This is a genomic window from Streptococcus sp. HMSC078H03, from assembly GCF_001808655.1.
Lineage (GTDB): Bacteria > Bacillota > Bacilli > Lactobacillales > Streptococcaceae > Streptococcus > Streptococcus salivarius_G.
Map to the genome: position 1 here is coordinate 1 of NZ_KV794107.1, position 56,241 is coordinate 56,241.

General features: G+C 40.0%; 62 protein-coding genes and 1 tRNA gene (1 of these 63 only partly in view). 48 read left to right on the forward strand and 15 right to left on the reverse strand.

Translation table 11 applies throughout. The features are described 5' to 3' along the window. Positions 1–108 precede the first annotated feature (108 nt). Both traF and HMPREF2607_RS05195 read left to right on the forward strand, forming a co-directional pair. Complete coding sequence (gene traF, locus HMPREF2607_RS05190) at positions 109–444, forward strand: DUF6568 family protein (protein ID WP_048790120.1); 336 nt, start codon at positions 109–111, stop codon at positions 442–444. Positions 445–461: 17 nt separating this feature from the next. Continuing rightward, positions 462–875 carry an acyl-CoA thioesterase gene (locus HMPREF2607_RS05195; protein ID WP_002884641.1) on the forward strand — a complete coding sequence of 138 codons (414 nt, stop codon included), beginning with the start codon at positions 462–464 and terminating at the stop codon, positions 873–875. Positions 876–910: 35 nt separating this feature from the next. Here HMPREF2607_RS05195 and HMPREF2607_RS05200 read toward each other — a convergent pair whose 3' ends face one another. After that, a complete protein-coding gene (locus HMPREF2607_RS05200) occupies positions 911–1,693 on the reverse strand; it encodes a protein-ADP-ribose hydrolase (protein ID WP_021143587.1) in 783 nt (260 codons plus the stop codon). A 195-nt stretch (positions 1,694–1,888) separates the two neighbouring features. Between HMPREF2607_RS05200 and trxA the strand changes: the two genes are divergently transcribed. The 5 genes from trxA to rsmA all read left to right on the forward strand — a co-directional run bounded on the left by trxA (position 1,889) and on the right by rsmA (position 5,082). Then, positions 1,889–2,203, forward strand: coding sequence for a thioredoxin (gene trxA, locus HMPREF2607_RS05205; protein WP_002884315.1), 315 nt, complete (start codon positions 1,889–1,891; stop codon positions 2,201–2,203). Between the two features lie 65 nt (positions 2,204–2,268). Further along, on the forward strand, positions 2,269–2,700 hold the full coding sequence (locus HMPREF2607_RS05210) for a CoA-binding protein (RefSeq protein ID WP_021143588.1): 432 nt from the start codon (positions 2,269–2,271) through the stop codon (positions 2,698–2,700). 53 nt (positions 2,701–2,753) lie between these two features. After that, positions 2,754–3,530 carry a TatD family hydrolase gene (locus HMPREF2607_RS05215; protein WP_070476309.1) on the forward strand — a complete coding sequence of 259 codons (777 nt, stop codon included), beginning with the start codon at positions 2,754–2,756 and terminating at the stop codon, positions 3,528–3,530. Next, positions 3,523–4,083 carry a ribonuclease M5 gene (gene rnmV, locus HMPREF2607_RS05220; RefSeq protein ID WP_021143590.1) on the forward strand — a complete coding sequence of 187 codons (561 nt, stop codon included), beginning with the start codon at positions 3,523–3,525 and terminating at the stop codon, positions 4,081–4,083. The genes HMPREF2607_RS05215 and rnmV overlap by 8 nt, the downstream gene beginning before the upstream one ends. Positions 4,084–4,209: 126 nt before the next feature. Continuing rightward, positions 4,210–5,082: a 16S rRNA (adenine(1518)-N(6)/adenine(1519)-N(6))-dimethyltransferase RsmA gene (rsmA, locus tag HMPREF2607_RS05225; RefSeq protein WP_070476233.1), complete on the forward strand. Its 873-nt coding sequence runs from the start codon at positions 4,210–4,212 to the stop codon at positions 5,080–5,082. 39 nt (positions 5,083–5,121) lie between these two features. Here the strand turns inward: rsmA and HMPREF2607_RS05230 are convergent. Continuing rightward, a tRNA-Leu gene (locus HMPREF2607_RS05230) sits at positions 5,122–5,204 on the reverse strand. A 137-nt stretch (positions 5,205–5,341) separates the two neighbouring features. Between HMPREF2607_RS05230 and rsgA the strand changes: the two genes are divergently transcribed. The 10 genes from rsgA to gap all read left to right on the forward strand — a co-directional run bounded on the left by rsgA (position 5,342) and on the right by gap (position 15,245). Further along, the gene (gene rsgA, locus HMPREF2607_RS05235; protein WP_070476235.1) at positions 5,342–6,214 is read left to right on the forward strand and encodes a ribosome small subunit-dependent GTPase A; all 873 of its coding nucleotides are present in this window, start codon (positions 5,342–5,344) and stop codon (positions 6,212–6,214) included. A gap of 7 nt (positions 6,215–6,221) precedes the next feature. Continuing rightward, the gene (gene rpe / locus HMPREF2607_RS05240; RefSeq protein ID WP_002884311.1) at positions 6,222–6,881 is read left to right on the forward strand and encodes a ribulose-phosphate 3-epimerase; all 660 of its coding nucleotides are present in this window, start codon (positions 6,222–6,224) and stop codon (positions 6,879–6,881) included. Continuing rightward, the gene (locus HMPREF2607_RS05245; RefSeq protein WP_070476236.1) at positions 6,874–7,506 is read left to right on the forward strand and encodes a thiamine diphosphokinase; all 633 of its coding nucleotides are present in this window, start codon (positions 6,874–6,876) and stop codon (positions 7,504–7,506) included. The genes rpe and HMPREF2607_RS05245 overlap by 8 nt, the downstream gene beginning before the upstream one ends. A 1-nt stretch (position 7,507) precedes the next feature. Continuing rightward, positions 7,508–8,782, forward strand: coding sequence for a DNA recombination protein RmuC (locus tag HMPREF2607_RS05250; protein ID WP_048674992.1), 1,275 nt, complete (start codon positions 7,508–7,510; stop codon positions 8,780–8,782). Next, positions 8,772–9,713 (forward strand): 3'-5' exoribonuclease YhaM family protein, encoded by a 942-nt coding sequence (locus HMPREF2607_RS05255; RefSeq protein ID WP_002884679.1) that lies wholly within the window; start codon positions 8,772–8,774, stop codon positions 9,711–9,713. The genes HMPREF2607_RS05250 and HMPREF2607_RS05255 overlap by 11 nt, the downstream gene beginning before the upstream one ends. Positions 9,714–9,806: 93 nt before the next feature. Then, complete coding sequence (purR, locus tag HMPREF2607_RS05260; protein WP_002891918.1) at positions 9,807–10,622, forward strand: pur operon repressor; 816 nt, start codon at positions 9,807–9,809, stop codon at positions 10,620–10,622. Between the two features lie 228 nt (positions 10,623–10,850). Beyond that, positions 10,851–11,264, forward strand: a complete 414-nt coding sequence (gene rpsL / locus HMPREF2607_RS05265; protein WP_002884809.1) for a 30S ribosomal protein S12 — start codon at positions 10,851–10,853, stop codon at positions 11,262–11,264. Between the two features lie 18 nt (positions 11,265–11,282). Next, positions 11,283–11,753, forward strand: coding sequence for a 30S ribosomal protein S7 (gene rpsG, locus HMPREF2607_RS05270; RefSeq protein WP_002884746.1), 471 nt, complete (start codon positions 11,283–11,285; stop codon positions 11,751–11,753). A gap of 212 nt (positions 11,754–11,965) precedes the next feature. Continuing rightward, positions 11,966–14,047 (forward strand): elongation factor G, encoded by a 2,082-nt coding sequence (gene fusA, locus HMPREF2607_RS05275; protein WP_002884537.1) that lies wholly within the window; start codon positions 11,966–11,968, stop codon positions 14,045–14,047. A 187-nt stretch (positions 14,048–14,234) separates the two neighbouring features. Then, positions 14,235–15,245, forward strand: coding sequence for a type I glyceraldehyde-3-phosphate dehydrogenase (gene gap / locus HMPREF2607_RS05280; RefSeq protein WP_021143596.1), 1,011 nt, complete (start codon positions 14,235–14,237; stop codon positions 15,243–15,245). A 111-nt stretch (positions 15,246–15,356) separates the two neighbouring features. On the opposite strand, the gene HMPREF2607_RS05285 is transcribed toward gap, so the two are convergent. Continuing rightward, positions 15,357–16,061, reverse strand: a complete 705-nt coding sequence (locus HMPREF2607_RS05285; RefSeq protein ID WP_070476237.1) for a hypothetical protein — start codon at positions 16,059–16,061, stop codon at positions 15,357–15,359. Between the two features lie 141 nt (positions 16,062–16,202). On the opposite strand from HMPREF2607_RS05285, the gene HMPREF2607_RS05290 reads away from it, so the two are divergent. The 5 genes from HMPREF2607_RS05290 (at position 16,203) to HMPREF2607_RS05310 (ending at position 20,853) form a co-directional block, all read left to right on the forward strand. Further along, entirely contained in the window at positions 16,203–17,402 is a 1,200-nt protein-coding gene (locus HMPREF2607_RS05290) for a phosphoglycerate kinase (RefSeq protein WP_060971713.1), read from the forward strand. A 188-nt stretch (positions 17,403–17,590) separates the two neighbouring features. Then, complete coding sequence (locus HMPREF2607_RS05295; RefSeq protein ID WP_070476239.1) at positions 17,591–18,094, forward strand: FUSC family protein; 504 nt, start codon at positions 17,591–17,593, stop codon at positions 18,092–18,094. 173 nt (positions 18,095–18,267) lie between these two features. Further along, on the forward strand, positions 18,268–18,642 hold the full coding sequence (locus tag HMPREF2607_RS05300) for a MerR family transcriptional regulator (RefSeq protein WP_008535631.1): 375 nt from the start codon (positions 18,268–18,270) through the stop codon (positions 18,640–18,642). 48 nt (positions 18,643–18,690) lie between these two features. Further along, positions 18,691–20,034 (forward strand): type I glutamate--ammonia ligase, encoded by a 1,344-nt coding sequence (glnA, locus tag HMPREF2607_RS05305; protein WP_070476241.1) that lies wholly within the window; start codon positions 18,691–18,693, stop codon positions 20,032–20,034. Positions 20,035–20,220: 186 nt separating this feature from the next. Beyond that, positions 20,221–20,853, forward strand: a complete 633-nt coding sequence (locus tag HMPREF2607_RS05310) for a CHAP domain-containing protein (protein WP_021143598.1) — start codon at positions 20,221–20,223, stop codon at positions 20,851–20,853. A gap of 100 nt (positions 20,854–20,953) precedes the next feature. Here HMPREF2607_RS05310 and rnjA read toward each other — a convergent pair whose 3' ends face one another. Both rnjA and HMPREF2607_RS05320 read right to left on the reverse strand, forming a co-directional pair. Then, positions 20,954–22,636, reverse strand: a complete 1,683-nt coding sequence (rnjA, locus tag HMPREF2607_RS05315; protein ID WP_002884294.1) for a ribonuclease J1 — start codon at positions 22,634–22,636, stop codon at positions 20,954–20,956. A 4-nt stretch (positions 22,637–22,640) separates the two neighbouring features. Next, positions 22,641–22,871, reverse strand: coding sequence for a DNA-dependent RNA polymerase subunit epsilon (locus HMPREF2607_RS05320; protein WP_002884752.1), 231 nt, complete (start codon positions 22,869–22,871; stop codon positions 22,641–22,643). 260 nt (positions 22,872–23,131) lie between these two features. Between HMPREF2607_RS05320 and tsaB the strand changes: the two genes are divergently transcribed. From tsaB to HMPREF2607_RS05345, 5 genes are read left to right on the forward strand one after another with little or no spacing between them, the layout of a single operon-like run. After that, the gene (gene tsaB, locus HMPREF2607_RS05325; RefSeq protein ID WP_048790110.1) at positions 23,132–23,818 is read left to right on the forward strand and encodes a tRNA (adenosine(37)-N6)-threonylcarbamoyltransferase complex dimerization subunit type 1 TsaB; all 687 of its coding nucleotides are present in this window, start codon (positions 23,132–23,134) and stop codon (positions 23,816–23,818) included. Continuing rightward, positions 23,778–24,233 (forward strand): ribosomal protein S18-alanine N-acetyltransferase, encoded by a 456-nt coding sequence (gene rimI / locus HMPREF2607_RS05330; RefSeq protein WP_048790109.1) that lies wholly within the window; start codon positions 23,778–23,780, stop codon positions 24,231–24,233. Before tsaB ends, rimI begins: the two co-directional genes overlap by 41 nt. After that, a complete protein-coding gene (gene tsaD, locus HMPREF2607_RS05335) occupies positions 24,233–25,246 on the forward strand; it encodes a tRNA (adenosine(37)-N6)-threonylcarbamoyltransferase complex transferase subunit TsaD (RefSeq protein WP_014635059.1) in 1,014 nt (337 codons plus the stop codon). Before rimI ends, tsaD begins: the two co-directional genes overlap by 1 nt. Before the next feature lie 51 nt (positions 25,247–25,297). Beyond that, positions 25,298–25,990, forward strand: coding sequence for an AzlC family ABC transporter permease (locus HMPREF2607_RS05340; RefSeq protein ID WP_048790108.1), 693 nt, complete (start codon positions 25,298–25,300; stop codon positions 25,988–25,990). Continuing rightward, entirely contained in the window at positions 25,977–26,303 is a 327-nt protein-coding gene (locus HMPREF2607_RS05345) for an AzlD domain-containing protein (RefSeq protein WP_014635057.1), read from the forward strand. The genes HMPREF2607_RS05340 and HMPREF2607_RS05345 overlap by 14 nt, the downstream gene beginning before the upstream one ends. Before the next feature lie 51 nt (positions 26,304–26,354). On the opposite strand, the gene HMPREF2607_RS05350 is transcribed toward HMPREF2607_RS05345, so the two are convergent. From HMPREF2607_RS05350 to rnhC, 3 genes are read right to left on the reverse strand one after another with little or no spacing between them, the layout of a single operon-like run. Beyond that, positions 26,355–28,859: an SF1B family DNA helicase RecD2 gene (locus HMPREF2607_RS05350; protein ID WP_070476243.1), complete on the reverse strand. Its 2,505-nt coding sequence runs from the start codon at positions 28,857–28,859 to the stop codon at positions 26,355–26,357. Positions 28,860–28,919: 60 nt separating this feature from the next. After that, complete coding sequence (lepB, locus tag HMPREF2607_RS05355) at positions 28,920–29,561, reverse strand: signal peptidase I (RefSeq protein WP_002884233.1); 642 nt, start codon at positions 29,559–29,561, stop codon at positions 28,920–28,922. 18 nt (positions 29,562–29,579) lie between these two features. After that, positions 29,580–30,470, reverse strand: coding sequence for a ribonuclease HIII (gene rnhC, locus HMPREF2607_RS05360; protein WP_037620139.1), 891 nt, complete (start codon positions 30,468–30,470; stop codon positions 29,580–29,582). 316 nt (positions 30,471–30,786) lie between these two features. Here rnhC and zapA point away from each other — a divergent pair, with 316 nt between their 5' ends. Next, complete coding sequence (gene zapA, locus HMPREF2607_RS05365) at positions 30,787–31,101, forward strand: cell division protein ZapA (RefSeq protein WP_004183554.1); 315 nt, start codon at positions 30,787–30,789, stop codon at positions 31,099–31,101. Then, positions 31,098–31,640 carry a CvpA family protein gene (locus HMPREF2607_RS05370; protein WP_021143604.1) on the forward strand — a complete coding sequence of 181 codons (543 nt, stop codon included), beginning with the start codon at positions 31,098–31,100 and terminating at the stop codon, positions 31,638–31,640. Before zapA ends, HMPREF2607_RS05370 begins: the two co-directional genes overlap by 4 nt. A 101-nt stretch (positions 31,641–31,741) precedes the next feature. Here the strand turns inward: HMPREF2607_RS05370 and HMPREF2607_RS05375 are convergent, their stop codons facing one another. Beyond that, positions 31,742–34,090, reverse strand: coding sequence for an endonuclease MutS2 (locus HMPREF2607_RS05375; RefSeq protein WP_021143605.1), 2,349 nt, complete (start codon positions 34,088–34,090; stop codon positions 31,742–31,744). 232 nt (positions 34,091–34,322) lie between these two features. Between HMPREF2607_RS05375 and polA the strand changes: the two genes are divergently transcribed. The 3 genes from polA to HMPREF2607_RS05390 all read left to right on the forward strand — a co-directional run bounded on the left by polA (position 34,323) and on the right by HMPREF2607_RS05390 (position 38,946). Beyond that, positions 34,323–36,962 carry a DNA polymerase I gene (gene polA, locus HMPREF2607_RS05380; RefSeq protein WP_021143606.1) on the forward strand — a complete coding sequence of 880 codons (2,640 nt, stop codon included), beginning with the start codon at positions 34,323–34,325 and terminating at the stop codon, positions 36,960–36,962. A gap of 416 nt (positions 36,963–37,378) precedes the next feature. Beyond that, positions 37,379–38,476: a DUF6287 domain-containing protein gene (locus tag HMPREF2607_RS10505; protein WP_021143607.1), complete on the forward strand. Its 1,098-nt coding sequence runs from the start codon at positions 37,379–37,381 to the stop codon at positions 38,474–38,476. Positions 38,477–38,745: 269 nt separating this feature from the next. After that, positions 38,746–38,946 (forward strand): Blp family class II bacteriocin, encoded by a 201-nt coding sequence (locus HMPREF2607_RS05390; protein WP_021143608.1) that lies wholly within the window; start codon positions 38,746–38,748, stop codon positions 38,944–38,946. A gap of 143 nt (positions 38,947–39,089) precedes the next feature. Here HMPREF2607_RS05390 and mutY read toward each other — a convergent pair whose 3' ends face one another. Together mutY and HMPREF2607_RS05400 are read right to left on the reverse strand one after the other, a co-directional pair. After that, positions 39,090–40,241, reverse strand: coding sequence for an A/G-specific adenine glycosylase (gene mutY, locus HMPREF2607_RS05395; protein WP_021143610.1), 1,152 nt, complete (start codon positions 40,239–40,241; stop codon positions 39,090–39,092). 1,176 nt (positions 40,242–41,417) lie between these two features. Next, a complete protein-coding gene (locus HMPREF2607_RS05400; RefSeq protein WP_070476245.1) occupies positions 41,418–42,371 on the reverse strand; it encodes a hypothetical protein in 954 nt (317 codons plus the stop codon). Between the two features lie 203 nt (positions 42,372–42,574). Here HMPREF2607_RS05400 and rpsF point away from each other — a divergent pair, with 203 nt between their 5' ends. Genes rpsF through rpsR form a run of 3 tightly spaced genes read left to right on the forward strand, consistent with a single transcriptional unit; the run spans position 42,575 to position 43,676 of the window. Next, positions 42,575–42,865, forward strand: coding sequence for a 30S ribosomal protein S6 (gene rpsF, locus HMPREF2607_RS05405; RefSeq protein ID WP_003093185.1), 291 nt, complete (start codon positions 42,575–42,577; stop codon positions 42,863–42,865). Positions 42,866–42,876: 11 nt separating this feature from the next. After that, positions 42,877–43,395 (forward strand): single-stranded DNA-binding protein, encoded by a 519-nt coding sequence (locus tag HMPREF2607_RS05410; protein WP_002891844.1) that lies wholly within the window; start codon positions 42,877–42,879, stop codon positions 43,393–43,395. Positions 43,396–43,436: 41 nt separating this feature from the next. Then, a complete protein-coding gene (rpsR, locus tag HMPREF2607_RS05415; RefSeq protein ID WP_000068665.1) occupies positions 43,437–43,676 on the forward strand; it encodes a 30S ribosomal protein S18 in 240 nt (79 codons plus the stop codon). Between the two features lie 122 nt (positions 43,677–43,798). On the opposite strand, the gene HMPREF2607_RS05420 is transcribed toward rpsR, so the two are convergent. From HMPREF2607_RS05420 to HMPREF2607_RS05430, 3 genes are all read right to left on the reverse strand, one after another. Beyond that, a complete protein-coding gene (locus HMPREF2607_RS05420; RefSeq protein ID WP_037620143.1) occupies positions 43,799–44,680 on the reverse strand; it encodes a DUF4300 family protein in 882 nt (293 codons plus the stop codon). 116 nt (positions 44,681–44,796) lie between these two features. Further along, complete coding sequence (locus HMPREF2607_RS05425; RefSeq protein WP_014635046.1) at positions 44,797–45,468, reverse strand: DUF1129 domain-containing protein; 672 nt, start codon at positions 45,466–45,468, stop codon at positions 44,797–44,799. A 69-nt stretch (positions 45,469–45,537) separates the two neighbouring features. Continuing rightward, positions 45,538–46,482 (reverse strand): magnesium transporter CorA family protein, encoded by a 945-nt coding sequence (locus tag HMPREF2607_RS05430; protein WP_021143614.1) that lies wholly within the window; start codon positions 46,480–46,482, stop codon positions 45,538–45,540. Between the two features lie 293 nt (positions 46,483–46,775). Here HMPREF2607_RS05430 and uvrA point away from each other — a divergent pair, with 293 nt between their 5' ends. The 13 genes from uvrA (at position 46,776) to nusB (ending at position 56,090) form a co-directional block, all read left to right on the forward strand. Then, positions 46,776–49,601, forward strand: coding sequence for an excinuclease ABC subunit UvrA (gene uvrA / locus HMPREF2607_RS05435; protein ID WP_070476247.1), 2,826 nt, complete (start codon positions 46,776–46,778; stop codon positions 49,599–49,601). Between the two features lie 95 nt (positions 49,602–49,696). Beyond that, a complete protein-coding gene (locus HMPREF2607_RS05440; RefSeq protein ID WP_037602605.1) occupies positions 49,697–49,939 on the forward strand; it encodes a DUF3923 family protein in 243 nt (80 codons plus the stop codon). 174 nt (positions 49,940–50,113) lie between these two features. Continuing rightward, positions 50,114–50,263 carry a hypothetical protein gene (locus tag HMPREF2607_RS10510; RefSeq protein WP_175057795.1) on the forward strand — a complete coding sequence of 50 codons (150 nt, stop codon included), beginning with the start codon at positions 50,114–50,116 and terminating at the stop codon, positions 50,261–50,263. 439 nt (positions 50,264–50,702) lie between these two features. Further along, positions 50,703–50,837, forward strand: coding sequence for a bacteriocin (locus HMPREF2607_RS05450; protein WP_037599086.1), 135 nt, complete (start codon positions 50,703–50,705; stop codon positions 50,835–50,837). 37 nt (positions 50,838–50,874) lie between these two features. Further along, positions 50,875–51,024 (forward strand): hypothetical protein, encoded by a 150-nt coding sequence (locus HMPREF2607_RS10515; protein WP_021152571.1) that lies wholly within the window; start codon positions 50,875–50,877, stop codon positions 51,022–51,024. Between the two features lie 11 nt (positions 51,025–51,035). Beyond that, a complete protein-coding gene (locus HMPREF2607_RS10520; protein WP_186821387.1) occupies positions 51,036–51,188 on the forward strand; it encodes a hypothetical protein in 153 nt (50 codons plus the stop codon). Positions 51,189–51,325: 137 nt separating this feature from the next. After that, positions 51,326–52,147 (forward strand): ABC transporter ATP-binding protein, encoded by an 822-nt coding sequence (locus HMPREF2607_RS10525; protein WP_070476251.1) that lies wholly within the window; start codon positions 51,326–51,328, stop codon positions 52,145–52,147. Then, positions 52,137–52,859 (forward strand): hypothetical protein, encoded by a 723-nt coding sequence (locus HMPREF2607_RS05460; RefSeq protein WP_230318862.1) that lies wholly within the window; start codon positions 52,137–52,139, stop codon positions 52,857–52,859. Before HMPREF2607_RS10525 ends, HMPREF2607_RS05460 begins: the two co-directional genes overlap by 11 nt. 132 nt (positions 52,860–52,991) lie before the next feature. Beyond that, on the forward strand, positions 52,992–54,053 hold the full coding sequence (locus tag HMPREF2607_RS05465) for a M24 family metallopeptidase (RefSeq protein ID WP_070476253.1): 1,062 nt from the start codon (positions 52,992–52,994) through the stop codon (positions 54,051–54,053). An 18-nt stretch (positions 54,054–54,071) separates the two neighbouring features. After that, positions 54,072–54,527 (forward strand): deoxycytidylate deaminase, encoded by a 456-nt coding sequence (locus HMPREF2607_RS05470; protein WP_002884736.1) that lies wholly within the window; start codon positions 54,072–54,074, stop codon positions 54,525–54,527. 115 nt (positions 54,528–54,642) lie between these two features. After that, complete coding sequence (efp, locus tag HMPREF2607_RS05475; RefSeq protein ID WP_002884532.1) at positions 54,643–55,203, forward strand: elongation factor P; 561 nt, start codon at positions 54,643–54,645, stop codon at positions 55,201–55,203. A 70-nt stretch (positions 55,204–55,273) separates the two neighbouring features. Next, positions 55,274–55,663 carry an Asp23/Gls24 family envelope stress response protein gene (locus tag HMPREF2607_RS05480; RefSeq protein WP_002884704.1) on the forward strand — a complete coding sequence of 130 codons (390 nt, stop codon included), beginning with the start codon at positions 55,274–55,276 and terminating at the stop codon, positions 55,661–55,663. Continuing rightward, entirely contained in the window at positions 55,656–56,090 is a 435-nt protein-coding gene (gene nusB / locus HMPREF2607_RS05485) for a transcription antitermination factor NusB (RefSeq protein ID WP_048674951.1), read from the forward strand. Before HMPREF2607_RS05480 ends, nusB begins: the two co-directional genes overlap by 8 nt. Positions 56,091–56,180: 90 nt before the next feature. Here nusB and HMPREF2607_RS05490 read toward each other — a convergent pair whose 3' ends face one another. Beyond that, positions 56,181–56,241, reverse strand: partial view of a LacI family DNA-binding transcriptional regulator gene (locus HMPREF2607_RS05490; protein WP_048674949.1) — the final stretch only. It continues 905 nt past the right edge of the window; the window shows 61 of its 966 coding nt (coding positions 906–966); its start codon lies off the right edge, out of view; its stop codon occupies positions 56,181–56,183.

Sequence of the window (56,241 nt, forward strand, 5' to 3'; positions counted from 1 at the left end):
AGGTTTCATTGCTGGACGTAGGTCTAGCTTTTTTTGTTAAGTTATTTACTTGTTAAAACTCTTAATTTCAGATATGATATGATTATATTTTATTTGAGAGGTATTATTATGTCGAATTTTGCATCAGAGTTTACACCTATTTCTATTTCTACTGCTAAAGATAAAATTTCTTCTACAGATAAGTTTATTTTATTTATTGGCCGTCCTTCTTGTCCATATTGTCAACTTTTTGAACCTAAATTATCTAATGTTGCACGTAATTCAAATCTTACTATTTTCTATATTAATAGTGAAAATAGTGAAGAACTTGAAGATATTCAAGCTTTACGTAAAAGATATGGTATTGCTACCGTCCCAGCTCTCTTTGTTTCAGAAAATGGAACTGCTAAGGTTGTTTGTGACTCTTCTCTTTCTGAGGATGACATTTTAGATTTTATTTCTTAATCTTTTTGGAGGTTCTTATGTTTATTTGTAAACACGAGGTCCAGTATTATGAAACAGATCGAATGGGTATTACTCATCATTCCAATTATGTACGATGGATGGAAGAGGCTAGAACTTTTTTTCTAAGAGAGATAGGTTGGCCTTATGAAAAAATTGAAGAGGAGGGAATTATCTCTCCTGTTACTTCAATTTCCTGTGACTATAAAGCTACTTCTACTTTTGCAGATGAGATTTCTATTGAGATTATTGTTAAAAGTGTTAAATCTGCTAGACTTTCTTTTGTATACCATATGGTAAATCAGAATGGTGTTCTTGTTTGTACAGCTGCTTCTGAACATAGTTTCTTATCTAAGGATGGTGGTTTTGTTAATCTTAAAAGAGATTATCCCTCATTTTTTAATCTTTTAAAAGAGCATTCAGTTATGCAATAAAAAAAGAAGAAAATCATTTTGATTTTCTTCTTTTTTTATTCAGCAAGCAGTTTTTGATAAATTGCTAAATTTTCATCATCAAATACGTTAAATATAACTTTTTTTATTATACTTGATTCATCAATAAAGGTTTTGACTGTTTGAATGGCGATTTTGGCAGCTTTTTGTTTTGGAAAATTGAAATCTCCAGTTGATAGACATGGAATAGCTATTGATTCAATGTTATTTTTCTCGGCTAGTGCTAATACTGAGAGATAGCTTTTTGCTAAAAGATCCTCATCAATTTGTGTCGGTTGGTCTACTATTTTCGGACCTACTGTATGAATGACAAAAGCAGAAGGAAGATTGTAAGCTGGGGTTATTTTAGCCATGCCAACAGGTTCTTCATATCCTTGTTCTAAGATGAGTTCGAAACAAGCTTGGCGTAACTGAACGCCTGCATATGTATGAATAGCATTATCTACACAATCATGAAGTGGTTTCATACATCCTAGTAAGGTTTTATTGGCTGCATTTACGATTGCGTCTACTTCAAGTCTTGTAATATCCCCCTTCCAGAGGTAGATTCGATCATCTTGTGGGATAGGCTGGAGTGAACTGAGTTGTACAAATCCACGTTCCCCTTTCCTAACTTGTAGGTAAAGGTCTTGTATTGTCAAGAATTGTGTTGATGCTGCCATTGGTTTACGTGTATTAAAGAGCGCTCTGAGAAGCTTTTGCTTTTCTTCGAGTTCTTCTGGGATAATCAAATCATGTAATTCTAGATTTTCTTTTTTGAGTTCACCTATGAGATAGGTAATCATTGCATCTTTATCCATATTTACTCATTTCTATTTTTATAGTTTTTTTATTATTATACTCCCAAGATAGGCTGTGAGCAAGTAATGTCTATGATAGGCAATGACTAATATTTGATAAGAATTTTTTATGTATGTATCAAATTCTTGCAATGGCCTTTAGAATCATATAGAATAGGTCTACAAAAGTTTTATAATGTCTAGGAGGATGAATATATGACACAAGTAGTAACAGATGCTACATTTGAACAAGAAACAGCTGAAGGACTCGTTTTGATTGATTTTTGGGCAACTTGGTGTGGGCCTTGCTTGATGCAAGCACCAATTCTTGAGCAACTTTCTGAAGAGATTTCAGAGGATGAACTTAAGATTGTTAAAATTGATGTTGATGAGAACCCAGAAACAGCTCAGAAGTTTGGAATCATGTCTATTCCAACTTTACTCTTCAAAAAAGATGGTGAGGTTGTTAAGCAAGTTGCAGGTGTACATACAAAAGAACAAATTAAAGCTATCGTTGCAGAGCTTAGCTAACTAATCTTCACAGTCCCGTTTAGGGATTTTTATTTTTAATTTATTCGAACGACGAGGAGAGTCTTATGTCTTATTCATTTCAAAATCCTAGTGCTGAGGTTATAGAATCTTATTTAAAATCAGCAAAGACGATTGCAATTGTTGGTTTATCTCATCGTAAGGAGGCAGCATCTTATCAGGTTGCTCATTTTCTACAAGCTGCTGGTTATCGTATCATACCAGTAAATCCCAAACTAGAAGGTCAGGAGCTTCTAGGAGAGCATGTTTATGCTTATCTTAAAGATATCCCATTTTCGATTGATATTGTTGATATATTTAGACGAAGTGAGTTTTTACCAGATGTTGCTTATGATTTTCTTGAGACGGATGCAAAAGTTTTTTGGAGTCAAATTGGTCTTGAGAATGAGGAGGCTGAGACTATTCTTCGTCAAGCGAATAGACAGGATATTGTAATGAATCGTTGTACAAAGATAGAATATATGCGACTCTTTGTTTAATAAAATGAAAAGGTGAGTGAGCTATGCTCGCTCGTTTTTGTTATAATAGACCTATGATTGAAATTTTTGATACGCATACCCACCTTAATGTGGATAATTTTGCAGGAAAAGAACAAGAAGAAATAGATTTTGCAGCTGAACTAGGTGTTATAAAAATGAATATTGTTGGTTTTGATAAGCCAACAATTGATAAATCTTTAGCACTATCAGAGAAGTATGATCAACTATATAGTACGATTGGATGGCATCCTACGGAAGCAGGGTCCTATTCTCAGGAAATTGAGGATATGATTGTATCACAATTGGATAATCCGAAAGTAGTGGCACTTGGGGAAATTGGTTTGGATTATTATTGGATGGAAGATCCTAAAGAGATTCAGATTGATGTCTTTAAGCGTCAAATAGCTTTGTCAAAGGAACACAATTTACCTTTTGTTGTCCATACACGTGATGCACTTGAGGATACTTACGCTGTTATTAAAGAAGTTGGTGTTGGTCCTCGTGGGGGGATTATGCACTCATACTCAGGATCCTTAGAAATGGCTCAAAAATTTGTTGATCTTGGAATGATGATTTCATTTTCAGGTGTTGTAACTTTTAAGAAGGCTTTGGATGTCCAAGAAGCTGCTCAGAAGTTACCTTTAGATAAGATTCTGGTTGAAACGGATGCGCCGTATTTGGCACCCGTTCCCAAACGTGGTCGCGAGAATCGTACAGGCTATACGCGTTACGTAGTAGATAAGATTGCTGAGCTTCGTGGTTTAACAAGTGCAGAGGTTGCTAGGGCTACTTATGATAATGCGATGAGGATTTTTGGTCTGGATGAATAAAATAAAAATTCAAGAAGTCATCGTGGTAGAAGGTAAGGATGATACGGCAAATTTGAGACGTTTTTATGAGGTGGATACCTATGAGACTAGAGGTTCTGCTATTAATGAAGACGACTTAGAGCGTATTGATAAGCTTAATGACTTACGCGGAGTGATTGTTTTTACTGATCCAGACTATAATGGTGAACGTATCCGTAAAATCATCATGGAAGCTGTTCCGACAGCAAAGCATGCTTTCTTAAACCGTGGGGAAGCAACACCGAAATCTAAGACTAAAGGTCGTTCATTGGGTGTTGAGCATGCAAGTTTTGAGGATCTTCAAAAGGCCTTATCTGGAGTTCTAGGTAGTTACGATGATGATAATCAGTTTGATATTAGTAAATCAAATCTTATGAAGTTAGGACTACTAATGGGAGCAGATAGTCGGAAGCGTCGAGAATATTTGGGCGAGGCGCTTCGTATTGGTTATTGCAATGGGAAGCAGCTTCTAAAACGTTTGGAATTGTTTGGAATCACTTTAGAGGAGCTGGAAGAGGCTATGTCAAATTACTAGACTACCAGTAATCTTAAAATCAAATCGCTATTAAGTAGTTTATTATAGAGGTTGGGATAATTAAGAATTTGGACTTGTTTTGTGTCCAAATATAAAAATCGTGAAATTAATAAGAAAAGAGAATAAATGAGAATTGCAGATTATAGCGTGACCAAGGCTGTCCTTGAGCGCCATGGCTTTACCTTTAAGAAGTCTTTAGGACAGAACTTCTTAACAGATACAAATATTTTACAAAAAATAGTTGATACGGCAGAGATTGATAAAAATGTCAATGTGATTGAAATTGGACCTGGTATCGGAGCATTAACAGAATTCTTGGCTGAAAATGCTGCGGAAGTTATGGCTTTTGAAATTGATGATCGATTGGTTCCGATTTTGGAGGATACATTACGTGATCATGATAATGTTAACGTGATTAATGAAGATGTTCTCAAGGCAGATTTACAGACACGGGTAAAAGAATTTAAAAATCCAGAACTACCAATTAAGGTCGTAGCCAATTTGCCATATTATATTACGACGCCAATCTTGATGCATTTGATTGAGAGTAAGATTCCTTTTGCAGAATTTGTCGTTATGATGCAAAAAGAAGTCGCTGACCGCATTTCTGCAGAGCCTAATAGCAAGGCTTATGGTTCTCTATCAATTGCCGTTCAGTATTATATGACTGCTAAAGTGGCATTCATTGTCCCTCGTACAGTCTTTGTACCAGCCCCTAATGTTGACTCAGCCATTTTGAAGATGACGCGTCGTGAACAACCGTTGGTTGAAGTTAAAGATGAGGATTTCCTTTTCCGAGTGGCTAAGGCTAGCTTTGTCCATCGTCGTAAGACATTGTGGAATAATTTAACAAATCATTTTGGTAAATCTGAAGAAGTAAAATCCAAACTTGAGCAGGCTTTGGAAATTGTAGATATAAAACCTTCTATTCGTGGAGAGGCTTTATCTATTTCTGATTTTGCACACTTATCAGATGCTTTGAGAGAAGCAGGCCTATAATTCAAAAATCCCACTGAATCTCAGTGGGATTTTTAGCTATGCGGAGAAAGGGATTTGAACCCTCACGCTTGAAAAAGCACATGCGCCTGAAGCATGCGTGTCTGCCATTCCACCACCTCCGCAGATGATATGCCTATTATACTGCAATCTATTGAAAATGCAAGGAGGTCTATGGGAAATGGAAGATCCGTTTTTTTTGTTCCAGAAAAGCTTTCTAATTTGTGATATAATAGGGCTATTAAACGAATGAGGAGTTCACTTGCAAGGAAGAATTATCAAAGCACTGGCAGGTTTCTATTATGTAGAGCATGATGGTGTTGTATACCAGACGCGTGCACGAGGAAATTTTAGAAAAAAAGGACAAACACCTTATGTTGGAGATTTTGTTGAATTTTCAGCAGAGGAAAATTCAGAAGGATATATCCTTAAAATTGGTCAACGAATCAATAGTTTAGTGCGTCCACCCATTGTCAATATAGATCAGGCTGTGGTTATTATGTCTGCTAAGGAACCCGATTTTAATAGTAATCTTTTGGATCGTTTTTTGGTTTTACTAGAGCATAAAAATATAAAGCCTGTAATCTATATTTCTAAGATGGATTTGGTTGAAGATGATTCAGAAATGAAGGCCATTCAAAAACAGTATCAAAAAATTGGTTTTGATTTTGTCTTCAGTTTGGAAGAACTATTGCCGCTCTTGACTGATAAAATAACAGTCTTTATGGGACAGACAGGTGTTGGAAAATCAACTTTGTTGAACCGTATTGCCCCGCAGTTACATTTAGAAACAGGTGAGATTTCAGACAGTCTAGGTCGTGGACGTCATACTACAAGGGCTGTAAGTCTTTATGACGCTCATGGTGGGAAGATTGCTGACACACCAGGATTCTCATCGCTAGATTATGAAGTGGATAATGCAGAGGACTTGAGTGAAGCTTTTCCGGAAATCCGTCAAGCTAGTCATGGTTGTAAATTCCGTTCTTGTACTCATACCCATGAGCCTTCTTGTGCAGTTAAGGATGAGGTTGAGGCAGGTCAAATCTGGCAAGTCCGTTATGATAATTACCTTCAATTTTTAAGTGAAATTGAAAATCGTCGTGAAACATATAAAAAAACTGTAAAAAGAAAGTAGGTCTCTCATGTCATATAAAATTGCTCCTTCTATCCTAGCTGCTGATTACGCTAATTTTGCTTCAGAACTAGCTCGTATTGATGCATCAGGTGCGGAATATGTTCACATTGATATTATGGATGGTCAATTTGTTCCTAATATCAGTTGGGGAGCAGATGTGGTTGCTAGCATGCGTAAACATAGCAAGTTAGTTTTTGACTGCCACCTTATGGTTGTTGATCCTGAGCGTTATGTGGATGCCTATGCACAAGCTGGTGCAGATATCATGACCATTCATGTTGAAGCCACTAAGCATATCCATGGTGCCCTCCAGAAAATCAAAGCTGCTGGTATGAAAGCAGGTGTTGTGATTAATCCTGGAACCCCAGTTGAGGCACTTATTCCTGTACTTGATTTAGTGGATCAAGTACTTATCATGACTGTAAATCCAGGTTTTGGTGGTCAGGCGTTCATTCCAGAAATGATGTCTAAAGTAGAGCGTGTTGTGGAGCTTCGCGAAAAAGGTGGCTATTCATTCGATATTGAAGTTGATGGTGGTGTAGATAACAACACTATTGCAGCATGTGCCAAGGCGGGGGCTAATGTTTTTGTAGCGGGCTCTTACCTCTTCAAAAATCCTGATTTGACAGCACAAGTTCAAACGCTTCGTGATGCTATCGATGCCTAAAATAGCTTTATTTGTCGGTGGTGAGCTAGAGTGGTTCACTACCGATTTTGATTATTTTGTTGGGGTGGATCGTGCGTGCTTACGTTTGTTGGAGTTAGGTTTACCTCTTGATTTGGCTGTCGGAGACTTTGATTCAGTATCTCGGTCAGAGTTAGAGATGATTCAATCAGCTGCCAAAGATTGTATGATTGCTCCAGCTGAAAAGGATGATACGGATACAGAGTTAGCCCTAAAAATTATATTTCAGTTATATCCTGAGGCGGAAGTAACTATTTTCGGTGCTTTTGGTGGCAGAATTGATCATATGTTATCAAATATATTTTTGGTCAGCGATCCTGAATTGGCTCCTTTTATGAGGCGTATCTGTTTGCGAGATAAGCAAAATAAGATTACTTATTATCCAGAAGGAAGTCATAAAGTTTTACCAGAACCTGGAATGACATATGTTTCTTTTTTACATGAAGGTGATAGAGAACTGACGATTTTGGGAGCAAAATACGAATTAACTAGTATGAATTATTTCCAGAAGAAAATCTATTCTAGCAATGAATTCGTTGATGGTCCGATTCAAGTGCTTGTGCCAAATGGATATGTGATTGTCATCCAGACTAAAGATAGGAGTTAGTATGATCTATCTACTTACACTTTTAACCTTATTAAGCTTGGGGATTCTTATTGCTCTTTTCTTGAAGAATATGGAGTTAAAAGAACAGATTAATAAGAGTTTGGAAGAAAATGCAGATAATCTTTCAGATCAAGTTTCGTTTCAATTGGAATCTTTTGCTAAGACAAACCAACTAGAAACGACAAAGCAATTGAACCAATTGCAGATGGAACTATATCAACAGTTGACAGATATCCGAGAGGTTTTACATCAAAATTTGTCTGATAATCGAGACCGTTCTGACCAACGCCTTGAGCAAATAAACCAAAGCTTAACCAAAGCTGTCAAAGATATGCAGGATTCCAATGAGAAACGTTTGGAACAAATGCGTCAAACAGTTGAAGAGAAACTTGAGCAAACCTTACAAACACGTTTACAAGCCTCTTTTGAGACGGTTTCAAGACAATTAGAGTCGGTTAACCAGGGCTTGGGGGAAATGAAAAATGTAGCCAAGGATGTTGGAAGTCTTAACAAGGTCCTTTCAAATACAAAAACACGAGGTATTTTGGGAGAGCTTCAATTAGGGCAAATTATTGAAGACATATTGACTGTTAATCAGTACGAGCGAGAATTTCCTACGGTATCAGGTTCAAGTGAACGAGTTGAATATGCAATCAAAATGCCAGGAAACCATAAAGATGAATATATCTACCTTCCCATTGATTCTAAGTTTCCTTTGGAAGATTACTATCGTCTGGAAGATGCTTATGAGTCTGGTAATAAAGAGGAGATTGAGAATCACCGTAAGTCACTTCTGACTAGTATTAAGCGATTTGCAAAGGATATTAACAAGAAGTATCTTAACCCACCTGAAACAACAAATTTTGGTATATTATTTTTACCGACGGAAGGACTTTATGCTGAGGTAGTACGTCAACCGGCCTTCTTTGACGCCCTTCGTCGCGAGGAGAATATTGTTATCGCAGGTCCGTCAACCTTATCAGCACTCTTGAATTCATTGTCTGTAGGATTTAGAACTTTGAATATTCAAAAGAATGCGGATGATATTAGTAAGATTTTAGGCAACGTCAAACTAGAGTTTGGCAGGTTTGGAGATATGTTAGCTAAAGCTCAGAAACAATTGAATACAGCAAGTAAAACCGTCGATAGTCTTCTTAACACAAGGAGTAGGGCAATTGTTAGAGCTCTTGATACAATTGAAACCTATCAAGACAGTGCGACACAAAGTTTGTTGGATTTACCACGATTAGAAAACGAGGACAAGCATGAAGATTAATCAAATGAAAAAAGACGAGTATTTTGAAGGTTTTTATCTGATTAAGCGTGCAGAGGTACGTAAGACAAGAGCAGGAAAGGATTACATTGCCTTTACATTCCAGGATGATACTGGAGAGATTTCAGGCAACCTATGGGATGCTCAACCTTATAATGTCGAAGAATTTACCGCAGGTAAAGTAGTGCATATGGAGGGACGTCGAGAGGTTTATAATAATACTCCTCAGGTAAACCAAATTACCTTACGCTTGCCTACATTTGGTGAGCCAAATGATCCAGCTGATTTCAAAGAGAAACCACCAGTAAATCCTTCCGAAGTACGCGAATACCTAGAGCAAATGATTTTCAAGATTGAGGAAGCAACTTGGCAGCGTGTTGTTCGTGCCCTTTATCGAAAGTATAATAAAGAGTTTTTCACTTTTCCAGCTGCTAAAACAAATCATCATGCCTTTGAAAGTGGACTAGCCTATCATACAGCTACTATGGTTCGCTTAGCGGACAGCATTGGAGATATTTATCCAGAGCTCAATAAGAGTCTACTCTTTGCCGGAATTATGCTTCATGATTTAGCTAAGGTTATTGAACTTACTGGTCCTGAAAATACTGAGTATACGGTTCGTGGAAACTTGATTGGTCATATTGCTTTGATTGATGAAGAAATCACTAAGGTGCTCATGGAGCTCAATATTGATGATACGCGTGAGGATGTCGTTGTTTTGCGTCATGTTATTCTCAGCCACCACGGACAACTAGAGTATGGTAGCCCAGTGCGACCTCGTATTATGGAAGCAGAAATTATTCATATGATTGATAATCTTGATGCCAGTATGATGATGATGACGACAGCCCTTAACCTAGTAGGTCCAGGAGAAATGACAAATCGTCTCTTTGCTATGGATAATCGTTCTTTCTACAAGCCAAAATTTGATTAAAATCGAAATTAAGCGAGCATTTTATATGAAAATGTTCGTTTTTTGCTGTATTATGGTATAATAGTTAAAAAGTACAGAAAATATAGGTAACATATGAAATTAAAACGAAGTGAGCGCATGGTAGTGATTTCAAACTACCTGATTAATAATCCTTATCAATTGACAAGCCTCAACACCTTTGCAGAACGTTATGAAGCTGCAAAGTCTTCAATCTCAGAAGATGTTGCTATCATTAAAAAAGCTTTTGAGGAAAGTCAAATAGGAGAAATCGAAACAGTAACGGGTGCATCTGGTGGCGTTATGTTTACACCAACTATTTCTGATGAAGATGCAAGAAGTCTGGTTGAAGATCTTTGTAAACGTCTTTCCGAGAGTGATCGTATCTTACCAGGTGGTTATCTCTACCTATCTGATTTACTGAGTACACCGTCTATTTTGAAAAATGTTGGTCGTATCATTGCCAGTGCCTTTAAAGGGCAAAAAATTGATGCCGTTATGACAGTTGCAACTAAAGGAGTTCCTTTAGCAAATGCAGTAGCAGATGTCTTGAACATTCCATTTGTTATCGTTCGTCGTGACTTGAAAATTACAGAAGGTTCAACCGTATCGGTAAACTATGTTAGTGGTTCAAGTGATCGTATTGAAAAGATGTTCCTTTCAAAACGTAGTTTGAAACCAAATAGCCGCGTCCTTATTGTTGATGATTTTCTTAAAGGTGGTGGTACCATTACGGGTATGATTAGCTTGCTTTCAGAATTTGATAGTGAGTTAGTAGGTGTAGCTGTATTCGCAGAAAATGCTAAAGGTGACCGTGATATCCATGAATATAAATCCCTACTTACTGTTTCTGACATTGATGTAAAAGCACAGAAGGTAGAAGTTGAAGTCGGTAATATTTTTGACAAATAATTAATCTACGATAGTATTCCTAATTTAACGATTAGGAATTTTTCTTTTTAACAAGAAAGTCTTGACAATAATTATCAAAAAATGATACTATATTAGACGGTACTTTTTACTTTTGGTCTCTCAAAAGTGTACAGAGACGTGCTGACATAAGTTGCAAAAGTACACACAGATATGGGCTGTCACCAAGTGCCATATCAACCAAAAATAAAAAAACACAGGAGAATGTAGATGCCTACAATTAACCAATTGGTTCGTAAACCACGTCAATCAAAAGTTGTAAAATCTAAATCACCAGCTTTGAACGTTGGTTACAACAGCCACAAAAAAGTTCAAACTAACGTATCTTCACCACAAAAACGTGGTGTTGCAACACGTGTTGGAACAATGACACCTAAGAAACCTAACTCAGCCCTTCGTAAATTCGCTCGTGTACGTTTGAGCAACCTTATCGAAGTTACTGCTTACATCCCAGGTATCGGACACAACCTCCAAGAACACAGCGTTGTTCTTATCCGTGGTGGACGTGTAAAAGACCTTCCAGGGGTACGTTACCACATCGTCCGTGGTGCACTTGATACTGCAGGTGTAGCTGATCGTAAACAAAGCCGTTCTAAATACGGTGCTAAACGTCCTAAAGGATAAGAAGGGAGATAAGATAAAATGAGTCGTAAAAATAGAGCGCCTAAACGCGAAGTATTGGCAGATCCATTGTACAATTCAAAAATCGTTACACGTCTTATCAACCGTGTAATGCTTGACGGTAAACGTGGTACTGCTGCAACAATCGTATACGATGCTTTCGAGCAAATCAAAGAAGCAACTGGAAACGATGCTCTTGAAGTATTTGAAACAGCTATGGACAACATCATGCCTGTACTTGAAGTACGTGCACGTCGTGTCGGTGGTTCAAACTACCAAGTCCCAGTTGAAGTTCGTCCAGAACGTCGTACAACTCTTGGTCTTCGTTGGTTGGTTAACGCATCACGTGCGCGTGGTGAACACACTATGAAAGATCGTCTTGCAAAAGAAATCATGGATGCTGCAAACAACACTGGTGCATCAGTTAAGAAACGTGAAGATACTCACAAAATGGCTGAAGCAAACCGTGCCTTTGCACACTTCCGCTGGTAATCATAAGTTTCAAGCTGAATTACAGTCATATATTCATAAGCTAAGATTATGGATTTGTAATAGGCTGACTCTGAATTCAAATAATATTATTCATATCATTTGAAAACCAGTTAAATATTAGTGAAAAAACGGGTAGGTCCTGCCTATCCGTTTTTTGACAATAATGTTATAATAAATAAGTAAACTAAAATATTTATAGGAGAATAAACCTAATGGCACGCGAATTTTCACTTGCAAAAACTCGTAATATCGGTATCATGGCCCACGTCGATGCCGGTAAAACAACTACAACAGAGCGTATCCTTTACTACACTGGTAAAATCCACAAAATCGGTGAAACTCACGAAGGTGCATCACAAATGGACTGGATGGAGCAAGAACAAGAGCGTGGTATCACAATCACATCTGCCGCTACAACAGCACAATGGGATGGTCACCGCGTTAACATCATCGATACACCAGGACACGTGGACTTCACAATCGAAGTACAACGTTCACTCCGTGTATTGGATGGTGCCGTAACCGTTCTTGACTCACAATCAGGTGTAGAACCTCAAACTGAAACAGTTTGGCGTCAAGCAACTGAGTATGGTGTTCCACGTATCGTATTTGCCAACAAAATGGATAAAATCGGTGCAGACTTCCTTTACTCAGTAAGCACACTTCACGATCGTCTTCAAGCAAACGCACACCCAATCCAATTGCCAATCGGTGCTGAAGATGATTTCCGTGGTATCATTGACTTGATTAAAATGAAAGCTGAAATCTATACTAATGACCTTGGTACAGATATTCTTGAAGAAGATATTCCAGCTGATTACGTTGATCAAGCAAACGAATACCGTGAAAAATTGATCGAAGCAGTTGCTGAAACTGACGAAGATTTGATGATGAAATACCTTGAAGGTGAAGAAATCACTAACGAGGAATTGAAAGCAGCTATCCGTCGTGCAACAATCAACGTTGAATTCTTCCCAGTTCTTTGTGGTTCTGCCTTCAAGAACAAAGGTGTTCAATTGATGCTTGATGCGGTTATCGATTACCTTCCAAGCCCACTTGATATCCCTGCAATCAAAGGTATCAACCCAGATACAGACGAAGAAGAAACTCGTCCAGCATCTGATGATGAGCCATTTGCAGCTCTTGCCTTCAAGATTATGACTGACCCATTTGTAGGTCGTTTGACATTTATCCGTGTTTACTCAGGTATCCTTCAATCAGGTTCATATGTAATGAACACATCTAAAGGTAAACGTGAACGTATCGGACGTATCCTTCAAATGCACGCTAACAGCCGTCAAGAAATTGAACAAGTATACGCTGGTGATATCGCTGCTGCTATCGGTTTGAAAGATACTACAACTGGTGACTCATTGACTGATGAAAAAGCTAAAGTTATTCTTGAGTCAATCGAAGTTCCAGAACCAGTTATCCAATTGATGGTTGAGCCTAAGACTAAAGCTGACCAAGATAAGATGGGTATCGGTCTTCAAAAACTTGCTGAAGAAGATCCAACATTCCGTGTTGAAACTAACCCTGAAACTGGTGAAACAGTTATCTCTGGTATGGGTGAACTTCACCTTGATGTCCTTGTTGACCGTTTGAAACGTGAACACAAAGTTGAAGCAAACGTTGGTGCTCCACAAGTATCTTACCGTGAAACATTCCGTGCTGGAACACAAGCACGTGGATTCTTCAAACGTCAATCTGGTGGTAAAGGTCAGTTTGGTGATGTTTGGATTGAATTTACTCCAAATGAAGAAGGTAAAGGTTTCGAATTCGAAAATGCTATCGTCGGTGGTGTGGTTCCACGTGAATTCATCCCTGCAGTAGAAAAAGGATTGGAAGAATCTATGGCTAACGGTGTCCTTGCTGGATACCCAATGGTTGACATCAAAGCTAAACTTTACGATGGTTCATACCACGATGTCGATTCATCTGAAACTGCCTTCAAGATCGCTGCATCTCTTGCACTTAAAGAAGCTGCTAAGACTGCACAACCAACTATTCTTGAACCAATGATGCTTGTAACAATCACTGTTCCTGAAGAAAACCTTGGTGATGTTATGGGTCACGTTACAGCTCGTCGTGGACGTGTTGATGGTATGGAAGCACACGGTAACAGCCAAATCGTTCGTGCATATGTTCCACTTGCTGAAATGTTCGGTTATGCAACAACACTTCGTTCTGCAACTCAAGGTCGTGGTACATTCATGATGGTATTTGACCACTATGAAGATGTTCCTAAATCAGTTCAAGAAGAAATCATCAAGAAAAATTCTGGTGAAGCTTAATTAGAACTTATAAAGTTAGGGTACTTATGAAAGTAAGTGCCTTTTCTATTTGCAATTTTTTGAAAAAAATTATATAATATGACTGTTGAAAGGTTGAATTGAAAGCGTTCAAGTTAATCTTTTCACAATAGGGAGAGCTTGCTCTCAAAATTATATTTATTTGATTTTCATAAGGAGGAAATCACTAATGGTAGTTAAAGTTGGTATTAACGGTTTCGGTCGTATCGGTCGTCTTGCTTTCCGTCGTATCCAAAACGTAGAAGGTGTTGAAGTTACACGCATCAACGACCTTACAGATCCAGTTATGCTTGCACACTTGTTGAAATACGACACAACTCAAGGTCGTTTCGACGGTACTGTTGAAGTTAAAGATGGTGGATTTGAAGTTAACGGTAAATTCGTTAAAGTTTCTGCTGAACGTGACCCAGAACAAATTGACTGGGCTAACGACGGTGTAGAAATCGTTCTTGAAGCAACTGGTTTCTTTGCTACTAAAGCAGCTGCTGAAAAACACTTGCATGCTGGTGGTGCTAAGAAAGTTGTTATCACTGCTCCTGGTGGATCAGATGTTAAAACAGTCGTATTTAACACTAACCACGATATTCTTGATGGTACTGAAACAGTTATCTCAGGTGCTTCATGTACTACAAACTGTTTGGCTCCAATGGCTAAAGCTCTTCATGACAACTTCGGTATCGTTGAAGGTTTGATGACTACTATCCACGCTTACACTGGTGACCAAATGGTTCTTGACGGACCACACCGTAAAGGTGACCTTCGCCGTGCTCGTGCTGCTGCAGCTAACATCGTTCCTAACTCAACTGGTGCTGCTAAAGCAATCGGTTTGGTTATCCCTGAATTGAACGGTAAATTGGACGGAGCTGCTCAACGTGTTCCTGTTCCAACTGGTTCAGTAACTGAATTGGTAGCAGTTCTTGACAAGAACGTTACTGTTGATGAAGTAAACGCAGCTATGAAAGAAGCTTCTAACGAATCATACGGATACACTGAAGATCCAATCGTATCTTCTGATATCGTAGGTATGTCATTCGGTTCATTGTTTGACGCAACTCAAACTAAAGTTCTTGACGTTGACGGTAAACAATTGGTTAAAGTTGTTTCATGGTATGACAACGAAATGTCTTACACTTCACAACTTGTTCGTACTCTTGAATACTTCGCAAAAATTGCTAAATAATTCAATTGTATAAAAAGAAGAGCTTCGGCTCTTTTTTTATTTCTCAAAATAATAAAACAGCCGTATAAATTGGCTGTTATAATCTCAGTAGTATTGTGATTTATGAATAAGCTAGAAGGCATTCCAAATAAGTAGAAAGAGCATGACACAACCCCAGGCGTTTTTATTATGTTTTTGTATGGCTAGCATACCATAAATAAGTATAAAAACGGTAAGTGATTCAAATAGGGTATAGATATCAAAACCAATAATTCCATGGATAAGGAGGCAAAAAATCGCACAAGTTATTGCCCCACTATCTAACCAAGTGTAAGGAGATGGAAAACGTATGCGTATCTTTTCAGCGATGACTACATAGTTAAATCCTTCCCAGAATCCCCAAATAAGACAGATGAATAGGTATGCCAGGATATTACTAGGAAATGATTGTCTCATTACTTCTTTTGTTAATTGTATTGATTGAAGCGGTAGATAGGAATGAATCTGATGAGTAAGTCCTTTAAATATGATAAGTGGTAAGGCTATAAGAGGAGATTGAAAAAGGGTAGGAACTAGATTTTTGGTGATTAATCCAAAGTGTCTGAAAGATTCTTTACGATAAAGCATAACAGTACCGGTTCCCAAGCCTGCAATGGTAAATTGACAACTAGCTAATAAGATTAATCGAAGCCATAGCGGTACTGAGGTTTGGGTAGTGTAGGAAAAAAGAGTTGCTTTAAAAGTAAGAAAGAGGAGAAGAGGAACAAGGGTAAGAATGAGGATTACATTTAGATCATAGTCAGCTTGTTTCTGACTCTCGTTTAGTTGTTTTTTCATAGCTTTTCTATCTTTCTATTTTGATTATATGATAAATGTATTATACTGGCAATAAGCTAGAAATCCTTCTGATTTTGCTATCTCTTTTATGCATTTTGTGATATAATGAAAACGTATTAAAAAATTAAGGAGTCTGATCAAATGGCTAAATTGACTGTTAAAGATGTTGACTTGAAAGGGAAAAAAGTTCTCGTTCGTGTTGACTTCAACGTACCTGTAAAAGATGGTGTGATCACTAACGATAACCGTATCACTGCTGCTCTTCCAACTATCAAGTACATTCTTGAACAAGGTGGACGCGCAATCCTCTTCTCTCACCTTGGACGTGTAAAAGAAGAAGCTGATAAGGAAGGTAAATCACTTGCTCCTGTAGCTGCTGACTTGGCTACTAAATTGGGTCAAGACGTTAAATTTATCCCAGGCGTTACACGTGGTGCTGAATTGGAAGCAGCTGTCAACGCTCTTGAAGATGGACAAGTTCTCTTGGTTGAAAACACTCGTTTTGAAGATGTTGATGGCAAGAAAGAATCTAAAAACGATCCTGAACTTGGTAAATACTGGGCATCACTTGGAGATGGTATCTTCGTAAACGATGCATTCGGTACAGCTCACCGTGCACACGCATCTAACGTTGGTATCTCAGCAAATGTTGACAAAGCTGTTGCTGGTTTCCTTCTTGAAAACGAAATTGCTTACATTAAAGAAGCAGTTGAAACTCCAGAACGTCCATTCGTAGCTATCCTTGGTGGTTCTAAAGTATCTGATAAGATTGGTGTTATCGAAAACCTTCTTGCAAAAGCTGATAAAGTTCTTATCGGTGGTGGTATGACTTACACGTTCTACAAAGCACAAGGTATCGAAATCGGTAACTCACTTGTAGAAGAAGATAAACTTGATGTTGCTAAAGCTCTTCTTGAAAAATCAAACGGTAAATTGATCTTGCCAGTTGACTCAAAAGAAGCTAATGCATTTGCTGACTACACTGAAGTGAAAGACACTGAAGGTGAAGCAGTAGACCCAGGTTTCCTTGGTTTGGATATCGGTCCTAAATCAATTGCTGAATTCGATAAAGCCTTGACTGGTGCGAAAACAGTTGTATGGAACGGACCTATGGGTGTATTTGAAAACCCTGACTTCCAAGCTGGTACAATCGGTGTGATGGACGCTATCGTGAAACAACCAGGCGTTAAATCAATCATCGGTGGTGGTGATTCAGCTGCCGCAGCTATCAACCTTGGTCGTGCAGATAAATTCTCATGGATCTCTACTGGTGGTGGTGCTTCTATGGAACTTCTTGAAGGTAAAGAACTTCCAGGATTGGCTGCACTTACTGATAAATAAGTCTATTAGAATGATAAGAGTTGGGAAACCAACTCTTTTTTGTGTCATCTCATTGGGTGTTTGATAGAGGCTAAAACTATTATTGGAAAGTAAGTTTCTCTCTAAAAATTGACGATTATTTGTTTGAACTTTGCAGTAATATACTGTATAAGTAGCCAAAAGCTTTATAATCATGTTAAAATAGTAAAATGGGATTGAAATTTGAACCGAAAAAATTTAAATTTGGTATGCGTACACTTAAGACGGGGCTTGCTGTCTTTCTTGTTTTAGGTCTTTTTTCTGCTTTAGGTTGGGAAGGGCTTCAGATTGGTTGTTTGACAGCAGTCTTTAGTCTTCGAGAAAACTTTGATAGAAGTATTCAGTTTGGTAAATCACGTATTTTTGCGAATACGGTTGGAGGTCTTTTGTCGCTATTATTTTACTTTGTGAATATGTGGTTTCATCATTCAGTTTGGGTGACCTTGCTATTGGTTCCAATTTTGACAATGTTAACGATTGTCATTAATGTGTCTTTTAATAATTCTTCTGGTGTTATTGGAGGGGTGGCTGCACTTTTGATTATTACCTTGTCTATTCCGCCTGATAATACTTTTACTTATGTTATTGCTAGAGTCTTTGAAACTTTCTGTGGAGTCTTTATAGCAATCCTTGTCAATTATGATTATGATTGGCTACTTAAACATTTAAAATAAGAATGATAGGGTTCTATTGGACTCTATTTTTTATAATTTTTCGATAAAATCCTTAAATTAGAGCGAATATACAATGTAATGTTCGGTAATTGCTTATTGTGTAAGAAAAAGTGACATAAACTGTTGACATGTAGAAATATTCAGAATATAATTGTTAGGAAAGGAGGATGATCATGGCAAGAGAGAAAGAATTAAGGCGTTCTCTAGCTGTTTTTCCGATTGGAACAGTTATGAAGTTGACGGATTTAACCGCTCGTCAAATTCGTTACTATGAAGATCAAGGTTTAATTCAACCTGAACGTACAGCTGGAAATCGTCGGATGTACTCATTAAATGATATGGATCGTTTATTGGAAATCAAAGATTTTTTGGATGATGGTTACAATATTGCAGCGATTAAGCATGAGTACGAAGAACGTGAAGTTCGTGCCCAACAAAAACAAGTGGCTTTAACAGATGCGGACGTTCGACGTATCTTGCATGATGAACTCCTTCAGCAAGGCCGTTTTACGACCCCGTCACAACAATTTGGTAACTTGCGTATCTAATTACGCTTTGAACTTTTATTTTTGGTTTTTATAAAGGAGACCCCTATTATGGCAATCACAGCAGCTGATATTCGTCGCGAAGTCAAAGAGAAGAATGTTACTTTCTTGCGTTTAATGTTCTCTGATATTCTTGGTGTTATGAAGAACGTTGAAATTCCTGCGACAGATGAACAGTTGGATAAGGTACTTTCAAATAAAGCTATGTTTGATGGTTCATCAATCGAGGGATTTGTTCGTATCAACGAATCTGATATGTATCTTTACCCAGATCTTGATACGTGGACAGTTTTCCCTTGGGGTAATGAAAATGGTGCAGTAGCTGGTCTTATTTGTGATATCTATACCTCTGCGGGTGAACCATTTGCTGGTGACCCTCGTGGTAACTTGAAAAAGGCTTTGCGTCATATGGAAGAAGTTGGTTATAAATCATTTAACCTTGGACCAGAACCAGAATTCTTCCTTTTCAAATTAGATGAACAAGGTAATCCTACACTTGAAGTTAACGATAAAGGTGGTTATTTTGACCTTGCACCAACTGACCTTGCAGATAACACACGTCGTGAAATCGTTAATGTGTTGACAGAAATGGGATTCGATGTTGAAGCATCTCACCACGAAGTGGCTGTTGGTCAACATGAAATCGACTTCAAGTATACAGATGTTTTGAAGGCTTGTGATAATATCCAAATTTTCAAATTGGTTGTTAAGACAATCGCTCGTAAACATGGTCTTTATGCGACATTTATGGCGAAACCTAAATATGGTATTGCTGGTAGCGGTATGCACTGTAACATGTCTCTCTTCACTGAAGAAGGAAATGCATTCTTTGATCCAGAGGATCCACATGGTATGCAATTGTCTCAAGATGCTTACTACTTCCTTGGTGGTTTGATGAAACATGCATACAACTATACTGCAATTATTAACCCAACAGTTAACTCTTACAAACGTTTGGTTCCTGGATACGAAGCTCCTGTATATATTGCATGGGCAGGTAGCAACCGTTCACCATTGATTCGAGTTCCTGCGTCTCGTGGTATGGGTACACGTTTGGAATTGCGTTCAGTAGACCCAATGGCAAACCCATACTTGGCAGTTGCTGTACTTTTGGAAGCAGGTCTTGATGGTATTATCAACAAGATTGATGCTCCAGATCCAGTTGAAACAAACATTTACTCAATGTCTCCTGAAGAACGTAAAGAGGCTGGTATTATTGATTTGCCATCAACACTTCGTAACGCTCTTAAAGCATTGGAAACAGATGAAGTGGTTCGTCAAGCTTTGGGTAATCATATCTATACAAACTTCCTTGATGCGAAACGTATGGAATGGGCAAGTTATGCTACCTTTGTTTCACAATGGGAAATTGATAACTACTTGGACATTTATTAAGAAATTAAATTTGAAAATCAGGTTATACCTGGTTTTCTTTTTCTTTTTAATTTATTAAGTTCTTGGACAAATTACGTAGTTTTAACTGAGCTGTTTTCTTTTGTCATATTTCTTTATTCCCCCTTAATCGCATTAAAATATGAGAGTGTTAAACTAATTTTATATTAATCTTATTCAGGGGGAAATATGAAAACTACAAAAAAAGCCGCTTTGGCAGCAGCCTCAAGTGCATTATTGCTCGGTCTTACAGTCGCACAAACAGTTAATGCTGATACTTATACAGTTCAAAATGGAGATTCATTCTTCGGAATTGCTAGTCAGTATGGGGTAGATCCTTATCAATTGGCAGCTGAAAATGGCATGACTATTTGGTCAACAATTGTTCCTGGTGGAAGCTTGGAAGTTTCAGGTGCTACGACAGCAGTTGAGGAAACAACAGAAGCTTCTTCTTCAGAGGTAGCAGCTACTGATTCAGATGCTACTTGGAATCGTTATCCAGTTGGTCAATGTACATGGGGTGTTAAGGAAGTTGCTCCATGGGCAAGTAACTGGTGGGGTAATGGTGGCGATTGGGCAGGAAGCGCTGCTAGCCAAGGTTATGCTGTAGGTTCAACACCTGTGACAGGATCAATTGTATGTTGGACTGATGGTGGCTATGGTCACGTTGGTTATGTAACAGAAGTTGGTCAAGATGGTCAAATTCAGATCTTGGAGTCAAACTATAACAACCAGCAACAAATCAATAACTATCGTGGTTGGTTTGACCCACAAAACTCAACTACACCAGGTTCAGTATCTTACATTTATCCAGGTGCATAAAATGAAAAAAAGCGCTTATAGCGCTTTTTTTCTTGCTGGAAGAGTTGTGCTCAGACTGGATTTAAACTTAAAAAATGGTAGCTAGATAGCTACCATTTTTTTATTTATCAGGTGTGAGAATCATTGGAATAATGATTGGTTCACGTTCTGTTTTTTCATACAAGAATGGACGTAAAGCATTGACGATAGCTCCGTTAACGGATTGGATGCTAGCATCCTTATTCTTAAGAGCGATACGAATAGCATTGAATAGAATGCGTTGGCTTTCGCGGATAAGATCGCCAGATTCACGCATGTAGATGAAGCCACGACTGAGGATGTCTGGGCCAGCTAGAATCATCTTAGACTTGAAGTCGACAGTTGCTACGGCAAGTACGACACCATCTTCAGAGAGATCACGACGGTCACGAAGAACGGCAGCTCCGATATCCCCAATACCATTACCATCAACATAGATATCTTGAGCATTGAAGTGACCTGCACGACGCGCAGAGTCTTTTGTTAGGGCTAAGACATCACCATTTTCCATGATAAAGATATTATCTTTTGGAACACCACAATCAACAGCAAGGCCTGCGTGGACTTTCTGCATGCGGTATTCACCGTGAACAGGCATAAAGAATTTTGGTTTGATCAAACGAAGCATGAGTTTTTGCTCTTGTTGACCACCGTGTCCAGAGGTATGGATATTGTTGATTTTACCGTGGATAACATCGACGCCAGCTTCTTGAATAGTATTAATCAAGCGGTTAACACTAGTTGTATTTCCTGGGATAGGGCTAGATGAGAAGATAACAGTGTCACCAGGTTGCAGTGTCACTTGGCGGTGCATCCCGTTAGCGATACGTGCAAGGGCTGCCATAGGCTCTCCTTGAGAACCGGTACACATGATAAGAATCTCACTGGCATGGTAGTTTTTCATCTCACTAGGGTCAATGATAGTTCCTTTTGGAACTTTGATGTAGCCTAGTTCAACCCCATTGACGATGGCTTTTTCCATAGAACGTCCGAAGACAACAATCTTACGTCCAGTTTTTACAGCGGCTTCGGCAGCTTGTTGCAGACGGAAAATGTTTGAGGCAAATGAGGCGAAGATAATACGTCCGTGGATGCCTTCAATAATTTTCATGATGGATTGACCAACGACCTTCTCGGAATTTGTGAAAGTTGGTACTTCAGCATTGGTTGAGTCTGAGAGGAGGCAAAGAACGCCTTCTTCACCAAGTGCAGCCATACGGTGAAGGTCTGCTGGCTCACCTACTGGGGTGAAGTCAAACTTAAAGTCACCGGTACACACAATTTTACCTTGAGGTGTATGGATGACAATACCGAGAGGTTCTGGAATTGAGTGAGTAGTGCGGAAGAAGGTCACGCTCATATTTTTGAAAGTAAGCTCTGTATTAGCATTAATTTCATAGAGTTGTGCGTCACGAAGTAGTCCGTGTTCTTCCAATTTTCCTTTGATAAGAGCAAGAGCAAGTGGTCCTGCATAAATTGGGATATTTGCCTGTTTAAGAAGGAAGGGGATCCCACCAATATGGTCTTCGTGACCGTGGGTAATGACAAGTGCCTTTACACGATCAACGTTTTCAACGATGTAAGAATAGTCCGGGATAACATAGTCGATTCCGAGAAGATCATCCTCGGGGAATTTAATACCCGCATCGACGATGATAATCTCATCTTGGTATTCAATACCATAGGTATTTTTACCGATTTCCCCCAAACCACCAATCGCATAAACCCCAACTTCTTCAGGTTTTAGATTGATTTTTGATGCCATGGTCTTAGAACTCCGTTACTTCAAAAACGCCTGTTTCTTTTTCGTATTCAAGGGCTTTTTCTGAGAGGAGCTCGATGAATTCGATGTTATAGGCAGTGTTTTTTTCGATGATTTGACGAGCTTGGATACGTCCCTCAAGTTCAGTTTCTGCATCGATATCTAGGTAGAGTGATTTTGTCTGTTCACGGCGTGGATTACGCTCTTTAGTTTCTTGGTAAAAGACTTTATAAATCATGGTTTTCCTTTCTTTCCAAAAGGCTCTGCCATTCTATAAAAAAACCGGTCAAGTTAATCTTTCTATGATTTACTTGACGTTATGATATTCACTTTATGAGTAATAGCTAGTAGCCTTGATTCGTTTAACAATTACTATTATTGTACCATAAGATAAGGGCTAGATAAAGAAAATGGCGGAAAAAGTTGGAAAATGTTCGTTTCTGGGAAACAGTGACTTGTGTTATAATAGAAAAGCATAAAAGGAAACAAGGAAAAAAGATGAAAATATTAGCATTTGATACTTCTAGCACAGCTTTATCAGTAGCCTTGTTAGAAGATGAGAAACTAGTGGCAGAGTCAACTGTCACAGTAAAAAAGAACCACAGTATTAGTCTAATGCCAACCATTGATTTTTTAGTTGCTCAGGCAGGCTGGCAACCGTCTGATTTAGAACGTATTGTGGTTGCACAGGGTCCTGGTTCTTACACAGGGCTTCGTGTGGCTGTCGCAACAGCTAAGACTTTAGCCTATGCCCTCGACATTGATTTGGTGGGAGTTTCAAGTCTACAGGCACTGACAGACCTTACAGTTGACGGTGTTGTGATTCCTATCATGGATGCTCGTCGTAATAATGTTTACGTTGGTTTTTATGAAAATGGTCAGGCCCTCGTCCCAGATTGCCATGCAGCTTTTGTAGATGTTCTGGAGCAAGCTAAAACTTTTGAAAAGGTGACATTTGTCGGTGAAGTGGCTAATTTTGTGGATCAGATTAAAGAAAGCCTTCCAGAAGCAACTATCTTGTCAAGTCTTCCGTCAGCCCAGTTAATTGGTCGTTTAGGATTGTCCTTGCCTTCTGTTGATGTGGATGCTTTTGTTCCACATTACTTGAAGCGGGTTGAGGCGGAAGAGAATTGGCTTAAGACACATGAGGAGACTAACCGTGACAACTACATCAAGCGTGTCTAGATTGAGTAGCCAAGAGCAAGCTCAACTGATTTATCAGATTTTGTCGGATGTTTATGACAAATCTCCGTGGACGATAGAACAAGTGGTAGCAGACTTGGCTTTGGATACTACGGAGTATTTCTATGTTTATAATCAGGAAGAAGTTGTTGGTTTTTTAGCCCTTCAAAATTTGGTGGGTGAGCTTGAGGTGACCAATATCGCCATTTTAAAAGCTTACCAGGGGCGTGGTTATGCTAGTCAGCTGATGAAGCATTTGGAAGAGCGTAGTGAACCTATATTCCTAGAAGTGAGGGCTTCAAATCAAGTCGCTCAGGCACTTTATAGAAAATTTGGTTTTGAAAGTCTAGGAATTCGGAAAAATTATTATCATGAGCCTCAAGAAGATGCAGTTATCATGAGGCGAGAGGAAGTCTAATGGCAGATAGATATATTTTGGCAGTGGAGAGCTCATGTGATGAGACTTCAGTTGCCGTTTTGAAAAATGAGAAAGAACTTTTAAGTAATATTATTGCCAGTCAGGTGGAAAGCCATAAACGTTTTGGTGGTGTTGTTCCTGAGGTGGCTAGTCGTCACCATGTGGAAGTGGTGACTCTTTGCATTAAAGATGCCCTTTCTGAGGCGGGAATTACTGCTGAACAACTAGATGCTGTAGCAGTAACCTATGGTCCTGGTTTGGTCGGGGCGCTCTTGGTCGGGATGGCAGCGGCTAAGGCCTTCGCTTGGGCACATGGGTTGCCTTTGATTCCAGTTAACCATATGGCTGGGCATCTTATGGCAGCGCGTGAGGTTCAAGAATTGGAATATCCCCTCTTAGCACTTTTGGTGTCTGGGGGACACACAGAGTTGGTTTATGTGTCAGAACCGGGGAATTACAAGATTGTTGGTGAGACACGTGATGATGCAGTTGGTGAGGCCTATGACAAGGTCGGGCGTGTGATGGGGTTGACCTACCCAGCCGGGCGTGAAATTGATGAGTTAGCTCATAAAGGGAAAGATGTTTATGATTTTCCACGTGCTATGATTAAGGAAGACCACTTGGAGTTTTCATTTTCAGGCTTGAAGTCAGCCTTCATTAATTTGCACCATAATGCAGAGCAAAAGGGTGACGTCCTAATTAAAGAAGACCTTTGTGCTTCTTTCCAAGCTGCTGTGTTGGATATTCTCCTAGCTAAGACTAAGAAAGCCTTGGAGCGTTATCCTGTCAAGACACTTGTTGTTGCAGGTGGTGTGGCAGCTAATCAAGGCTTACGTGAACGTTTGGCTGAAGAAATCACAGATGTAGATGTGGTTATTCCGCCTTTACGTCTTTGTGGTGACAATGCTGGCATGATTGCTCTAGCAGCCGCTATTGAATGTGATCAAAAACATTTTGCTGAGTTGGACTTGAATGCAAAACCAAGTCTAGCCTTTGCAGGATTTGAAGAATAAGAAGAACCTCTTACTAGTTTGGTAAGAGGTTCCTTTAGAAAGGAATTGAGTGTGTCTGACTTTCGTTTAGGTGTAAAAGCCGCGGTACCGACAGCTTTAGGCTATGTAGCTATTGGTCTAGCCTTTGGTGTTGTAGCAGCAGCTTCGGGTCTATCAGCCCTTGAGGTTGGCCTCATGTGTGCCTTAGTATATGGTGGCTCGGCCCAGTTTGCCATGTGTGCCTTAGTAGTTGCAGGAGCTGGTCTAGGTGAGTTAACCTTGACTGTTTTCTTGGTTAATTTGCGTAACATGTTGATGAGTTTACATGCAACGACGATTTTTACAAAAACAAGCCTTTGGAATCAGCTGGGAATTGGTAGTCTGATTACGGATGAAAGTTATGGTGTCTTGTTGGGAGAATATGTGCATCATAAAGATATTCCTGCTAACTGGATGCATGGTAACAATATTTTTAGCTATCTGGTTTGGATTGTATCATCAGTTGTTGGTTGTTTGATTGGTTCCATGATTCCTAATCCTGAGCTATTTGGTTTGGATTTTGCTTTGATTGCCATGTTTATTGGTTTGTTAAGTAGTCAGATTGATGTCTTGTTAGGGGAAGGAGTGCGTAAGCTACTCTTGATTTTACTATCTATTGCTGTGGCTTATCTGAGCTTTAGTGTCATCTTGTCGGAATCTTTGGCTGTTTTAGTGGCTACTTTGGTTGGATGTAGTGTGGGGGTGATGTGTGATGGCCGTCAATAAGTTTATTCTCATTGCTATTCTACTTGGGTTTGTGGTCAGCTGGGTTCCTCGTGTGCTTCCCTTTGTTTTAGTGAAATACAAGGGGCTTCCAGATATCGTTGTTCGATTTTTGCACTATTTACCAGTTTCTATCCTCTTTGCTCTGATTCTCTCTAGTCTCACGACTGAGAAGATTGGTCACTTGCCACAGTTTAAGTGGATGGAAATCCTGGCTACTGTGCCAACGGTAATTGTAGCCTTTAAGAGCAAAAATCTGCTCTATGCAGTAATCGTTGGTATAATATCTATGGCCCTGATTCGTTTCGTATTTTAGCAAATGAAAAGACTTGGAGTTGCTCTTAGTGAGTCGTTTTCCAAGTCTTTTTTAGTTGTTGTTAAAAAAGGCAGCAATATCGTCTTCACTGAGACCAATCATTGGATCTATAGTTGCCCAATTTTCTTCAGTTAAACGATAGTTTTCTTCTGTTTGCACAGGTTTGTTAACAGACTTATCCACAGGCTGTGAATAAGTGTTAACAAGATCTTGGGATGGATTGATATTTTCCGAAAAGTCTTTGTTTTCAAGGGTTTCTGAGGGGCCGTTGTTTTTCGTTTTTGTTTGATTGGAGGCGCCTGTTGCCTCGTTTTTAACAATCTTTTCGACAGACTTATCAACAGCTTGTGTATAAGTTTGTTCAAAACGTTGGATGAGAAAAGTATTTCGTTTAGCCCCCTCGTTGCGAACGGCATAATCAAAGGCTGCGATTTCTCCTAACATGACTAGCTTACTCTTGGCACGTGTGATGGCGGTGTAGATGAGGTTACGTTGTAGCATACGTCCACTTTGGCGTGTGATGGGAAGGATAACGACTGGGAACTCACTCCCTTGGGATTTGTGGATTGACATGGCATAGGCCAGAGTAATCTTATTCCATTCGTTACGAGGATAGATAACCTCATTGCCATCGAAGGACATGTAAATTTCGTCCTGCTTGCTTTCAGTATATTTACCAGGGATGAGATCAGTAATGATGCCGATGTCGCCATTGAAGACATTGAGTTCGGTATCGTTGACCAGATGGAGAATTTTGTCGTTCTTACGGAAGAAAATGTCATTAAAGGCAAACTGATTGGCCTTTTCTTGAGGATTAAGTAGGTCCTGCATAATGGTGTTGAGATTGTTAATACCAGCCTGTCCTCGGTACATGGGAGCTAGAATCTGAACATCCTGAGCAGAAATCCCGCTCTTTATAGCGGCAGAGACAATTTTAGGAACCATCTGTGGAATATGGTTGGCATTGGCCTCAAAGTAAGAGCGGTCAGCCTTTTTCTCTGTGAAATCAGCGGGGAGTTGGCCTTGGCGCATCTGACTAGCTAAAGTAACGATGGTGGAATCCTCGGATTGTCTGAAAATTTTGGTCAGAGAAACCTTAGGCAAGTCATCAATCTGCAAAAGGTCAGCCAAGACCTGGCCAGGACCTACGGAAGGCAGTTGGTCTTGGTCACCCACAATGATGACTTGGGTTGAATCAGAGATACTTTCAAAGAGTTGATTGGCCAACCAAGTATCAACCATAGAAAACTCATCGATGATAATCAAGTCGCAATCGAGATAGTCCTCTAAGGTCTTGAAATCGTCTTCGCTATTGAGTCCCAAATGTCTATGGATAGTGGCGCTAGGGAGTTGGGTGAGTTCGTTCATCCGACGAGCAGCCCGACCTGTTGGTGCCGCTAAAATAATAGGCAAATCAGACTTCTTGAGATCTAGACCATGAAGGTCGGCATAAGTTTTAATGATTCCGTTAATAACGGTGGTTTTACCTGTCCCGGGACCACCTGTCAGGATGAAGACCTTGCTTTGTAGGGCTTTGATAATGGCATCTTTTTGAACCTTATCATAAGTAATACCAAGCTCCTCTTCCACCTCTTCAAGACTTGCTTGGATTTTGTCCTCTGCACTGATGTCAGGTTGGTCTTTTATGATACGAGTTAGGTGGGTATAGATACCCTGTTCCGCAAAATATAGGGTATTATCAAAGATTTTAGTTTCTATATTTTGCACTTTATCCTCTTGGATGAGATTGGTTAATTCCTTAGCGACCAAGGCAGGGTCAAGTTCAATCTGACGAGCACTTTCCAAAAGGATGATAGTTCGTTCGAGCAAAGCTTTGGCTTCGATGTAGGTGTCGCCTTCTTCCATACTGGCTTCTAGCAGACAATGAATCAAGGCAGCTCGTAAACGCTCAGGAGCATCACTAGCAATTCCTAAGCGTTCGGCTAGTTGGTCAGCTATTTTAAATCCGATTCCTTGAACTTCCTCTACCAAGAGATAAGGGTGTTCTTCGATAAGGTTGAGCGATTCTTCCTTATATTGGTTGAAAATTTGTGAGGCAGCTTTTGGTGTGAGTCCATAGTTGGAAAGTTTGGACAAGATTTGCTCGGTTCCATAGTTGATTTTTAACTTTGCAACGAAGGCTTCTCGGTTTACCTTTGAAAGGTTAGGAATCTGCTCTAACTCGCTAGGATCCTCGAGAATCTTGTCAATAGGGTCTTCTCCGTAAATTTCGACAATACGCTCGGCCGTTTTCTTACCGATTCCTTTGAAATTGTCGCTGGCAAAATATTTGATAAGACCGCTGGCAGAAGGTTTTGAACGCTCGTAGCGGGTCATTTGTAGCTGTTCCCCATATTTAGGGTGATTGGTTAGTTGGCCCCAGAAGGTATAGTCTTCACCCTCCATGACATCCCCCATAGTTCCTGTGACAATGATTTCGTAGTCTTCAAAATCACTGTCCGTTTCGTCAATCTCTAAGAGTAAGATACGAAAAAAATTACTAGTGTTTTCGAAAATGACGCGTTCGATAGTTCCTGAAAAATAAAATTCTTGCATGTGTTTTTCCTAGATACATAATAAGGCTGGGTTTCCCCAACCTTATCTTATTTAGTGTTTTTAGTTGTCCTCAACGGTACCAATTTTATTAAGTGGCCAGAAGCGGAATTTAACTTCCCCTACAAGAGCACTCTTGTCAAAGTAACCAACTACTCGACTATCTTTGGAAACAATACGGTTGTCTCCAAGTAGGAAATATTTACCTTCAGGAACAGTGACAGAGAAGGTCGTGTTACCATCAGCATTGGTTGTAAAGGCCTTGGCATCCTTAGCTAGTTGTTGGAAGTAGCCACTCTTGCTCTTGTCATCGTTGTAAGCATATTCTTTTTGTAGCTTATCCTTGGCAAAGGCAGCTTGGAATTCTTTGAGGTATTCTTCCTTGACTTCTTTACCGTTGACAGTAAGTTTATCATTTTGATAGGTAATGGTATCACCTGGCATACCGATGATACGTTTGACGATTTGTTTTGTCTTACCGTCTTCGACTTCCTTGGCAACGACAATATCGAAGCGTTCAATGGATGTGTGTTTCAAAACGATAACACGTTGATTATTGGCTAGAGTAGGATCCATTGAGTGGCCGTCAACCTGGACAGGGAGCCAAAGGAAGAGGCGAGTCAAAAGGAAAAATGTGATAAAGAGGATAAAGAGTCCCCATTCACGAAGTAAAATGAGGAAGTATTGGGTCCATTTGTTTTTCATAGTTAAGGCCTTTCAGGGTTATTTTAAGCGTTGGTAGGCTTTTTTGGTATTGGCGAAATGATATTTAGCAGTAGCTTGGAGAGCCTGATCTCCGTAGGCTTGAAGAAGCTTAGTTGCGACCTGGTCAGATTTAGCACCAGCACCTGAAGGAAGGGTGTAGCCAACCTCTTGGCTGAGTTTGTCCAGATTTTCCAGGAAGAGATTGCGAGCGATGATAGAACTCACCGCAACAGCTAGGTATTTACCTTCGGCTTTTTCTTCTAAAGTAATAGGAAAGTCAAAGCGATTACGTTCATTCTTGAGGTATTTTTGATAATTTTTCTCACTGGTGAAGGCATCAATGACAATTTTATCTGGTTTAGCACCTGATTGTAACAATAGGAAGATAGCCTGATTATGGAGGGCTACTTTAACGGACACAGCATTATGACTCTTACCGTCTCCAACCACTTCATTGTACTTTCTAGGCGAAAGAAGGAGTGCTTTGTGAGGAATTTTCTCCTCCAAAATAGGTGCAATCTGACGAATCTTGATATCGTTAAGATTTTTAGAATCATCAACTCCTAGAGATTTCAAAAAGGCATGGTCAGCTGGGGTAACTAGACTAGCTACAACAGCTAGACCACCAAAATAGGAGCCATTTCCGACTTCGTCTGATCCAATTAGGGCTAGGTTTTGCCCATCAGGTGAATGCTTAGGTTTAGCTTGGTATCCAAAACGGCTAGCTAGGATTTCTGGTTTAGCACCTTGGAAAGTTACCTTTCCTGAAGTATAGGCGATGACACTTATTCCATCGACCTTGGCTGAAAAACTTGCATAAGGATTTTTAGTCGCAGTCGCATAGCTTGCTAGGTCCTTCTGGAGTGTCGAAATCTGCTCTGCTGTCATTTTTAATACGATTGTGCCCATGAAATCTATTTTAGCACAAAAAAGGAGAATTGGTAGATATTTTACAGACTCGGAATCCCTGAAAATTATTTTTCTAGAGAAGTGCAAAGTCTAAAATTTACGAAAGTTAAAATTTAGGATATAATGATTAAAAAGAGAATGCCTAACCCTGCTCTTTTTTCCACAATTAGAAGAAATAGGTTGGCATTTAAGTGTCGAACACGCCTCAGAGTAAGTGTCTGAATCTTGCTAAAAAATGGCGATATAAAAGCAATAAAATAAGGAGAAGCTGCGGTGGCGAATCCGTGACCACCATTGATTGGCAGCTAACAAGCAAATGGCAAATAAGAACCGTTACAAATTTCATTTTGGAGAGAAGAACCTCACGCTAACAACTGATAAAGATAACCTATTCATGGAAGAGGTTGAGCGTGTTGCCCACGAGAAATATAAAATTATCAAAGAGCAGATGAAAAACGCTGACAATGAAACGATTGCTATCCTAATGGCTATCAATTCTTTGTCGACTCAGTTGGAACGTGAAATCCAAGTTGAAGATATGGAAAAAGAGTTGGAAACGTTGAGAGCTAAGCAACTTGAACAACTTAAGGTCAAGGCGACAGCTACAAATGACGATGAGGATGACGCATGATTGGACTCCTTGTCTTAGCTATCGTGGCTTGGAATTTCTACATTGGCTACCGTCGAGGCCTCTTTATGCAAGCTTATTACGTGGTTTCAGTCATTATTGCCATGTGTGTAGCGGCCTACTTTTACCGGTCGCTAGGAGAGGCTATCAATCTTTGGATACCTTATACCAATCCAACCAAAGATGCTAGTATAGCTTTCTTTAAAGATCAGAACATCTTTTCGCTTGACCGAGTCTATTATGCAGGTGTTGCCTATTTTGCTATTTACTGTGTGGCTTATTATGGTTTGCGCTTTCTTGGGATTTTCTTCCATTTTGTGAGAATTGAGCGACTTGATCAGAGACGTTACCAAGTGGTAGGTGGTGTCTTGGCCTCCTTAGTGAGTCTTGTGCCTTTGACTATGTTTGGGAATATTCTTGCGACTGTTCCCATGAATAACATTCAAACGGTCTTGTCATCTAGCTGGGTTTTGCGCCTTTTGATTAATTGGAATTTTCCAGTTAGTCAGATTATTCAGCACTTGTGGACAAGTGTGATATAGAAAATAGAAGTCTTCCTTGATTAAGGGAGGCTTTTTGTTCTTTGTTTTGGTAACATATGAAAAAAGACTGAACACAAGGTCTCAGTCTTTCTTATCTATTTTTACCCTAAGGTTGCAATGGTACATCCGGAACCACCAGCACTTTGTGGGGCATATTCAAAACTTTTAACATGGCGATGACGGCGGAGATATTTGGTAACAGCATCACGGATGACACCTGTACCAATACCGTGGATGATGTCCACCTGACTCATGTTATTAAGTAGGGCTTGGTCAATAAAGGCATCAAGCTCTTGCATAGCTTCTTCGTAACGTTTCCCACGAAGGTCTAGACGGGCACGAGGACCGCCAGATGTCTTCTTGGCTTTTTTAACCACGTTAATCTGTTTCTTCTTAGGTTGTTGGGCTTCAGCTTGGGCACGAACCAGAGTGAATTCGTCTGCCTTGAGGGTCATCTTGATGAGACCGACCTGAGCTTCCCAGTTACCATTTTTGGCTTGACTGGTAAGGGTACCCCGTTGCCCATAGGCGGTAACGATGATATCATCTCCAACACGAGGGGCACGCGCAGCCTTTTCTTTCTTAGCCTTACGAAGGACCTTATTCTTAGAGAGGTCCACTTGTGGGGCAAGTTTCTTGAGTTTTCCTTTGGCGTCGATAACTTCATGAGGTTTGAGTTGACTCTTATCGTGGAGATTTTTGAGAATACTATTGCTCTCAGCCAAAGCGGTATCAACCATCTCTTGAATTTCTTTTTGAGCCTTTTCGAGTTCCTTGTCGTATTCATGGGAGAATTCGTTATAGAGTTTCTTGACCGCACGGTTGAATTTAAGGTTCTCTTGCTCCACGTCCTTGATGTGTTCCAGACGTTTTTGTGTTTCCACAGTTTGGGCTTCAAGTTGCTCGATGATACGGTTGACATCACTATCAGTATCAGTGAGGTTTTCTGCCTCCTTGACAATAATCTCATTCAAACCGAGGCGTCGAGCAATTTCAAAGGCATTAGAACGACCAGGAACCCCTTGCATAAAACGATAGGTAGGGCTTAAAGTCGCTGTGTCAAACTCCATGCTGGCATTTTCCACATGTTGCGTCTCAATCCCATAGGCCTTAAGCTCAGGATAGTGAGTGGTAGCCATGGTCTTAATCTGACTTAAACGGAGGTGCTCTAAGATTGCCATGGCTAGACTAGCTCCTTCCTGAGGGTCGGTACCAGCCCCAAGCTCATCGACCAAGACCAGACTGTTACTGTCGGCAGCATTCAGAATCTCAACAATGTGGGTCATGTGACTAGAGAATGTTGACAAACTCTGTTCGATAGACTGTTCATCTCCGATATCCGCAAAAATCTCTTGGAAAATGGCTACACGGCTGCCCTTATCAGCCAAAATTGGCAGACCAGATTGAGCCATTAGTTGTGCTAGTCCTAGCGTTTTAAGCATGACGGTCTTACCACCAGTATTGGGACCTGTGATGACAATGGCCGTAAGGTCCTCATCAAAGTGCAAATCGTTAGCTACAGGATTGACCAAAAGAGGGTGACGAACGTTAAGTAGTTGTAGTGTTTGATTGTCACTAATCTTTGGAATAACCGCTTTTTTATCATGGAGATAGAGGTATTTTCCTCGAATGAAGTCCATGTGGCCCAAAATCCAAGCGTTGTTGGCAATTGCAGCAGCCTGTGGACGCAGTTGATCAGACAGTTCATGCAGGATACGAGCCATCTCGTGGCGTTCGTCTGCACGTAATTGTGTAATTTCTTCGTTGAGCTGGATAACGGCACGTGGCTCGATATATACTGTGTTTCCAGAGCTTGAGATGTCATGCACAACCCCAGCAATACGGTTACGGTAGGTATTTTTGACAGGAAGCACCGAACGACCGTTACGACTAGCAATCAAACTTTCAGCCAACATGTGGCCAGATTTCTTGAGAATGTCTTGCAAGGTCTGGCGAATGGCATCATCACAAGATTTAAGTTGACGACGAATATTTTGCAACTCAGGGCTAGCAAAATGCTCAATAAAACCACCATCATTGATACTTTGAAGGCTACCTTGGAGACTTGGGAAGGCTTCAATCTTTTCGAAAAGACGTTTAAGGGCGATGAGCTCTACATTTTCAAGGTCAGCGTAAAAGCGACCGAGGTCAGCAGAAGCTTGCAGCACCTTCTTGATGGCAATGAGCTCCTGAATGTTGAGGTCAGCATCCAGTTCCAAACGACGCAAGGGCTCAGAAATATCTCGCAAGCTACCAATGGCAAAGCCATGGTGCTCTACGAAAATCTCTGCCATTTCTTGAATTTCTGTAAATTGATTTTGAATTCTTTCTGGATTGGTCATAGGTACCAAGTCACGCAACTCCGCCTGAGCCTGTTCAGTCTGCAGGTATTCTGTGAACTGGTCCTTGACCTTGTTAAATTCTAATTGGTCTAAAATCTTTGTGTTCATAGCTCCTATTATAACACATTTGATTATAGGGGGGGTGGAGGTGGGAAATGCTTGAGATAGTTTTATAAGCGGGCTTTTGTCATCAGATGTTGACTGGCTATTTTTACAGTTTATCTCTGAACAATTTTCCTTGAAGTTTTTTATTTTTGAACGACTATTTTACAAAAGAGTCTCCCTAAAATAAGAGATTTTCAATTAAAACCAATGCTCCCATCTATGCTATAATAAACCTATGACTAATCAGAAAAAATTACTCCTAATCGACGGTTCATCCGTTGCCTTTCGTGCCTTTTTCGCACTCTATAATCAAATTGACCGTTTTCGTAACAATAACGGCCTTCATACCAATGCCATCTACGGTTTCCACCTCATGTTGGACAACCTACTTGAGCGAATCCAGCCGACCCATGTTTTGGTAGCCTTTGATGCTGGTAAAACAACTTTCCGTACAGAGATGTTTGCGGACTATAAGGCTGGTCGTGCCAAGACTCCAGAGGAATTCCGTGAGCAGTTCCCTTATATCCGTGAGATGTTGGCTGCACGTGGCATCGCCTATTATGACTTGGCTCAGTACGAAGCAGATGACATTATCGGTACCTTAGCTAAGATGGCTGAAAATACCAGTGAGAACTACCAAATCACAGTTGTTTCTGGGGATAAAGACTTGATTCAGCTGACTGACGAAAATACAGTCGTTGAGATTTCGAAAAAAGGTGTGGCTGAGTTTGAAGCCTTCACACCTGACTACCTCATGGAGAAAATGGGGATTACCCCAATGCAATTCATTGACCTTAAAGCCCTTATGGGTGATAAGTCTGATAATATTCCAGGAGTGACTAAGATTGGTGAAAAGACAGGTCTCAAGCTCCTCTTGGAACACGGTTCCCTTGAAGGTATCTATGACCACATCGATGAGATGAAGAAGTCTAAGATGAAGGAAAATCTCATCAACGACAAGGATCAAGCCTTTCTTTCTAAGACCCTGGCGACTATTGATACCCAGTCTCCTATTGAAATTGACCTAGATGATACGGCCTTTACGGGACCTGACCTTGAAAAATTGGCAGCCTTTTATGACGAGATGGGCTTTGTTCAGTTTAAAAATGCCCTTGGTGGAGAGGCTGTGCCACAAGATTTTGATGTGGCCTATACTGAGCCAAGCCAAGTGACAGAAGATCACTTCAGCCCTGATGATTTCTTTTATCTTGAAATTCTTGGTGAGAATTATCACACGGAGCCTATCATTGGTTTTGCTTGGGGGAATGACAAGCAGATTTATGCATCTACAGATACTGACCTCCTCAAATCAGACGCCTTCCAGGCAGCTCTTTCTAAAGCTGTTAATATCTACGATTTCAAGCGCAGTAAGGTCCTTTTGAGTCATCTAGGCATTGACTTGCCTACGGCTAATTTTGATGCACGTCTGGCCAAGTATCTCCTCTCAACCGTTGAGGACAATGAATTGTCAACCATTGCCCGTCTCTATACAGACTTGCCGCTTGAAACAGATGAAGTGGTCTATGGTAAGGGGGCTAAACGTGCCGTGCCTGAAAAAGAGGTCTTGCTCAGCCACCTAGCTAAAAAAGTCAAGGTCCTTCAGGTAGCTAAACCTGTCATGCTTGAAAAATTGGCTGAACACGGCCAATCAGAGCTCCTCTTTGATATGGAGTTACCACTGGCAAATGTGCTAGCTAAGATGGAAATCGCTGGTATTAAGGTTAAGGGACAAACCCTTAACGAGATGGCAGTGGAAAACCAAGTAGTCATCGATAAATTGACTCAAGAAATCTATGAGATGGCGGGCGAAGAGTTTAATATCAACTCGCCAAAACAGTTGGGTGTCATCCTCTTCGAAAAGATGGGACTACCTTTGGAATACACTAAGAAAACCAAGACCGGTTACTCGACAGCTGTTGATGTCCTTGAACGTTTGGCACCAATTGCTCCAATCGTAGCTAAGATTTTGGAGTACCGCCAAATCACTAAGCTTCAGTCTACCTATGTCTTGGGGCTTCAGGATTATATCCTTGAGGATGGCAAGATCCATACACGTTATGTGCAAGATCTAACTCAGACAGGTCGCCTCTCATCAGTGGATCCAAACTTGCAAAATATCCCTGTTCGCTTGGAGCAAGGTCGTCTCATCCGTAAGGCTTTTGTCCCATCGACTGAGGACGCAGTGCTTTTAAGCTCGGATTACTCACAGATTGAGTTGCGCGTGCTTGCCCACATTTCGGGAGATGAGCATTTGATTGCTGCTTTTAAAGAAGGGGCAGATATCCATACCTCTACAGCCATGCGTGTTTTTGGCATTGAAAAGCCAGAGGATGTCACACCTAACGACCGTCGTAACGCCAAGGCTGTTAACTTTGGTATCGTTTATGGCATTTCTGACTTCGGACTTTCTAATAACCTTGGCATTAGCCGTAAAAAGGCCAAGGAGTATATCGACACCTACTTTGAGCGTTATCCTGGTATCAAAGCCTATATGGATAATGTGGTTCGTGAAGCTAAGGATAAGGGCTACGTAGAAACTCTCTTCCACCGCCGTCGTGAGTTGCCAGATATCAATTCTCGTAACTTTAATGTTCGCAACTTCGCAGAGCGTACAGCCATCAACTCACCTATCCAAGGAAGTGCCGCTGATATCCTCAAGATTGCTATGATTAACTTAGACAAGGCTTTGGTAGAAGGTGGCTACAAAACTAAGATGCTCCTCCAAGTGCACGATGAAATCGTCCTTGAGGTGCCAAACGATGAACTTGTAGCGATGAAAGCCTTGGTTAAAGAAACCATGGAAGCTGCAGTCGAACTCGCTGTCCCACTCATTGCAGATGAGAATGACGGCCGTACATGGTATGAGGCAAAGTAAAACATGAAAGAAAATTTTCCATTTACCTACTTTCTCTTGCGTTACATGCTAGGATTCCTGGCCGTTGTCCTAGCTATCGTAGCAGTATTGGTGATTATCACCTACTTTATGACCAAGTAGAAATAGACAGATGAAAGCAGGACTGAGGTTCGGCTTTTTTTGATGCAGATATTTGTAAATGAAAAAAGAATCACTAATTAATATCTAGACATTTTAATCAAAACTCTAATTTAATTGAGGATGGAATTGTTGGATTATAGTGAAAGCTATGATTATATAAGTGTTCTTGATAAATAAATATAAATTAATTTTTCAAAAAATACTTGACTTATCAACCATACAATTGTTAACATAATGTCAGAGAGATTTAAATGATTTAATATTTATATTAGGTCGTTTCTTATGAAAGGATAGTTATGAAAAAGAAATTAACAGGATTTGCGCTCTTATCAAGTTTGTTCTTGCTGACAGCTTGTAACGCAACAAATACGGGTGGTTCAGGCTCAGGCGACAGCGCTTCTAAGTCTGAACAAGTGAGTGGTGATTCATCTGAAACGGAGGAAGTGAGCTACGATGAGCTCTATGCTTCAGTCTTGGATCTCTATCGCCCTATTGCTCTGAACGGCGATACATCAGCTGTTCCAAGTGATCTTTCGTCTGACGAAGCTTATGCGACTAGCACTATTTTTGATGCTAAAAGAGCAGGAGAAAACGTGCAATATAGTTATGTAGACATCAACGGTGATGGCTCAGCTGAGCTTTTGATTGGTACTCCTGACAGTGTTCATGCCCTTTATTATCTTGATAATGATGATAAGCCTGTATTTGCCAAAAGTGCTGGAACCTTTGCCAAGGGTGGTTACTTGAGCACCATGAAATTCTATAAAGATGGTACGATTTACTGCCAACTATTCCAACGTATGAGACCTGAGGCCAAAGCTGAGACCTATGAAATTAAAGATGGTGCCTTTAGCCAGCTTCAATCAGTTGATTTCAGCATGTCTGATACAACTGACGGTGCCAGTAAGGTTGGCCTAGGTAACGCTCAGACTTTCGATTTGTCTTCCGAAGACTGGTATGACTTTGACGACTCAAGTAGTGACGAGACAGAAGCAAGCAGTAGCGATAGCAAGTCAAACAAAGAGACTGGTATGGATATCAATGCTATCCAAAATGGTGATTTTTCAAGTATCGCTGGAACTTGGAAGAATGGCAAAGGCTATACGATGACCTTTGATAAAAATGGGTTAGTGAGTGATACTGAGAAAGTAGCAATTGAATATGGTAAAATTGCTGATGGCTTTTTTAAAGCAGGACTTGTGCCAAAAGAAGTTGGTCCTGGTGGTGGAATGATTGCATTCTTACCCAAAGGAGTAGCCTTGACCGGTTCTGTAACATCATCACCAAATGAGAAAGCTGATGATCAGTCAGATAAAAGTAAGGACCGCATCTGGAGTGGTCAGTCAATTTATGGAACCACTGACGACAGTTACTTCTTCTATAAAGTCGATTAATAATTTTCAAGCCGAAACTTAAACGTTTCGGCTTTTTTGTCCTCCATAGTGACATTTATGTCACTATTTTTTATTGGCCATCTTACCTATAATAAAAGCATAACTTAAGGATATAACTGAGAGCTAGCGACAGTTGTCTTTAAAATGAAAGGAGATAGAATAGACAGTTAATTTTAGGATATCTCTTAGTGATTAGTGAGGACACTAAGAGATTTGCAACTCACAATTACCATAAATAGAAAAATTAGTATTAATAAGGAGAAAATATATTGAAAACATCAGAAATGACACAACAAGTATTGACACATCAGGAATTATCAGTGGTTGTAGGTGGTGGATGTAGTTGGAACAATGCAGCTAAGGCAGCCCTCGGAACAAGTATCACGGGTCTTATCACTAGTGGCCCAGGAGGAGCTTTATTGGGATTAGCTGGAGGAGCAGTAAGTTACGGAGCGTTGTGTTGGGTATGATTGAATTTTTGATGTCAAAAAATGTGACTTATTTGGAATTGTTTTATATCTTTTTGGGAGTAGTTCTTTCAAAAGTATACCTTGCTTTGCGAGGCCGTAAGCACGATAAACTTGATGTATAAGAAAAAGGGTAGCACACAATGCTATCCTTTTTTACTGTCTTCATAAGTTTTAATCATCTTCTTCTGTGGTGTGGCCATTGGGAACTGGTCAAAGTCTTGACTAGCCACCCAGCGTAGCTCCTTATCGGAAGTAGGTTTACCGTTCTTAACGTTGCCTTCCACCATTTCGATGGTCCATTTTTGATGGCTGAAGGTATGCTTTACGGGTGCAAAATTATTGCTAGACCACTCTGGTTTGAGGGAATAATCTTTCTCAAAAATAGCTTTTTGAGAGACTGTCTCGAGAATACTATCATCCTTTTCAAAAAGGCTGAGTTGTTGGCTAATAAAGTCTGTTTCCATGATAGGGAAGGACCAGAAACCACCTAGCAGACGTCCCTCGATATTTTTTTCGAGCAGAAATTCACCCTTTGCATTTCTGATAATAAAAGCCTGAATTTGCATAGGTTTAGGCTTTTTCTTTGGCAATTTGATGGGGTATTTGTCATAAGTTCCATTGAGATAGGCTGCACAGAAAAAGCGAATAGGGCTTTCGTTGGGTCTTGGATTTTTAGCTGACTCGATATCAGTCCCAAGGTCCATAAGCGCCTGGTTAAAGTCACCTGGACGGTCAGGGTCAATCAAAATGTCCATAATCGCTTGGAAAATCTTACGATTTTTGGCGTCTCCGATATCGTAGTTAACCTCAAAGAGACGAGCCATAACCCGCATAACATTACCATCAACAGCAGGTTCTGGGAGCCCAAAAGCAATGCTAGAAATAGCACCAGCAGTATAGGGTCCGATGCCCTTGAGTTTGGCAATGTTTTCATATGTATCTGGAAACTGACCATCAAAGTCATCCATGATTTGTTGCGCAGCCTTTTGCATGTTTCGGACACGTGAATAGTAGCCTAGTCCCTCCCAAGCTTTGAGAAGCTTCTCTTCTGGGGCTTCGGCCAAATCCTTAACTGTTGGGAACCAGTCTAAAAAGCGCTCGTAATAGGGAATAACAGTCTGAACCTGGGTTTGTTGTAGCATGATTTCACTGACCCAGATATAGTATGGATTTCTAGTCCTACGCCAGGGGAGGTCTCGTTTCTCTCGATCGTACCAGTCCAGGAGGGTGCGACGAAAAGACGCGATTTTCTCAGCGTCCCACATGACAATGCCGTATTCTTTTAAATCTAACATGTCTCTATTGTAGCAAAGAAATCTTTTTTCAAAAAATTATGCGTTTTTCTGTTAAAAAGATTGACAAAAGTAAGCGTTTACATTATACTAAAAGTGTAAAGAAGATAAGGATTCATCAAGGAGGTAAGAGCCATGGTGAGAGTAAATATTTCAAGGTACAAAAACGGAGACTAAGATCTCTAAACAAAACAGTAGGCAAAACAAATAACTTTACCAATCATCTCTGAGGAGCGTGACCGCATGACAGTAGGGCGGTACAAGAACGGAGATTAATTCAGTCGCATAAAATAGCTACAAGGGAGTGATACCACCAGAAATCGAAAGCTAAACTCAAGATTAACGTCAAAAAGTGAGGTAAAGCTCATGAGAAATGTTAGTAGGTATAAAAATGGAGACACATAGGTTGTTGCGTAAAATAGCCTAAGGAGTGATACCCATGCCACACGAAACGTAAATCCTATATTCTTAAGATGAACGAGGTGAGTTCATGAAAAATATGAGTAGGTATAAAAACGGCGATTAATAATGTTGCATAAAATAGCTACAAGGGAGTGATACCACCAGAAGTCGAAAACCAAACTCAAATCTGTTAACTTAAGAAAAGTGAGGTAAAGCTCATGAGAAATGTTAGTAGGTATAAAAATGGAGACACTTAAGCTGTTGCGTAAAATAGCTTAAGGAGTGATACCAATGCCAAATGAGTAATCTATCGACAAAAGTTAAATGCTTAAATCTTGTAACAAAGTACCGAGGTGACGCTTATGTTGATGTTTGATGTAAGTCGTTATAAGAACGGCGACAAGTAAACCTCATTGAGTGGTCAATGGGGAGATAGGTCTCAAATCATATGAATCAGAGGTGATTACTATGATGATGAATTTAGGACGTTATAAAAATGGAGACACTTCAAGTTATTGCATAAAATAGCTTAGGGAGTGATACCGATGTAATAGAAAATTTACAATGCTTGAAAGTTGTTTGTAAGTTGATGGAGGTAATCTATGATTGCTAGGTATAAAAATGGTGACACACAATGACTCCTCCTTATGAAAATATTTTTTACAAAATTCCAAAAGGATGTTCTAATGACAATTGAAGAATCTTAAAAGCTCATTCTAGCGTGTAAGAATGAGCTTTTTGATATGTTGAATATTAGTGGATTTTAGTGAGAGACTCTTAGTCCTTTTTGTTCAACCGAACCTTCCGTAGGAGAGCAAGCCTTTTTTGTTCTTTTACTAGAGTCATAAAGATTTGGTATTGATTTTTAAGATGCGGTAGGAAACTCTTAGGGATTTTACTATCGAAGTTTAGGTTGTTCAGAAATATGGGGGCACTACTGTCTCTATAGATTTGTCCTTGGAAGAAGTAGTTGTCGGTCACGATATCAACTGAGATACGTGATGAGCGCCATCGACGTTTGCGCATGTACTTGGGTTTCCAACGAATCTTAAGTTGCTGGTCCTTGATATACCACCCCATGATGTCTATTTTGGCGGTCTGTTTCGTTTTGTCATCAAAGTAGGTTACTGGTACGCTTAAAACCTGCTGGCTTCTTGGTGAGGTTAAGAAGGGGTGAAAATCAGGAATGAAGTCGTAGTCCTTGCTAGACACTTCCGCTAGACCGTCTTCTTCTCGTATTTTGCCACGGCTGACGTACTTGAAGAAGTCAAAACTCTTACCTTGTCTTTCTAGTCGTTCAGCATCTAATTGATATCTTGTCACCTGATCACCGGTATTTTTAGTCGTCTTGAAGTAACGCATGATTTCTGCATCCTTGTAGTAAAGAGCAACGAGATTTTTTAGACGTTGACTAGGGTTCAGAGAGTGTAACTTGTCTGGAAAGGACAAGATTTGTATGTTTTGGACAGCGGCTAAAGGAACAGCAGCGATACCAGATAAGAGCTTGTCTAGTTCAAAGAGGGAGACGGTATCAAAATGACTGGTATGACCAAGCTGATGTGTTATGTCAACAACAAAGAGGTTATTGTCCTGTTTGAAAGTGATAATGTAGACGTCACTCGGACCTAAGTTTTTTAAATCATATTCTAGGGAAGTAATAGGAATATTATAGTAGTGGTTAAAGGTTGGAAGCCCTAGTTTTTCTCCTAATTTCTTTTTATGATAAAGCATTCTCTTATTTTAGCATGAAGTTTGGCCGGAGAAAAGACGACTCATAAGGCTTAATTTTTCTCTTAGCGATTCAAATTTCTATCTATTCACTTTTCCCTTGCATTATCCTTCAAACTTTGGTAGAATTATATCTTGTGAGTGCACCTCACTTACTCGTGGCGAAAGACCATGAGTCATTAGACCAAAAGAGGAGGAAAATATCAATGGCTAAATACGAAATTCTTTATATCATTCGTCCAAACATTGAAGAAGAAGCTAAAAACGCTTTGGTAGCACGTTTCGATTCTATCTTGACTGACAACGGTGCAACTGTTGTTGAATCAAAAGATTGGGAAAAACGTCGTCTTGCATACGAAATCCAAGATTTCCGTGAAGGACTTTACCACGTTGTTAACGTTGAAGCAAACGACGATGCAGCTCTTAACGAGTTCGACCGTCTTTCAAAAATCAACGGTGACATTCTTCGTCACATGATCGTTAAACTTGACGCGTAAGAAGGTAAATTATGATTAATAATGTCGTACTCGTTGGTCGCATGACCCGTGATGCGGAACTTCGTTATACACCAAGTAACGTTGCTGTTGCAACATTCAGCCTTGCGGTTAACCGTAACTTCAAGGGTGCTAATGGTGAACGTGAAACAGACTTTATTAACTGTGTTATCTGGCGCCAGCAAGCTGAAAATTTGGCTAACTGGGCTAAGAAAGGCGCATTGATTGGAATTACAGGTCGTATTCAGACTCGTAACTATGAAAATCAACAAGGTCAACGTGTTTACGTAACTGAAGTTGTCGCTGATAATTTCCAAATGTTGGAAAGCCGTGCGGCACGTGAAGGTCACAGTGGTGGTTCTTACAACGCTGGAGGATTTGATAATTCAAATTCATTCGGTGGTGGAGCTTCAACTGGTGGTTCATTTGGTGGATCACAACCTGCGCAATCTACACCAAACTTCGGTCGTGATGAGAGTCCATTTGGTAATTCAAATCCAATGGATATTTCAGATGACGATCTCCCATTCTAAGAATGGACAAAACGAATTAAATATATAAAGGAGAAATAAACATGGCTCAACAACGTCGTGGCGGATTCAAACGCCGTAAAAAAGTTGATTACATCGCAGCTAACAAAATCGAATATGTTGATTACAAAGATACTGAGCTTCTTAGCCGTTTCGTTTCAGAACGTGGTAAAATTCTTCCACGTCGTGTAACAGGAACTTCAGCTAAAAACCAACGTAAAGTAACAACAGCGATTAAACGCGCTCGCGTTATGGCACTTATGCCTTACGTAAACGAAGACTAAAAATAATACCCTCGACAGAGGGTGTTTTTTTCTGCCTAGATTTTGTGGGCTTTTTTCTTTTTAGGCTTGTGTGCTGAGTTTTATTTTATACTTTAGGGAAAAAGAACAACCAACTGGCCTTCTCATTCGTCTTGAGGAGCTAGTTGGTTGTTTTGTGGTATATAGAGTGTGTTTTCTAAGAAATCATCAAATTTTTGGTCGTTAACGAGGATATCGACATTGTCTTTGAAGACCTTGAAGCGGTTGGATAACCAGTGTGTTTTGATGTCTGCCCAATTGTTGAAGCGATTCCACCTGTAAGGAAGTGTAGGGTCCTGTTTTTCAAAGACATAGATACTGCTGTTTTTTTCGTAAGCTATAGCCGTGTGGAAATTGCTGACATCACCAGGGCTATTTTGAAAGACTGAGAGGAGTTTAACCTTTTCTGGAAACTTGAGTCCAGCTTTTTTCCAAGCTTTAAGGAGGTCATCCGTAGACTGATAGCTGATATTATCCCCAAAGAGGAGACTATAGAGAGCTTGATCTTTGGCAGTTAGATCTTTGTGGCGTGACTTAAGATCTATAAATTCATTTTGAAGGGGGAGGTCTAATTTGGTGAGGTCCTCTGAACTTGTGATAAGATCATGAAGAAGGAGGAACGATGTTCGTCGGCAGTTTAAGTCATCAGTAAAATGTGATTTGTTATCTTCGAAAGTTTTTTCATTAAGGAAGGTGACGAATTGATTTTGATCCTTGCCGATTTTACTTTGAGTCCATTTTTTGACAACAGGTTGGAGGTTTGTATTTTCCTGATTGTAACGACTAATATAAGGGGCTAGATTGTCCCAGTCTTTTGTCGGAATGCCCTTGCTTTTTAAGGCTTTTGCTAGCTGTTTTTCCTGAGTAGAAGTCGTCACATTGTTAAAACTATAGTAAGCTTGATAGTTTTTCTGAGTATTCTTGTGGCCACAAGCCATAAGTAGTAGGCAGCAAGCAATGATTAGTAGAGGGAATTTGATACGCATCTATTGGAATTCTTTCTTTTGTCTATTAACTTTAACATTTTAGTATAGAATAGCCAACTGTGTCAAGATTTCTGACGTAAAAAAGCACCCATAAAGGTGCTTGAGGTTGAGAATGATTAAGATGCAGGTGCGTAAGTACTTTGAACGTTGTAGTGACGTTTGAAGAAGTATTTGGCAACACCAGCGATGACACCAATGATAAGGATCACAATTGGTGAAAGACCAGGGTTAAGGTAGCTTGGAAGAAGGGCTGTAAGACTAAAGAGAGCAAACCATGCAATAAAAGAGAGTGTGATGACGGTCATGCTGAACCACCATTTTGGACGTTCTTCTTTTGGTTTGTTATTGTGACGGTAGATGTAGTGATAAGGGGTATACATAGCAAGGCCTCCAATGAATGACACTGAAAGAAGGGTTGTGAGACCGTAGCTAGTTTGTGTACCTGAGAAACCAAAGATTGCGTTCATGATAGCAACGATGGCTAGAAGGAAGAGTGAGGTATCAAGCCACATCTTCCAAGGTGTTTTATCTGTTTCTGGCACTTCTTTGTTAGGCTTACCAGTTTCAGGTTTATGGTGTTTTTCAGGAGAGAAACTAGCAGCCCAAACAGTTGGAGCACCAAGGAGTCCACGTCCTGTAATTCCTTTTTTTTGATTTTCGATAAGTTCAGGAATGACATTGCCAAGAATGTCTTTGATTTCTTGGTCTGATTTACCATCTTTGATGAGTTGGTTAGTTGCGATGTGGATAAATTCTTGGTTTTTCTTGGTGAGTTTTTGGATGTCCATGAGATGACCTTTCGATAAATAGTATTATTTTTTTAGTTTTGTAGTTTAGGGAAAAGAAGAGGCTCTATGTTAGAACCATTTTTTCCTGATAAAGTAGATAACAACGCAGGATGACCCGAAGGCTGCCATGAAGAAGATGACCCAAAAGGCGTTATCTAAATCGTTTAGAGGCATAGAATTGTTTTTAAAGTTCATACCGTAGGCGGAGAAGATAACGGTTGGGATGTCCAGAGCCATAGTCATGAGAGCGAGTGTCTTCATGATAGTGTTCTGGTTGTTGCCGATGATAGAAGCAGAGGTTTCAGCCATGGCATTCAAGACATTTTCATAGATACCTGCCATCTCAATGGCCTGTTGGGTTTCGACCAGTGTATCTTCCAAGAGATCCTCGTCCTCGATATATTTCTTCAAGCTAGAGGCGTTACCTGTTAGCTTTTTGACAATTCGCTCATTCATCTTAAGTGAGGCTTTTAGATAGACAATGGATTTTTCCAATTCCATCATGTCAATCAAGTGCTCGTTTTTAGTCGCATTTTCCAACTGAGCTTCCAATTTATCGCTCTGACGGTCGATAGAACGTAGGGCGGTTAGGAAGAGTTGAGCATTGCGATAGAGAATCTGAAAGACAAAACGGGTCTTCATAAAGGTGTAGAAGTTACGTACACGGTGGTTGAGGAAGTTGTCCATGAGGCTGATGTCCTCGAGACAGGTTGTAACAACCACCTCATCGGTAACGATGATACCCAATGGAATAGTGACGTAGTAGCTTTTGTTATTACGCTCTTCTTGGGTTGGGACGTCGACCAGAATCAGGGTGTAGTCATCTTCGACATCGATACGTGATGTTTCTTCCACGTCCAGAGGGGCACGGAGGTCTTGAATATCAATGTTAAAACGTTCTGCGACCTTCATGGCTTCTTCTTGGGAAGGGTTCACCAAATGAATCCAAGCACCAGGCTCGAATGTTTCAATTTCTTTGAATTCTTTTCCGGTGGATAAGAACATTTGTTTCAATGGGAACCCCTCCTTTGTCATTAGGTAAGCGCTAGCGCCTTGATTACAAAAGGATTTTTACAATCGCTTTTAAGTCCAATAAACACTGCTCTTAGCTATTTTAGTGCTGTCAAATGAGGCTTGGGACGATGTTCCTTGCCTTTTTTAGACACTCCAATATTATACTACATTTGAAACATTTTTGGGCTGGATAAATTGAAATTTTGTTATAATATGAGAGAAAGTCGGGATGGATTTTCCCTCCGTCTGTAGAAAGGAGTGGCCGTAGCTTCTGGGTTAGGGTCTCTTAAAATATGCAAGATAAGTTAGTGATTCATGGAGCAAGAGCTCACAATTTAAAAAATATCGATGTGGAGATTCCACGTGATAAACTGGTAGTGGTTACGGGTTTGTCAGGTTCTGGGAAGTCTTCCTTGGCCTTTGATACCATCTATGCAGAGGGGCAACGTCGTTATGTTGAAAGTCTCTCGGCTTATGCCCGTCAGTTTTTGGGTAATATGGAGAAACCTGATGTGGACTCGATTGATGGTTTGAGTCCTGCCATCTCCATTGATCAGAAAACAACAAGCAAAAACCCTCGTTCGACGGTCGGGACGGCAACGGAGATTAATGACTATCTTCGTCTCCTTTATGCACGTGTGGGTGTCCCCTATTGTCCTAATGGTCATGGAGCCATTCAGTCGTCCTCTGTGGAACAGATTGTTGACGAGGTTCTAGCCCTTCCAGAGCGTACACGTATGCAAATTTTGGCACCAATTGTTCGTCGTAGGAAAGGGCAACACAAGGCTGTTTTTGAGCGTGTACAGAAAGACGGTTATGTTCGTGTTCGTGTAGATGGTGAGATTTACGATGTCACAGAAGTGCCAGAGTTGTCCAAGTCTAAGATGCATAATATCGAAGTGGTTGTAGACCGCTTGGTAAATAAGGAGGGTATCCGTAGTCGTCTCTTTGATTCGGTGGAGGCGGCCCTTCGTTTAGCAGATGGTTACTTGATTGTGGATACTATGGATGATAATGAGTTGCTTTACTCAGAGCATTATTCTTGTCCGGTTTGTGGCTTCACAGTGCCAGAGTTGGAGCCCCGTCTCTTTTCATTCAATGCACCGTTTGGCTCTTGTCCGACCTGTGATGGTTTGGGTAATAAACTGGAAGTTGATATGGATTTGGTTATCCCTGATGCTAGTAAAACCTTGCGTGAGGGTGCTCTGGCGCCTTGGAATCCTATATCATCCAACTATTATCCAGCTATGCTTGAGCAGGCCATGGAGCAGTTCGGCGTGGATATGGATACACCATTTGAAAATCTGAAAAAAGAAGAACAGGATTTGATCCTCTATGGATCTGAGGACCGCGAATTCCACTTCCATTATGTTAATGATTTTGGTGGGGTGCGTGATATTGACATTCCTTTTGAAGGGGTTGTGACTAATATTAATCGTCGCTACCACGAGACCAATAGTGATTTCACTCGCAATGTCATGCGAGGTTATATGAATGAGTTGTCATGTCCAACTTGTCATGGCTATCGTCTTAATGAAGCAGCTCTCTCGGTTCGTGTTGGTGGTGAGAATGGCCTAAATATTGGTCAAATCTCTGATTTGTCTATTTCAGATCATCTTCAGGAAATTGATAGCCTGGAATTAGGTGAAAATGAAGGAGTGATCGCTCGTCCAATTGTTAAGGAAATCAAGGATCGCTTGACTTTCCTTAATAATGTAGGTCTTAATTATTTGACCCTCTCTCGTATGGCCGGAACCCTTTCTGGGGGTGAGAGTCAGCGTATCCGTTTGGCGACACAGATTGGCTCTAACCTTTCTGGAGTCCTATATGTTTTGGATGAGCCTTCTATTGGGCTTCATCAGCGTGACAATGATCGCTTGATATCAAGTCTTAAAAAGATGCGTGACTTGGGCAATACCCTGATTGTGGTGGAGCATGATGAAGATACTATGCGTGAGGCTGACTGGCTTATTGATGTGGGACCTGGTGCTGGTGCTTTTGGTGGTCAAATCATGGCCTTAGGAACCCCAGAGGAAGTTGCTAAGAACAAGAATTCAATCACCGGGCAATATCTGTCAGGTGCAAAATCAATTCCTGTTCCTCAGGAACGTCGTGTAGGTAATGGTCGTTTTATCGAGGTTAAAGGTGCTAGTGAAAATAACCTTAAGAATGTATCTGTCAAGTTTCCACTTGGAAAGTTGATTGCAGTCACTGGTGTTTCTGGTTCGGGAAAATCGACTTTGGTTAACGGAATTCTCAAGAAAAAGATTGCCCAAGAGCTTAATCGAAATAGTGAGAAACCTGGTAAACACAAATCAGTGACAGGAATCGAGTATATCGAGCGTTTGATTGATATTGACCAAAGTCCAATTGGGCGTACACCTCGTTCTAATCCAGCGACTTATACGGGCGTCTTTGACGATATTCGTGATCTGTTTGCCCAAACCAATGAGGCCAAGATTCGCGGTTACAAGAAGGGACGTTTCTCTTTCAATGTCAAGGGCGGCCGTTGTGAAGCCTGCTCTGGTGATGGTATTATCAAGATTGAGATGCATTTCTTGCCTGACGTCTATGTCCCTTGTGAGGTTTGCCATGGCACACGCTATAATTCTGAGACCTTAGAAGTTCGTTATAAGGGGAAAAATATTGCTGAAATTCTGGATATGACAGTTGATGACGCAGTTGACTTCTTTGCGGCTATCCCTAAGATTGCTCGTAAGGTGCAGACAATCAAGGACGTGGGGCTCGGGTATGTGACTCTGGGACAACCAGCAACAACCTTATCAGGTGGTGAGGCTCAACGTATGAAACTGGCTAGTGAGTTGCACAAACGCTCTACTGGGAAGTCCTTCTACATTCTGGATGAACCGACGACGGGTCTCCATACGGATGACATTGCTCGTCTTTTGAAGGTGCTTCAGCGTTTTGCGGATGATGGCAACACTGTTCTCGTGATTGAGCACAATCTAGATGTTATCAAGACCGCAGACCACATCATTGATTTGGGTCCTGAAGGCGGTGTCGGTGGAGGTACCATCGTAGCTACAGGGACTCCAGAGGAAGTAGCAGCTGTTTCAAAAAGCTACACAGGACAATATTTGAAAGAAAAATTGACATAAAGGAAAAAGGGCTCTCTGAGTCTTTTTTTGCTTTAGGCTGGTTTAAGTTGAGCTTGCTATTCTATGGTTAAGAAAAAACATACAGGAGTCAGACTATGGTTAAAAAGCGTTTTTTTATAGGCTTTAATGGTATTCTTCTAGCCCTATTTCTAGATATTTGTCTTTTAATTAGCATCCGTACAGTGGATCATCATGGCCATTTTCAATCAGCAACAGATAAATGGGAAACTTTGCTTTATGTTTTAGGAATTTATTTTAGTTTTCTCCTTTTTGAAGTAATTTTTTATCTTATTCTGAAACACCGTAGAAATAAACAAGTTTTGGAACAGGTCTTATAAAGGCCTGTCTTTTTGTGTTCAGTGGTAGTGACATTTATGTCACTATTTTTTTGAAAAGGGAGAACTTATAATGACCTTATACCCAAATCCACTAGGTCTCCAAGACGACTAAATCTTTGTATAGTCCAAGTGGTCATTGCTGTATTTATTTTTGAAAAGAAAGGAGAAATAAGAATGCGAACTAAGGCATATGGTGAAGAGCTCAATGCTGAAATCTTAGAAAGTGTTACAGGGGGTGGTTTTGTATCTAAACCTCAAACCTTACCTGAACGATTGGGTTGGAACAAATGGTGGTTGAAAAGAAGACCTCCTTATGGCGATTAGAAGTTACCATGAGCACCAGATATGGGAAAGAGAAATATGGATAAACAGAAGAATAATCTTATTAGAAGTTTAAGCATTGTTATCGTGATCGTCTGGCTATTTATTGTGATGATAAATGCTACGTTAAGTTTCACCGAAGGCGTTGCCTTTATTGACCATTGTCTCGTCTGGTCAACACTTTCGCTAGCTTTTTCTTTGTTTGCGCTTAGAGTAGCGAGTAAGGATAAGGAGAAATGATTTTCTCTGTTGATTACTATAGTCTTAGGTTGAGTTTATTGCTTAGCCTTTTCTTTTTGTCTTTAATCTTATGGAATGGTGACATTTATGTCACTATTTTTTATTTCGTTAAGCTCTTATAATGAAGTCATAGCTTGGACTTAGTAGCTAAGAGCTGCCGAGAGAGCTAACCTTAGAATTTTATTTAGAAAGGAGCTTTGTAATGTTAGAAGAAAAACAATTATTTACGGTGTTGTCCAATGATGATTTAGAGCAAATCAGTGGTGGTTTCAACCCAGTTAAATATGGTAAGTACGTTATTAACGAATTTGTAAAAGGTTTTCGTCAAGCGTGGTAGGTAGTCGAAGTCAATGAAATAAAGAATAGGAGAGAACATGAAAAATACATTTCAAAAAATTGATATTAAAGATTTAGCAATTGTAGTTGGTGGAAGTATTTACTCATCTGTAGGATATGGAGTCGGAGTAGTTACTCACACGGTTTATGATTTTGGTCGTGGATTTGTAGATGGATTTAGAGGTTAAGGGGAATATATATGGATACAATGGCGATGAATAGATTTGATTCTTTAACCTTTGATAAGCTTTCTGAAATTATCGGGGGAAATGTAGCATATGACATTGGTTATGGAGTTGGACAAGTAAGTTATATTGCAGTTGAGATTTTAAAACTGAGAAAAATAAGATAGCAGGTTATTAAATAACTCCTATTTTCATGAGAGTTAAAAAGAATAAGAGTTATAAGTTTTCATCGTCCAAGTGAACTATTCACTTGGATGTTAAAGATTTATATTAGAAATATATTTAAACAAAGAAAGGTAAATACATGACAGTGCTAGCGGTGAAAGGCTTAACCTATAGTTTTGGAAAGCAAACCGTTTTGGATAATATCTCGTTCACGTTAGAGAAGGGGGATATTGCTGGTTTGATTGGTAATAATGGTGCAGGGAAGACGACCCTGATGAAACTAGTCTCAGGTATCTTGGCAGGACCCAAGGATATTATTGACTTAAAAACAAAAACTGTAGGAGCCCTGATTGAAGCTCCAGCTCTATATCCTAACATGACTGTTGAAGCTAACCTTAAATTCTATTGTAAATTGTACAGTAAAGATTACGCGTTGATTGACCGTTATAAAGACGAGTTGGAGGTGGCAGTCTATCTTAAACGCAAGGCTTCTAAATTGTCTTTGGGAATGAAGCAACGTGTGGGTTTGTTTATCACCTTAATTGCTTCAGATGAACTCATCCTTCTTGATGAGCCTACAAATGGTTTGGATCCTAATGGAATCAACAGTCTCCTCACATTAATTAAAAAGTTAGCTAAAAACCATGGTCTAACCTTTATTATCTCAAGTCATATCCTGTCTAATCTTGAACAGGTTTGTACGAAAAATTATTTGTTGAAGAATCATAAGCTGATTTACTTAGATGACAGTGATAATGTCAAATATAAGATTTATACTGAGGATTTAAGTTTGAAGTCATTAATGACCCTACTCAAATTAAATGGTATACCTTTTGAACGACAAAAGCATGACATCTTAGTCAAAGGGTTGGCAGCTGTTAAGCAGGTTATGGATCGGGAGGGGATTCCTTTTACTTATGAAAAAGAAGGATTAAGTGAGGTGCTATTCAATGAAAAGTAAATTGAGAACGGTATTTTTAAAGCAGGAATGTGTGACAAGGAGTGTTTTTATTTGTCTTGGATTGGTAGCATTGATTGGTGCAATTGTAATCTTATGTGATGGCTATAAGGGAGATTACCTTGGGCCATCAGCGATTATTGCCAGTTATTCCTTTATCGTGGATATCGTCTTTGCTTATCTAGCAGTGTCTAGTCTTGGACGAGAATTTCAGAATCGAACAATTAATATGATTCGGGTGTCTTCCTTATCTGGACGCGAGGTTATTCTTCGAAAACTTTTAAGTTTCCTTGTGTTATCGATAGTTGCTGCTACTATTTTGGTTTTGGAGTTGGCCTTCTACAAGTATTCTGTGCAACATGTAGATTTTCCTTTGTGGGATTATATCAGAGGCATCTATATTGATTTTCTACTCTATGGAGCCTTTATTTATATGATTTCCTCTTTGCTTGTCTTGTTTGTGAAGAATACCTTAACGGCCTTTGTAACGGCTTATTTTGGAGTGACAGGAATGACTTTCTTCACGCTCTATTTGGCTAGTTTAGGGGATACCATGACTAAGCTGATGACTTATGTGCCATTTAGTTTTATGCGAGCAGTCTTTACTAGTGGTCAAGGGTTCTTTAATCTTCGCGAAGCCTTTGTTTTGTTTGTTTGGACTATGATTTTGCTCCTTTTTATGCCAACTATCTACGAAAAGCGAGCCTTTGTATAATGCTAATAAAGTCAGAGTTTCATCTGGCTTTTTCTTTATGACATCAAAAAAACACTCTAAAATGTCAATTTAATCCTTTAAAGTCTGAAAATTTGGTATAATTAACCTAAAATACCAAAGGAGTAATTCATAATGCAACGTAGACTTGAACGATTTGATGCCAAACTTGCCCAATCAGGCCTTGATGCCTTGTTGGTGACAGGACAAAAAAATATCTATTATTTAACAGATTTCTGGGGGACAAATGCGACTGTCTTCATTACTAAGAATCGTCGCCTCTTCTTAACGGATTCACGTTATACCCTCATTGCCAAACAATCTGTGCATGGCTTTGATATTATCGAAAGTAAGGATCCACTTAAGGATATTGTTAAAATTATCGAAGCTGATAAACTTGAAACTATCGGTTTCGATAATCAGGTGTCATTTGCTTACTACCAAGGTCTTCAAGCGATTTTTGAAGGCTACACTTTGTCACCACAAAGCAACTTCATGGAAGAGTTGCGTATGATCAAGGACGAAAAAGAATTGGCAACTATCCGTAAGGCTTGTTCTATCTCAGACCGTGCCTTTACAGATGTGCTTGAGTTCATTAAACCAGGTCAAACAACAGAGCTACAAGTGGCAAACTTCTTAGATTTCCGTATGCGCGAGTACGGAGCTTCAGGGATTTCCTTTGAGTCTATCATTGCTTCAGGTTACCGTTCAGCTATGCCTCACGGGGTTGCTTCAGAAAAGGTTATTCAATCTGGTGAGACCTTGACTATGGACTTTGGATGCTACTACAACCACTACGTTAGCGATATGACTCGTACTATCCATATTGGTGACACTACTGATGAGGAGCGTGAAATTTATGATATCGTTCTACGTTCTAATCAGGCTTTGATTGATGCGGCTAAGGCTGGCATGACACGTCGTGACTATGATAAGGTTGCGCGTGATGTTATTGTCGAAGCGGGGTACGGTGACTACTTTACACATGGTATCGGACACGGTATTGGTCTTGACATTCACGAGATTCCTTACTTTGGTAATTCTGATGAAACCATCGAAGCTGGTATGGTCTTGACGGACGAGCCAGGTGTTTATTTGGCTGATAAATATGGTGTCCGTATCGAAGACGACATCATTATCACAGAAAATGGTTGTGAATTGATTACCCTTGCGCCTAAGGAATTGATTGTTCTCTAAGATTTGGAGGAATACTTTATGCCAAACCGTTTATCTTGGCAAGATTATTTTATGGCTAATGCAGAGCTGATTTCTAAGCGTTCTACTTGTGACCGTGCCTTTGTTGGGGCTGTTTTAGTCAAGGACAAGCGTATTATCGCTACAGGTTATAATGGCGGGGTTTCTGAGACTGATAACTGTAACGAAGTAGGTCACTACATGGAAGATGGTCATTGTATTCGTACGGTACACGCAGAGATGAATGCCCTTATCCAATGTGCCAAAGAGGGGATTTCTACCAAAAATACAGAGATTTATGTGACGCATTTTCCTTGTATCAACTGCACCAAAGCCCTCTTGCAAGCTGGTATCGTAAAGATTACTTACAAGGCCAATTATAGACCGCACCCATTTGCGATTGAGTTGATGGAACAAAAGGGTGTTTCTTATTTGCAACATGATGTTCCAGAGGTTCACTTAGGAATGGATGACTAGTTTGTTCTTTGAAAAAAGCCTGAGGATTGGGCTTGAATCTATAAAACATTTGAGCCATGCTGTCATTTATGGTAGAATAAGCTGATAATAATTTTTTACAAAGAGGTATTTAATAATGATTGAAGCAAGTAAACTCCGTGCGGGTATGACTTTCGTAACTAACGATGGCAAATTGATCAAAGTTCTTGAAGCTAGCCACCACAAACCTGGTAAAGGTAATACAATCATGCGTATGAAATTGCGTGATGTTCGCTCAGGTTCAACTTTTGATACTAGCTACCGTCCAGAAGAAAAATTTGAACAAGCAATCATCGAAACAGTACCAGCACAATACTTGTACCAAATGGATGATACTGCATACTTCATGAACACTGAAACATATGACCAATATGAAATTCCAGTAGCCAACGTTCAAGAAGAATTGAAATTTATCCTTGAAAACTCAGAAGTAAAAATCCAATTCTACGGAACAGAAGTTATCGGTGTGCAAGTACCAACAACTGTTGAATTGACTGTTACTGAAACACAACCATCAATCAAGGGTGCAACAGTTACAGGTTCAGGTAAACCTGCAACACTTGAAACTGGTCTTGTGGTTAACGTTCCAGACTTTATCGAAGCTGGTCAAAAATTGGTTATCAACACAGCTGAAGGTACTTACGTATCACGTGCCTAAGCCCGACTAAGTCTTTCAAACCATTGGTTTGAAGGCTTTATTTTCCAAACTAACGGAAAGGAAACATGCGATGACTACAGAAAATATCGGTGAAATTGTAATTGCCCCTCGCGTGCTCGAAGTGATTACAGGTATCGCTGCAACTAAAGTGGAAGGTGTTTACGCCCTTCAAAATAAAAATGTTACGGATAGTCTCAGCAAAACAAGCTTGGGACGTGGTGTTTACCTCCGAACAGAAGAAGATGGTACTGTAAATGCTGATATCTACGTCTCACTTCAGTATGGGGTTAACGTACCAGCGGTTTCAATTGAAATTCAAAAGGCTGTTAAAGCAGCTGTCTATGATATGGCAGAAGTGGCAATTTCAGAAGTCAATGTTCACGTTGAATCTATTGTTACTGAAAAGTCACAAAAACCAGACTTGGCTGAATTGTTTAACGAGGATTTTTTGAATGACTAATATCTTTAAAGATTCACGTCGTGACCTTCGTGAGCGTGCTTTTCAAACGCTTTTTGCCCTTGAATTTGGTGGAGAAGCTCTGGAACAAGCACTTTTCGCTTACACTTATGACAAGCCAATTGACGAAGAAACTGAAGTTGATGTACCAGCCTTTCTCCTTAGCCTGGTAACAGGTGTCCGTGAAGAGTTGGCCCAACTTGATAGTCAAATTGAAGAAAAGTTGAAAGAGAGTTGGAGCCTCTCACGTTTGATTGTGACAGATCGTACTCTCCTTCGTTTGGGACTTTATGAAATCACGTCATTTGAAGAAACACCAGGACGTGTAGCTATTAACGAAATCATTGAAATCGCTAAAAAATATTCTGATGAAACATCTGCTAAGTTCATTAATGGTGTACTTAGTCAGTTTGTGACAGATGAAGCATAAGCAAAAGAAGTTGAGCCTTGTTTCAACTTCTTTTTTTCTACAAATGTAACAAGAAAAAAGTCGCAAGCGGAGATTTCTTGCGACTTTCATTTATATACTGCTACCAGCAATCAGACTCACTGGAAGTACATAATCACGATTAACTGTTTTG

Bases quoted from the DNA above. Each gene is read 5' to 3' on its own strand.
- traF (WP_048790120.1), top strand. From the start codon at position 109: ATGTCGAATTTTGCATCAGAGTTTACACCTATTTCTATTTCTACTGCT.
- HMPREF2607_RS05195 (WP_002884641.1), top strand. From the start codon at position 462: ATGTTTATTTGTAAACACGAGGTCCAGTATTATGAAACAGATCGAATG.
- HMPREF2607_RS05200 (WP_021143587.1), bottom strand. From the start codon at position 1,693: ATGGATAAAGATGCAATGATTACCTATCTCATAGGTGAACTCAAAAAA.
- trxA (WP_002884315.1), top strand. From the start codon at position 1,889: ATGACACAAGTAGTAACAGATGCTACATTTGAACAAGAAACAGCTGAA.
- HMPREF2607_RS05210 (WP_021143588.1), top strand. From the start codon at position 2,269: ATGTCTTATTCATTTCAAAATCCTAGTGCTGAGGTTATAGAATCTTAT.
- HMPREF2607_RS05215 (WP_070476309.1), top strand. From the start codon at position 2,754: ATGATTGAAATTTTTGATACGCATACCCACCTTAATGTGGATAATTTT.
- rnmV (WP_021143590.1), top strand. From the start codon at position 3,523: ATGAATAAAATAAAAATTCAAGAAGTCATCGTGGTAGAAGGTAAGGAT.
- rsmA (WP_070476233.1), top strand. From the start codon at position 4,210: ATGAGAATTGCAGATTATAGCGTGACCAAGGCTGTCCTTGAGCGCCAT.
- rpe (WP_002884311.1), top strand. From the start codon at position 6,222: ATGTCATATAAAATTGCTCCTTCTATCCTAGCTGCTGATTACGCTAAT.
- HMPREF2607_RS05245 (WP_070476236.1), top strand. From the start codon at position 6,874: ATGCCTAAAATAGCTTTATTTGTCGGTGGTGAGCTAGAGTGGTTCACT.
- HMPREF2607_RS05250 (WP_048674992.1), top strand. From the start codon at position 7,508: ATGATCTATCTACTTACACTTTTAACCTTATTAAGCTTGGGGATTCTT.
- HMPREF2607_RS05255 (WP_002884679.1), top strand. From the start codon at position 8,772: ATGAAGATTAATCAAATGAAAAAAGACGAGTATTTTGAAGGTTTTTAT.
- purR (WP_002891918.1), top strand. From the start codon at position 9,807: ATGAAATTAAAACGAAGTGAGCGCATGGTAGTGATTTCAAACTACCTG.
- rpsL (WP_002884809.1), top strand. From the start codon at position 10,851: ATGCCTACAATTAACCAATTGGTTCGTAAACCACGTCAATCAAAAGTT.
- rpsG (WP_002884746.1), top strand. From the start codon at position 11,283: ATGAGTCGTAAAAATAGAGCGCCTAAACGCGAAGTATTGGCAGATCCA.
- fusA (WP_002884537.1), top strand. From the start codon at position 11,966: ATGGCACGCGAATTTTCACTTGCAAAAACTCGTAATATCGGTATCATG.
- gap (WP_021143596.1), top strand. From the start codon at position 14,235: ATGGTAGTTAAAGTTGGTATTAACGGTTTCGGTCGTATCGGTCGTCTT.
- HMPREF2607_RS05285 (WP_070476237.1), bottom strand. From the start codon at position 16,061: ATGAAAAAACAACTAAACGAGAGTCAGAAACAAGCTGACTATGATCTA.
- HMPREF2607_RS05290 (WP_060971713.1), top strand. From the start codon at position 16,203: ATGGCTAAATTGACTGTTAAAGATGTTGACTTGAAAGGGAAAAAAGTT.
- HMPREF2607_RS05295 (WP_070476239.1), top strand. From the start codon at position 17,591: ATGGGATTGAAATTTGAACCGAAAAAATTTAAATTTGGTATGCGTACA.
- HMPREF2607_RS05300 (WP_008535631.1), top strand. From the start codon at position 18,268: ATGGCAAGAGAGAAAGAATTAAGGCGTTCTCTAGCTGTTTTTCCGATT.
- glnA (WP_070476241.1), top strand. From the start codon at position 18,691: ATGGCAATCACAGCAGCTGATATTCGTCGCGAAGTCAAAGAGAAGAAT.
- HMPREF2607_RS05310 (WP_021143598.1), top strand. From the start codon at position 20,221: ATGAAAACTACAAAAAAAGCCGCTTTGGCAGCAGCCTCAAGTGCATTA.
- rnjA (WP_002884294.1), bottom strand. From the start codon at position 22,636: ATGGCATCAAAAATCAATCTAAAACCTGAAGAAGTTGGGGTTTATGCG.
- HMPREF2607_RS05320 (WP_002884752.1), bottom strand. From the start codon at position 22,871: ATGATTTATAAAGTCTTTTACCAAGAAACTAAAGAGCGTAATCCACGC.
- tsaB (WP_048790110.1), top strand. From the start codon at position 23,132: ATGAAAATATTAGCATTTGATACTTCTAGCACAGCTTTATCAGTAGCC.
- rimI (WP_048790109.1), top strand. From the start codon at position 23,778: ATGAGGAGACTAACCGTGACAACTACATCAAGCGTGTCTAGATTGAGT.
- tsaD (WP_014635059.1), top strand. From the start codon at position 24,233: ATGGCAGATAGATATATTTTGGCAGTGGAGAGCTCATGTGATGAGACT.
- HMPREF2607_RS05345 (WP_014635057.1), top strand. From the start codon at position 25,977: ATGGCCGTCAATAAGTTTATTCTCATTGCTATTCTACTTGGGTTTGTG.
- HMPREF2607_RS05350 (WP_070476243.1), bottom strand. From the start codon at position 28,859: ATGCAAGAATTTTATTTTTCAGGAACTATCGAACGCGTCATTTTCGAA.
- lepB (WP_002884233.1), bottom strand. From the start codon at position 29,561: ATGAAAAACAAATGGACCCAATACTTCCTCATTTTACTTCGTGAATGG.
- rnhC (WP_037620139.1), bottom strand. From the start codon at position 30,470: ATGGGCACAATCGTATTAAAAATGACAGCAGAGCAGATTTCGACACTC.
- zapA (WP_004183554.1), top strand. From the start codon at position 30,787: ATGGCAAATAAGAACCGTTACAAATTTCATTTTGGAGAGAAGAACCTC.
- HMPREF2607_RS05370 (WP_021143604.1), top strand. From the start codon at position 31,098: ATGATTGGACTCCTTGTCTTAGCTATCGTGGCTTGGAATTTCTACATT.
- HMPREF2607_RS05375 (WP_021143605.1), bottom strand. From the start codon at position 34,090: ATGAACACAAAGATTTTAGACCAATTAGAATTTAACAAGGTCAAGGAC.
- polA (WP_021143606.1), top strand. From the start codon at position 34,323: ATGACTAATCAGAAAAAATTACTCCTAATCGACGGTTCATCCGTTGCC.
- HMPREF2607_RS10505 (WP_021143607.1), top strand. From the start codon at position 37,379: ATGAAAAAGAAATTAACAGGATTTGCGCTCTTATCAAGTTTGTTCTTG.
- mutY (WP_021143610.1), bottom strand. From the start codon at position 40,241: ATGTTAGATTTAAAAGAATACGGCATTGTCATGTGGGACGCTGAGAAA.
- HMPREF2607_RS05400 (WP_070476245.1), bottom strand. From the start codon at position 42,371: ATGCTTTATCATAAAAAGAAATTAGGAGAAAAACTAGGGCTTCCAACC.
- rpsF (WP_003093185.1), top strand. From the start codon at position 42,575: ATGGCTAAATACGAAATTCTTTATATCATTCGTCCAAACATTGAAGAA.
- HMPREF2607_RS05410 (WP_002891844.1), top strand. From the start codon at position 42,877: ATGATTAATAATGTCGTACTCGTTGGTCGCATGACCCGTGATGCGGAA.
- rpsR (WP_000068665.1), top strand. From the start codon at position 43,437: ATGGCTCAACAACGTCGTGGCGGATTCAAACGCCGTAAAAAAGTTGAT.
- HMPREF2607_RS05420 (WP_037620143.1), bottom strand. From the start codon at position 44,680: ATGCGTATCAAATTCCCTCTACTAATCATTGCTTGCTGCCTACTACTT.
- HMPREF2607_RS05425 (WP_014635046.1), bottom strand. From the start codon at position 45,468: ATGGACATCCAAAAACTCACCAAGAAAAACCAAGAATTTATCCACATC.
- uvrA (WP_070476247.1), top strand. From the start codon at position 46,776: ATGCAAGATAAGTTAGTGATTCATGGAGCAAGAGCTCACAATTTAAAA.
- HMPREF2607_RS05440 (WP_037602605.1), top strand. From the start codon at position 49,697: ATGGTTAAAAAGCGTTTTTTTATAGGCTTTAATGGTATTCTTCTAGCC.
- HMPREF2607_RS10510 (WP_175057795.1), top strand. From the start codon at position 50,114: ATGCGAACTAAGGCATATGGTGAAGAGCTCAATGCTGAAATCTTAGAA.
- HMPREF2607_RS05450 (WP_037599086.1), top strand. From the start codon at position 50,703: ATGTTAGAAGAAAAACAATTATTTACGGTGTTGTCCAATGATGATTTA.
- HMPREF2607_RS10515 (WP_021152571.1), top strand. From the start codon at position 50,875: ATGAAAAATACATTTCAAAAAATTGATATTAAAGATTTAGCAATTGTA.
- HMPREF2607_RS10520 (WP_186821387.1), top strand. From the start codon at position 51,036: ATGGATACAATGGCGATGAATAGATTTGATTCTTTAACCTTTGATAAG.
- HMPREF2607_RS10525 (WP_070476251.1), top strand. From the start codon at position 51,326: ATGACAGTGCTAGCGGTGAAAGGCTTAACCTATAGTTTTGGAAAGCAA.
- HMPREF2607_RS05460 (WP_230318862.1), top strand. From the start codon at position 52,137: ATGAAAAGTAAATTGAGAACGGTATTTTTAAAGCAGGAATGTGTGACA.
- HMPREF2607_RS05465 (WP_070476253.1), top strand. From the start codon at position 52,992: ATGCAACGTAGACTTGAACGATTTGATGCCAAACTTGCCCAATCAGGC.
- HMPREF2607_RS05470 (WP_002884736.1), top strand. From the start codon at position 54,072: ATGCCAAACCGTTTATCTTGGCAAGATTATTTTATGGCTAATGCAGAG.
- efp (WP_002884532.1), top strand. From the start codon at position 54,643: ATGATTGAAGCAAGTAAACTCCGTGCGGGTATGACTTTCGTAACTAAC.
- HMPREF2607_RS05480 (WP_002884704.1), top strand. From the start codon at position 55,274: ATGACTACAGAAAATATCGGTGAAATTGTAATTGCCCCTCGCGTGCTC.
- nusB (WP_048674951.1), top strand. From the start codon at position 55,656: ATGACTAATATCTTTAAAGATTCACGTCGTGACCTTCGTGAGCGTGCT.